This window comes from Synechococcus sp. HK05 (assembly GCF_019104765.1).
GTDB lineage: Bacteria > Cyanobacteriota > Cyanobacteriia > PCC-6307 > Cyanobiaceae > Vulcanococcus.
In genome coordinates this window covers 223891-279982 of sequence record NZ_JAHRXJ010000002.1, presented here as the reverse complement: position 1 = coordinate 279982, position 56092 = coordinate 223891, and the positions used below count along the sequence as shown (strand labels likewise).

At 65.4% G+C, this 56092-nt stretch carries 55 protein-coding genes (2 of these 55 running past the window's edge); 30 read left to right on the top strand and 25 right to left on the bottom strand.

The window, feature by feature from the left end; translation table 11 throughout:
* Window positions 1-1183 carry the 5' portion of a YcjF family protein gene (locus KUL97_RS02615; RefSeq protein WP_217795406.1) on the bottom strand. The gene continues 146 nt to the left of window position 1, outside the view, so 1183 of the gene's 1329 nt are visible here — the first part of the coding sequence; its start codon is at window positions 1181-1183; its stop codon lies beyond the left edge, outside the window.
* A 152-nt stretch (window positions 1184-1335) separates the two neighbouring features.
* Here KUL97_RS02615 and KUL97_RS02610 point away from each other — a divergent pair, with 152 nt between their 5' ends.
* The 5 genes from KUL97_RS02610 (at window position 1336) to KUL97_RS02590 (ending at window position 5227) form a co-directional block, all read left to right on the top strand.
* The gene (locus KUL97_RS02610) at window positions 1336-2286 is read left to right on the top strand and encodes a cation diffusion facilitator family transporter (protein WP_303246103.1); all 951 of its coding nucleotides are present in this window, start codon (window positions 1336-1338) and stop codon (window positions 2284-2286) included.
* A gap of 13 nt (window positions 2287-2299) precedes the next feature.
* Window positions 2300-2761 (top strand): hypothetical protein, encoded by a 462-nt coding sequence (locus tag KUL97_RS02605; protein ID WP_254896094.1) that lies wholly within the window; start codon window positions 2300-2302, stop codon window positions 2759-2761.
* A 48-nt stretch (window positions 2762-2809) separates the two neighbouring features.
* Window positions 2810-3271 (top strand): hypothetical protein, encoded by a 462-nt coding sequence (locus KUL97_RS02600; RefSeq protein WP_217795404.1) that lies wholly within the window; start codon window positions 2810-2812, stop codon window positions 3269-3271.
* 65 nt (window positions 3272-3336) lie between these two features.
* Entirely contained in the window at window positions 3337-4365 is a 1029-nt protein-coding gene (gene trpS, locus KUL97_RS02595) for a tryptophan--tRNA ligase (protein WP_217795403.1), read from the top strand.
* Between the two features lie 361 nt (window positions 4366-4726).
* Window positions 4727-5227: a glycoside hydrolase family 104 protein gene (locus tag KUL97_RS02590; RefSeq protein ID WP_368656071.1), complete on the top strand. Its 501-nt coding sequence runs from the start codon at window positions 4727-4729 to the stop codon at window positions 5225-5227.
* Here the strand turns inward: KUL97_RS02590 and KUL97_RS02585 are convergent.
* Window positions 5218-5613 carry a DUF2605 family protein gene (locus tag KUL97_RS02585; protein WP_217795402.1) on the bottom strand — a complete coding sequence of 132 codons (396 nt, stop codon included), beginning with the start codon at window positions 5611-5613 and terminating at the stop codon, window positions 5218-5220. The genes KUL97_RS02590 and KUL97_RS02585 overlap by 10 nt on opposite strands.
* A gap of 196 nt (window positions 5614-5809) precedes the next feature.
* Between KUL97_RS02585 and thrS the strand changes: the two genes are divergently transcribed.
* The 6 genes from thrS (at window position 5810) to KUL97_RS02555 (ending at window position 14938) form a co-directional block, all read left to right on the top strand.
* Window positions 5810-7522 (top strand): threonine--tRNA ligase, encoded by a 1713-nt coding sequence (gene thrS / locus KUL97_RS02580; protein ID WP_254896135.1) that lies wholly within the window; start codon window positions 5810-5812, stop codon window positions 7520-7522.
* Entirely contained in the window at window positions 7522-8520 is a 999-nt protein-coding gene (gene glk / locus KUL97_RS02575; protein ID WP_217795400.1) for a glucokinase, read from the top strand. Before thrS ends, glk begins: the two co-directional genes overlap by 1 nt.
* Before the next feature lie 31 nt (window positions 8521-8551).
* Window positions 8552-9514 carry a homoserine kinase gene (gene thrB / locus KUL97_RS02570; RefSeq protein ID WP_217795399.1) on the top strand — a complete coding sequence of 321 codons (963 nt, stop codon included), beginning with the start codon at window positions 8552-8554 and terminating at the stop codon, window positions 9512-9514.
* Between the two features lie 126 nt (window positions 9515-9640).
* Window positions 9641-11263: an NAD(P)H-quinone oxidoreductase subunit 4 gene (locus KUL97_RS02565; protein ID WP_217795398.1), complete on the top strand. Its 1623-nt coding sequence runs from the start codon at window positions 9641-9643 to the stop codon at window positions 11261-11263.
* A 52-nt stretch (window positions 11264-11315) separates the two neighbouring features.
* On the top strand, window positions 11316-13430 hold the full coding sequence (locus tag KUL97_RS02560; protein ID WP_217795397.1) for a M3 family metallopeptidase: 2115 nt from the start codon (window positions 11316-11318) through the stop codon (window positions 13428-13430).
* A gap of 38 nt (window positions 13431-13468) precedes the next feature.
* Complete coding sequence (locus KUL97_RS02555; protein ID WP_217795396.1) at window positions 13469-14938, top strand: hypothetical protein; 1470 nt, start codon at window positions 13469-13471, stop codon at window positions 14936-14938.
* Here the strand turns inward: KUL97_RS02555 and KUL97_RS02550 are convergent.
* From KUL97_RS02550 to KUL97_RS02515, 8 genes are read right to left on the bottom strand one after another with little or no spacing between them, the layout of a single operon-like run.
* Window positions 14823-15938 (bottom strand): alpha/beta hydrolase, encoded by a 1116-nt coding sequence (locus KUL97_RS02550; RefSeq protein ID WP_217795395.1) that lies wholly within the window; start codon window positions 15936-15938, stop codon window positions 14823-14825. The genes KUL97_RS02555 and KUL97_RS02550 overlap by 116 nt on opposite strands.
* Window positions 15935-16489 (bottom strand): hypothetical protein, encoded by a 555-nt coding sequence (locus KUL97_RS02545; RefSeq protein ID WP_217795394.1) that lies wholly within the window; start codon window positions 16487-16489, stop codon window positions 15935-15937. Before KUL97_RS02545 ends, KUL97_RS02550 begins: the two co-directional genes overlap by 4 nt.
* A complete protein-coding gene (locus KUL97_RS02540) occupies window positions 16479-17177 on the bottom strand; it encodes a DUF6629 family protein (protein ID WP_217795393.1) in 699 nt (232 codons plus the stop codon). The genes KUL97_RS02545 and KUL97_RS02540 overlap by 11 nt, the downstream gene beginning before the upstream one ends.
* Before the next feature lie 53 nt (window positions 17178-17230).
* Window positions 17231-17851, bottom strand: a complete 621-nt coding sequence (locus tag KUL97_RS02535; RefSeq protein ID WP_217795392.1) for a triacylglycerol lipase — start codon at window positions 17849-17851, stop codon at window positions 17231-17233.
* Complete coding sequence (locus KUL97_RS02530) at window positions 17848-18222, bottom strand: dihydroneopterin aldolase (RefSeq protein ID WP_217795391.1); 375 nt, start codon at window positions 18220-18222, stop codon at window positions 17848-17850. The genes KUL97_RS02535 and KUL97_RS02530 overlap by 4 nt, the downstream gene beginning before the upstream one ends.
* Window positions 18219-19550 carry a glutamate-5-semialdehyde dehydrogenase gene (locus KUL97_RS02525; protein ID WP_217795390.1) on the bottom strand — a complete coding sequence of 444 codons (1332 nt, stop codon included), beginning with the start codon at window positions 19548-19550 and terminating at the stop codon, window positions 18219-18221. The genes KUL97_RS02530 and KUL97_RS02525 overlap by 4 nt, the downstream gene beginning before the upstream one ends.
* Window positions 19547-20446, bottom strand: coding sequence for an ROK family protein (locus tag KUL97_RS02520; protein ID WP_217795389.1), 900 nt, complete (start codon window positions 20444-20446; stop codon window positions 19547-19549). Before KUL97_RS02520 ends, KUL97_RS02525 begins: the two co-directional genes overlap by 4 nt.
* A 9-nt stretch (window positions 20447-20455) precedes the next feature.
* The gene (locus KUL97_RS02515; RefSeq protein WP_217795388.1) at window positions 20456-24829 is read right to left on the bottom strand and encodes a translocation/assembly module TamB; all 4374 of its coding nucleotides are present in this window, start codon (window positions 24827-24829) and stop codon (window positions 20456-20458) included.
* Window positions 24830-24967: 138 nt separating this feature from the next.
* On the opposite strand from KUL97_RS02515, the gene KUL97_RS02510 reads away from it, so the two are divergent.
* From KUL97_RS02510 to KUL97_RS02470, 9 genes are all read left to right on the top strand, one after another.
* Window positions 24968-25429, top strand: coding sequence for a DUF2518 family protein (locus tag KUL97_RS02510; RefSeq protein ID WP_217795387.1), 462 nt, complete (start codon window positions 24968-24970; stop codon window positions 25427-25429).
* Between the two features lie 7 nt (window positions 25430-25436).
* A complete protein-coding gene (locus KUL97_RS02505) occupies window positions 25437-25841 on the top strand; it encodes a DUF4332 domain-containing protein (RefSeq protein ID WP_368656066.1) in 405 nt (134 codons plus the stop codon).
* Between the two features lie 72 nt (window positions 25842-25913).
* Complete coding sequence (locus tag KUL97_RS02500; protein ID WP_217795386.1) at window positions 25914-26189, top strand: hypothetical protein; 276 nt, start codon at window positions 25914-25916, stop codon at window positions 26187-26189.
* 31 nt (window positions 26190-26220) lie between these two features.
* Entirely contained in the window at window positions 26221-27831 is a 1611-nt protein-coding gene (locus KUL97_RS02495; RefSeq protein WP_368656065.1) for a CocE/NonD family hydrolase, read from the top strand.
* A gap of 20 nt (window positions 27832-27851) precedes the next feature.
* Window positions 27852-28592: a DUF3887 domain-containing protein gene (locus KUL97_RS02490; RefSeq protein WP_217795384.1), complete on the top strand. Its 741-nt coding sequence runs from the start codon at window positions 27852-27854 to the stop codon at window positions 28590-28592.
* Window positions 28593-28667: 75 nt separating this feature from the next.
* Window positions 28668-30989 carry a 1,4-alpha-glucan branching protein GlgB gene (glgB, locus tag KUL97_RS02485; protein ID WP_217795508.1) on the top strand — a complete coding sequence of 774 codons (2322 nt, stop codon included), beginning with the start codon at window positions 28668-28670 and terminating at the stop codon, window positions 30987-30989.
* Window positions 30990-31015: 26 nt separating this feature from the next.
* Window positions 31016-32074 carry a uroporphyrinogen decarboxylase gene (hemE, locus tag KUL97_RS02480; RefSeq protein ID WP_217795383.1) on the top strand — a complete coding sequence of 353 codons (1059 nt, stop codon included), beginning with the start codon at window positions 31016-31018 and terminating at the stop codon, window positions 32072-32074.
* The gene (locus tag KUL97_RS02475) at window positions 32071-33075 is read left to right on the top strand and encodes an NAD(P)-dependent oxidoreductase (RefSeq protein WP_217795382.1); all 1005 of its coding nucleotides are present in this window, start codon (window positions 32071-32073) and stop codon (window positions 33073-33075) included. The genes hemE and KUL97_RS02475 overlap by 4 nt, the downstream gene beginning before the upstream one ends.
* A 115-nt stretch (window positions 33076-33190) precedes the next feature.
* Window positions 33191-33532: a c-type cytochrome gene (locus KUL97_RS02470; protein WP_010307448.1), complete on the top strand. Its 342-nt coding sequence runs from the start codon at window positions 33191-33193 to the stop codon at window positions 33530-33532.
* 239 nt (window positions 33533-33771) lie between these two features.
* On the opposite strand, the gene KUL97_RS02465 is transcribed toward KUL97_RS02470, so the two are convergent.
* Window positions 33772-33984 carry a hypothetical protein gene (locus KUL97_RS02465; RefSeq protein WP_217795381.1) on the bottom strand — a complete coding sequence of 71 codons (213 nt, stop codon included), beginning with the start codon at window positions 33982-33984 and terminating at the stop codon, window positions 33772-33774.
* A 32-nt stretch (window positions 33985-34016) separates the two neighbouring features.
* On the opposite strand from KUL97_RS02465, the gene KUL97_RS02460 reads away from it, so the two are divergent.
* Entirely contained in the window at window positions 34017-34403 is a 387-nt protein-coding gene (locus KUL97_RS02460) for a hypothetical protein (protein ID WP_217795380.1), read from the top strand.
* Here the strand turns inward: KUL97_RS02460 and KUL97_RS02455 are convergent.
* Together KUL97_RS02455 and KUL97_RS02450 are read right to left on the bottom strand one after the other, a co-directional pair.
* Entirely contained in the window at window positions 34385-35113 is a 729-nt protein-coding gene (locus KUL97_RS02455; RefSeq protein ID WP_254896093.1) for a hypothetical protein, read from the bottom strand. The genes KUL97_RS02460 and KUL97_RS02455 overlap by 19 nt on opposite strands.
* Window positions 35114-35209: 96 nt before the next feature.
* Window positions 35210-36067, bottom strand: a complete 858-nt coding sequence (locus KUL97_RS02450; RefSeq protein WP_217795379.1) for a hypothetical protein — start codon at window positions 36065-36067, stop codon at window positions 35210-35212.
* Between the two features lie 201 nt (window positions 36068-36268).
* Between KUL97_RS02450 and KUL97_RS02445 the strand changes: the two genes are divergently transcribed.
* From KUL97_RS02445 to KUL97_RS02435, 3 genes are all read left to right on the top strand, one after another.
* A complete protein-coding gene (locus KUL97_RS02445) occupies window positions 36269-36601 on the top strand; it encodes a hypothetical protein (RefSeq protein WP_254896092.1) in 333 nt (110 codons plus the stop codon).
* Window positions 36602-36736: 135 nt separating this feature from the next.
* The gene (gene clpB / locus KUL97_RS02440) at window positions 36737-39367 is read left to right on the top strand and encodes an ATP-dependent chaperone ClpB (RefSeq protein ID WP_217795377.1); all 2631 of its coding nucleotides are present in this window, start codon (window positions 36737-36739) and stop codon (window positions 39365-39367) included.
* 82 nt (window positions 39368-39449) lie between these two features.
* On the top strand, window positions 39450-41048 hold the full coding sequence (locus KUL97_RS02435) for a mechanosensitive ion channel family protein (RefSeq protein ID WP_254896091.1): 1599 nt from the start codon (window positions 39450-39452) through the stop codon (window positions 41046-41048).
* Here the strand turns inward: KUL97_RS02435 and KUL97_RS02430 are convergent.
* Genes KUL97_RS02430 through KUL97_RS02415 form a run of 4 tightly spaced genes read right to left on the bottom strand, consistent with a single transcriptional unit; the run spans window position 41034 to window position 42731 of the window.
* On the bottom strand, window positions 41034-41693 hold the full coding sequence (locus tag KUL97_RS02430; RefSeq protein WP_217795376.1) for a GAP family protein: 660 nt from the start codon (window positions 41691-41693) through the stop codon (window positions 41034-41036). The two genes, KUL97_RS02435 and KUL97_RS02430, sit on opposite strands and share 15 nt — an antisense overlap.
* The gene (locus KUL97_RS02425; RefSeq protein WP_217795375.1) at window positions 41677-41964 is read right to left on the bottom strand and encodes a 4a-hydroxytetrahydrobiopterin dehydratase; all 288 of its coding nucleotides are present in this window, start codon (window positions 41962-41964) and stop codon (window positions 41677-41679) included. Before KUL97_RS02425 ends, KUL97_RS02430 begins: the two co-directional genes overlap by 17 nt.
* A 30-nt stretch (window positions 41965-41994) precedes the next feature.
* Complete coding sequence (locus KUL97_RS02420) at window positions 41995-42273, bottom strand: cupin domain-containing protein (RefSeq protein WP_254896090.1); 279 nt, start codon at window positions 42271-42273, stop codon at window positions 41995-41997.
* An 8-nt stretch (window positions 42274-42281) separates the two neighbouring features.
* On the bottom strand, window positions 42282-42731 hold the full coding sequence (locus KUL97_RS02415; RefSeq protein WP_217795373.1) for a secondary thiamine-phosphate synthase enzyme YjbQ: 450 nt from the start codon (window positions 42729-42731) through the stop codon (window positions 42282-42284).
* A gap of 711 nt (window positions 42732-43442) precedes the next feature.
* On the opposite strand from KUL97_RS02415, the gene KUL97_RS02410 reads away from it, so the two are divergent.
* The 3 genes from KUL97_RS02410 (at window position 43443) to KUL97_RS02400 (ending at window position 44999) form a co-directional block, all read left to right on the top strand.
* Window positions 43443-44207, top strand: a complete 765-nt coding sequence (locus tag KUL97_RS02410; protein WP_217795372.1) for a hypothetical protein — start codon at window positions 43443-43445, stop codon at window positions 44205-44207.
* A 106-nt stretch (window positions 44208-44313) separates the two neighbouring features.
* Window positions 44314-44568, top strand: coding sequence for a hypothetical protein (locus KUL97_RS02405; RefSeq protein ID WP_254896089.1), 255 nt, complete (start codon window positions 44314-44316; stop codon window positions 44566-44568).
* On the top strand, window positions 44565-44999 hold the full coding sequence (locus KUL97_RS02400; RefSeq protein ID WP_217795371.1) for a thiol-disulfide oxidoreductase DCC family protein: 435 nt from the start codon (window positions 44565-44567) through the stop codon (window positions 44997-44999). Before KUL97_RS02405 ends, KUL97_RS02400 begins: the two co-directional genes overlap by 4 nt.
* On the opposite strand, the gene KUL97_RS02395 is transcribed toward KUL97_RS02400, so the two are convergent.
* The gene (locus tag KUL97_RS02395) at window positions 44973-45431 is read right to left on the bottom strand and encodes a DUF2721 domain-containing protein (RefSeq protein ID WP_368656064.1); all 459 of its coding nucleotides are present in this window, start codon (window positions 45429-45431) and stop codon (window positions 44973-44975) included. The genes KUL97_RS02400 and KUL97_RS02395 overlap by 27 nt on opposite strands.
* 55 nt (window positions 45432-45486) lie before the next feature.
* On the opposite strand from KUL97_RS02395, the gene KUL97_RS02390 reads away from it, so the two are divergent.
* Genes KUL97_RS02390 through KUL97_RS02380 form a run of 3 tightly spaced genes read left to right on the top strand, consistent with a single transcriptional unit; the run spans window position 45487 to window position 48052 of the window.
* Window positions 45487-45888, top strand: coding sequence for an OsmC family protein (locus KUL97_RS02390; RefSeq protein WP_217795370.1), 402 nt, complete (start codon window positions 45487-45489; stop codon window positions 45886-45888).
* A complete protein-coding gene (locus KUL97_RS02385; protein WP_217795369.1) occupies window positions 45888-47420 on the top strand; it encodes a carboxypeptidase M32 in 1533 nt (510 codons plus the stop codon). Before KUL97_RS02390 ends, KUL97_RS02385 begins: the two co-directional genes overlap by 1 nt.
* A gap of 44 nt (window positions 47421-47464) precedes the next feature.
* Window positions 47465-48052: an inorganic diphosphatase gene (locus KUL97_RS02380; protein ID WP_217795368.1), complete on the top strand. Its 588-nt coding sequence runs from the start codon at window positions 47465-47467 to the stop codon at window positions 48050-48052.
* Here the strand turns inward: KUL97_RS02380 and KUL97_RS02375 are convergent.
* From KUL97_RS02375 to rpoD, 7 genes are all read right to left on the bottom strand, one after another.
* Window positions 48016-49971 carry a chloride channel protein gene (locus KUL97_RS02375; RefSeq protein ID WP_368656063.1) on the bottom strand — a complete coding sequence of 652 codons (1956 nt, stop codon included), beginning with the start codon at window positions 49969-49971 and terminating at the stop codon, window positions 48016-48018. The two genes, KUL97_RS02380 and KUL97_RS02375, sit on opposite strands and share 37 nt — an antisense overlap.
* 19 nt (window positions 49972-49990) lie before the next feature.
* The gene (gene hemC, locus KUL97_RS02370) at window positions 49991-50944 is read right to left on the bottom strand and encodes a hydroxymethylbilane synthase (RefSeq protein ID WP_217795367.1); all 954 of its coding nucleotides are present in this window, start codon (window positions 50942-50944) and stop codon (window positions 49991-49993) included.
* 108 nt (window positions 50945-51052) lie between these two features.
* Window positions 51053-51460 carry a DUF1824 family protein gene (locus tag KUL97_RS02365; RefSeq protein ID WP_217795366.1) on the bottom strand — a complete coding sequence of 136 codons (408 nt, stop codon included), beginning with the start codon at window positions 51458-51460 and terminating at the stop codon, window positions 51053-51055.
* On the bottom strand, window positions 51453-52139 hold the full coding sequence (locus KUL97_RS02360; RefSeq protein WP_217795365.1) for a phosphatase PAP2 family protein: 687 nt from the start codon (window positions 52137-52139) through the stop codon (window positions 51453-51455). The genes KUL97_RS02365 and KUL97_RS02360 overlap by 8 nt, the downstream gene beginning before the upstream one ends.
* Window positions 52139-53893, bottom strand: coding sequence for a glycosyltransferase family 39 protein (locus KUL97_RS02355; protein ID WP_217795364.1), 1755 nt, complete (start codon window positions 53891-53893; stop codon window positions 52139-52141). Before KUL97_RS02355 ends, KUL97_RS02360 begins: the two co-directional genes overlap by 1 nt.
* A gap of 9 nt (window positions 53894-53902) precedes the next feature.
* Window positions 53903-54997: a glycosyltransferase family 2 protein gene (locus tag KUL97_RS02350; protein WP_217795363.1), complete on the bottom strand. Its 1095-nt coding sequence runs from the start codon at window positions 54995-54997 to the stop codon at window positions 53903-53905.
* A 76-nt stretch (window positions 54998-55073) separates the two neighbouring features.
* Window positions 55074-56092 carry the 3' portion of an RNA polymerase sigma factor RpoD gene (gene rpoD, locus KUL97_RS02345; RefSeq protein ID WP_217795362.1) on the bottom strand. It continues 397 nt past the right edge of the window, so only the last 1019 of its 1416 coding nucleotides appear in the window; its start codon lies beyond the right edge, outside the window; it ends in the stop codon at window positions 55074-55076.

Genomic DNA, 56092 nt, shown 5'->3' with positions numbered 1-56092 from the left:
CGGCCTCCGGCACCCCGGCCGCCAGGGCCATGTAGTCGGCCATGGCGCGCCCCACCACACGGGTGAGATAGGCAGCGCTGAGGGCCTGCAGGGCGCCACCCACCAGCCAGGTGGCTCCGTGCAACTTCACGAGAGCAGCCAAGGCCTGGCTGCTCCACTCCACCACCCCCAAGGCCAAACAGGCCTTGGCCAGATGCAACGCGGCGGCCTGCAGTTGCTCCAGCGACCAGGGGCAATCCCACAACCGAGCCATCTCCTGCAGCATCAGGCCATTGGCCGCAGCGAGCACCAGCAGATCCAGGCTCGGAAGCGGGGCGACCACCACCCCGGCGGCCACTGTCCACTGGGTGCGCTGCACCAGCTGCTGCCAATGGCGGCGCCGCAGCGTTTCCAGCGCCACCTGCCAGCTGCTGTGCAGGTCTTCCAAACAACGCTGCTGGGTCTGCCGCAACCGCTCCGGGCCCAGAGCCGCCACGGCAGCGGCGAGTGGTTGCAGATCACGGGCGCAGGTGTCGATCGCCTCGGGCGACCAGGGCCAGCACTGCTCATTGAGGTGGCTGGGGAGCTGGCGCTGGAGCTGATGCAAGGCCAGCCCCCAATCGCCAGCCGGCCGATCCACCAACAGCAGCACCTGCTGGCCCTGGGGCAACGCCTCGAGCCAACGCAGGTCCGCCGCCGACAGCGGCAGGGCCAGGCGATACACCACCAGATCGCAGCGGCGGAACGCCTCGGGCCACTGCCACTGCGCACTGGCCGGAGGGAGGGGCTGACTGCGCAGCACCCGCAGGGGCACCGGCGAAGGGCAGTGCTGGAGCAGCTGCACCTGCAGCGCCTCGCTCCAGCCACCGCTGCCCACGAGCGCCAAGTGCAGGTGGGGGTCGGCCTGGCGCTCACGCCACTGCTCCAGCTGGTCCCGGCGCTGCTGCTGCGCCAGCGGATCGCTCTCCAGCTCGAGCCGCTCAAAACTCTCCAACACGGCCTGGCAACGCTCGAGCCATCCCTCCACGCTGGTGGGCAGGGCCCGGCCAGATGGCCGTAAGCGACCGCTGAGCAGCCACAGTCCAGCGGCTGCAGCACTGAGGCTGATCAGCGAGGAGAGGGTGCCGCGGCTGCTCTCCAACAGGATCACACCACCGCCCAAACCGGCCGCCAGCGGCCAGAAGCGGCGCAACGGCTGGAGCAACGCCGCAGAGACCAACGAGGGGGAGGCAGAGGGGGCCGGTGGCGAGATCAACGGCTGCAGGGTCCAGCGGATGCGCCGGTTCTCTTTAGCTCAGCTGGTGTGCACTGCCCAGACCCAATACCTTGGTGTCACTGTTGCCAGCCTGCCGGGCCATGGGAGTCGCCAGCACGGGCGGAGCGCCATCAGGCTCGGCGCTGCAGCGGGATGACAACCGCCGAGGGGTGCAGCGGGTGCTGCTCATCGCCCTGGCGGTGAATGTGTCGATGACCTTGCTGAAACTGGTGATCGGCCTGCTCAGCGGCTCCCTGGCGGTGCTGGCTGATGCCATGCACAGCGCCACCGACGGCCTGAGCAGCCTGCTGGGCCTGATCACCAATGGGCTCTCCGATCCCAAGCCGGATCGCGACCATCCCTACGGCCACGACAAATACGAAGGGCTAGGGGCCTTGGCCATTGCTGGCTTCATCCTGTTCACCGCCTTCGAAATTCTCAAAACCTCGGTGGAGCGCATCGCCGCAGGCCTGCCGCCCCTTCGATTGGATGGACAAGACCTGCTGCTCTTGTTGATCGTGCTGGGCTGCAACCTGTTGCTGGCCGGTTACGAGCGCAGCGAAGGCCGGCGACTGGGCAGCCAGCTGCTGCTGGCAGATGCCAAACACACCACCAGCGACATCTGGACAACGGTGGTGGTGCTGCTCGGCTTGGCGGGTGTGCTGCTGCTCGGCGTGACCTGGCTGGATGTGGCCATGGCGGTGCCGCTCTGTGTGCTGCTGGTGCGCGCCTGCTGGCAGGTGCTCTCCAGCAACCTGCCCTGGTTGGTGGACCAGATCGCCATCGCTCCAGAAGCCATCCATGAAGTGGCGATGACGGTGCCCGGCGTGCTCAACGTGCACGACATCGCCAGCCGCGGCGTGCTGGGTCAGCGGGTGTTCATTGAGTTGCACATGGTGGTGGATGCCAACGATCTGCCGACCGCCCACCGCATCACCGAACTGGTGGAAGAACATCTCGAAGCCCGCTTTGGCCCGGTGCGATGCACCATTCATCTCGAGCCGCGCGAGTACGCCATCGCCGACATCACCTTCCGCGGCGCCCATGGCTGAACGGGTCAACGCGTTGACACCGCGGCTGCAGCGCCAGCTGAGCGAGCTGCTCGGCGTGCAGCAACAGCAGAGGCGCTGGCATGGCGCCCTGCCGGTGCTGCTGCTTGATCGCTGCTGGCTGCAGCTGCAGCGGGTGCGTGTAGAAGACCTTGCTCAGGTGTTGCCACCCGACAGCAGCGGCGACGCGCCGGAACTGGTGCGCTTCCGGGAGCTGCGCCAGCAGGGGGTGGACCATCTGGAAGCCCAGGAGCTGTGTTGGGACGAATTCGGGCGCCACAGCTGCAGCCAGGCCCTCAGGCGCTTCTGGGAAGCCCAGGAGCGGGGGCACCACGGCTGGACCCTCAGCGCCTACCTGCATCTGCTGGAGCGCTACCGCCAGTTGATCGAAGCCGAAGGCCCCAATCCGGTTCCGCTGCTGGTGCTGGCGCGCCACGGCAACCCAGAACACCACCGGCTGGAGTGGTGCTGGCCCTGACCACCAGCCATAGGGCACACTTGCGCCTGATCATGCAGGTGTGCCGCCATGGCCGACGGCGATTTCCAACCCAGCTCGAACGACCGCTTCCGCGGTGACCGTGGTCCCCGTCAGGGTGGTGGATCCCGCGATGGTGGCGGTCGTGAAGCCGGCGGCTTCCGCATCCGCCTGAGCGACAACGAAATGCGTGCCGCCCGTGCCGTGCAGGAAGCCTTTGGCCTGCGCTCCACGGTGGCGGCCCTGGGCCTGTCCATCCGCACGGTGGCCCAGCTGCTCGACGAGGGCAAGCTCGATGAGGTGGTGGCCCAGCACCGGGCCAGCGGTGGTGGCCGCCCCGGCGGCGAGCGCCGTGGCCCCCGCCCTGAGCGCGGCGAGCGCCCGGCCTCCAACCGCCCGAACCCCTTCGCCCGCCCGGCCAAGCCCGTGACAGCGGCACCGGAGGTGGTTGCCGAAGCCGAGGAGCCCGCCGATGTGGCCCCTGAAGCTGGCGCCACCGAGGCTGAAGCCTGATTGCCAAGGGCGGGTTCGCCGGATCGGTCTCCAGGCAGAATCCGGCGACTCGCCAGACACCACCGATGCCAAGGGCCCGGGTTCTCTCAGGGGTTCAACCCACCGGATCACTGCACCTGGGCAACTGGCTCGGCGCCATCCGCAACTGGGTGGACCTGCAGGACAGCCACGACACGTTCTTTTGTGTGGTGGACCTGCATGCAATCACGGTTCCCCACAACCCGGAGCAACTGGCGGCCGATACCCGCAGTACGGCAGCCCTTTATCTGGCCTGCGGCATTGATCCCGCGAAGGCCACGGTGTTCGTGCAGAGCCATGTGCCGGCCCACAGCGAACTCTGCTGGCTGCTGAACTGCGTCACTCCGCTCAACTGGCTGGAGCGGATGATTCAGTTCAAGGAGAAAGCGGTGAAGCAGGGCGACCAGGTGTCGGTGGGCCTGCTGGATTACCCGGTGTTGATGGCCGCCGACATCCTTTTGTATGACGCCGACCTGGTGCCGGTGGGCGAAGACCAGAAGCAACATCTGGAGCTGGCCCGTGACATCGCCCAGCAACGGATCAACGCCCGCTTCGCCCCGAAGGATGCTGAAGGCGAACCGATCCCTGTGCTGAAGGTGCCCGAACCCCTGATTCTGAAAGAGGGGGCGCGGGTGATGAGCCTCACCGATGGCCGCAGCAAGATGAGCAAGAGCGATCCCAACGAGGGCTCGCGCATCAACCTGCTCGACCCGCCAGAGCTGATCACCAAAAAGGTGAAGCGGGCCAAAACCGATCCGATCATGGGGCTGGAATTCGGAAACCCCGAGCGGCCCGAAACCGACAACCTGCTGGGTCTCTACGCCCTGCTGAGCGGCAAAGGCCGCGAGGCTGCCGCCGCGGAATGCGCCTCCATGGGCTGGGGACAGTTCAAGCCCCTGCTCGCCGAAACACTGGTGGAAGCCTTGCGCCCCATCCAGGAGCGCTACGCCGCCCTGAGCAGCGATGCAGCAGAGCTGGATCGGGTGCTGCAGCAGGGCAGCGAGCGCGCCAACGCGGTGGCAGAAGCCACCCTGGAGCGCACGCGCCAAGCCCTGGGCTTCCTCCCGCGCCCCTGAAGCCCGCCTCCAGGGTGATCAATCCCAAAGAAAAGATAAAGGCGCCTGATCGTTCCCGCTGACGGCGCCGCAACCGGCACAACCCCATCTCGGCAGTCGCAGCCGCGTCTCAAGGGCGCGACTCCGCTTAAAGCACATCTGCGTCTCGTTTGTCCAGACCGGTTGAGCGGCTCTCGTGCCACCCCCCTCCGCAGCTCCAGGCTCGTCAGACCTTGTCGTGCTGCCCTTGCGTTTGCGTCGTCATCTGCCGTCCACCTCCCGCCCGGCCCCTGCCACCGGAGTCGCCACAGCCCTGGGGCTCTTGCTCCTAGCCGCAGGGCCCCTGGTGGCCCCCTCCCAGGGACGCCAGCAGGCCGCCGAGGTGAGCAGCGCCGCCGCCAACAGCACGGCCACTTACGCCATCACGCCGCAACGGCGCGCCCTGCTCAACACGATTCGCTACGCGGAGGGCACCTGGAAGCAGGGCCCTGCCGGCTACCGCACGCTGTACGGGGGCGGACGCTTCGAGAGCCTGGAACGGCATCCGGAGATCGTGGTGGTGAAGCGCTACACGAGTGCTGCGGCCGGCGCTTACCAATTCCTGCCCACCACCTGGAGCGAGGCCGCGAGCAAGTTGCAACTGGCGAGCTTTGATCCGGACAACCAGGACCAGGCGGCCCTCTATCTGGTTGACCGCCGCGGGATGCTCGAGCACATCGACGACCAGGGACTCACCCGGGAAGCCATGGCTGTGCTGGCGCGGGAATGGGCCTCATTCCCCACCCTCGCCGGACGCAGCGCCTATGGGCAGCCGGTGAAACAAGCTGATGAACTGCAGCGCTTTTACAGCAGCAACCTCAAAGCCCTGGCCGATCAGGCCTGAGGCTCGGTGTCGCCCCGTCCATCGGGGGGCAAGGCCACCCCGGCGATGCGCAACATCGACGACAGGTTCCACACCCGCATCATCAGGCGATGCCAGGGGGCCATGGCATCCATATCCACAGCCATCGGCGTGGTGCAGGCCGCCCGCAGGGCGCGGGTGGCCGCGATGGCCTGCAGCGCTTCCTCGAGCTTGAGGCGCAGCGACTGCTGCTCAGCGGCAGGCAGCAGGTGATCGGGTGTGAGCTCCAGCAACACCAACCCACGCTGAAACCAAAAGCAGAAGTCGTCGAACAACGACTGCAGCAGCTGATCCAGCAACTGAGCCGGCTCTGCATCCGGATCGGGCCCAGGTGGCTGAGCGGGGGGAGGCGGCAAGGAGGAGTCCATCACGGCGCAGCGTAGGAATCGGCCCAAATCCCCTGCGTAGGATCAGGGTTGCTACCCCACAGCCGTGACCGCGACCCGCCCTGCCGCAACCCGTTCCTCCGGCAGCGTCGCAACCACCACGGCCACCACAGAAGCCCCTGCGCTGCAGCTGCCAAAAACCAGCGAAAGCGACCAGCTGCTGCGCATCCGCCACTCGATGAGCCACGTGATGGCCATGGCAGTACAGCGCCTGTTTCCGAAGGCGCAGGTGACGATCGGTCCATGGACCGAAAACGGCTTCTACTACGACTTCGACAGCCCCGATCCCTTCACCGAGGCCGATCTCAAGGCCATCAAGAAGGAGATGATCAAGATCATCAATAAGAAGCTGCCGCTCGAGCGCCTCGAGGTGAGCCGCGCTGAGGCGGAGGCCAAGATCAAGGCCCAGAACGAGCCCTACAAGCTGGAAATCCTGGTGGGGATCCAGGAGCCGATCACGCTCTACACCCTCGGTGAGGAGTGGTGGGATCTCTGCGCAGGCCCGCACGTGGCCAACACCAGTGAGCTCAACGCCAAAGCCTTCGAGCTCGAAAGCGTGGCCGGGGCCTACTGGCGCGGCGATGAAAACAACGCCCAGCTGCAGCGCATCTACGGCACCGCCTGGGAAACCCCCGAGCAGCTGGCCGAATACAAGCGCCGCCAGGAGGAAGCCAAGCGCCGCGACCACCGCCGCATCGGCACCGATCTCGATCTGTTCTCGATCGAAGATGAGGCCGGTGCAGGCCTGGTGTTCTGGCACCCCCGCGGCGCCCGCATGCGCCTGCTGATCGAAAACCTCTGGCGCGAACTGCACTTCGCCGCCGGCTACGAGCTGCTCTACACGCCGCACGTGGCCGATATCAGCCTCTGGAAAACCTCAGGCCACCTCGACTTCTACAGCGAGAGCATGTTTGGCCCGATGCAGGTGGACGAGCGGGAATACCAGCTCAAGCCGATGAACTGCCCGTTCCACGTGCTCACCTACGCCAGCACGTTGCGCAGCTATCGGGAACTGCCGATCCGCTGGGCTGAGCTGGGCACGGTGTACCGCTACGAGCGCCCGGGCGTGATGCACGGCCTGATGCGCGTACGCGGCTTCACCCAGGACGACGCCCACGTGTTCTGCCTGCCGGAGCAGATCTCCGACGAGATCCTTGCGATCCTGAATCTCACCGAGCAGATCCTCTCCACCTTCGATTTCCGCCACTACGAAATCAACCTCTCCACCCGGCCGGAGAAATCGATCGGCGAAGACGCCGTGTGGGAGTTGGCCACCCAAGGCCTGATCGAGGCTCTGGATAGGAAGGGATGGGCCTACAAAATCGATGAGGGTGGCGGCGCCTTCTACGGCCCCAAGATCGACCTGAAAATTGAAGATGCCATCGGCCGGATGTGGCAGTGCTCCACCATTCAGCTCGATTTCAACCTTCCAGAACGGTTTGATCTGGAGTACGTGGCCGCCGATGGCTCTAGGCAGCGGCCGATCATGATCCACCGCGCCATCTTCGGTTCGCTGGAGCGGTTCTTCGGGATCATGACCGAGAACTACGCCGGCGACTTCCCCTTCTGGCTGGCGCCCGAGCAGATCAGGCTGCTGCCGGTCACCGATGAGGTGCGCGATTACGCCGCCGGCGTTGCAGCCCAGCTTCAGGCCGCGGGGGTGCGCGCCAGCATCGACCACTCCGGCGATCGCCTCGGCAAGTTGATTCGCAACGGCGAGCAGATGAAAATCCCGGTGCTTGGGGTGATCGGCGCCAAAGAGGCCGAAAGCGGCCAGATCAGCCTGCGCAGCCGGCGTGACGGCGATCTGGGCAGTGTGGCCCTGGCTGATCTGGTGGCAGCAGCGAGCCGCGCCAATCAGGATCGGAGTGCAGGTCTGCCCCTGGGCTGATGACCACCCTTCTGGCCGGCGACATCGGCGGCACCAAAACCCTTCTGGCGACTTACACGCTGGATGGCGGCCAGCTGCGCCAGCAGCGCACCGAGCGGTTTGTGTCGGCGGACTGGGCCGATTTCGGCGACCTGGTGAATCACTTTCTGGCCGCCGAACCGGCGTCAAGCCGGCCGAGCCATGCCTGCTTCGCCGTTGCTGGGCCCGTGCGGCAGGGCCGCGTGAAGCTCACCAACCTTCCCTGGCAGCTGGAGCAGACAGCCCTAGCCCATCGCTGCGGGCTGGAGCAGGTGGATCTGGTGAACGATTTCGCCGTGCTGATTTATGGCCTGCCCCACGTGCAGGCCGATCAACACTGCCTGCTGAAGCCCGCAGCAGGGGGCAGTGATCCCCAGGCGCCAGTCGCCATTCTTGGCGCTGGCACCGGATTGGGGGTGGCGATCGGTGTGCCCACGGCCCAGGGGCTGCAAGCCATGGCCAGTGAGGCCTCCCACGCCGAATTCGCGCCGCGCAACGAGGCGGAATGGCAGCTGAAAGGCTGGCTCAAGCAGGATCTGCAGATCGAACGGGTGTCGATCGAGCGGGTCGTGAGCGGCACGGGTCTGGGAGATGTCATGCGGTGGCTGCTGGCCACAGACCCCTCAGCCGAAGGCCATCCCCTGGCCAGGGTGGACAGCACCGAGCGCCCCGCGGCCACCGCCACGGCAGCGGCGGCCGGTGATCCCCTGGCCCGCCGCGCCATGGATCTCTGGCTGGGCGCCTACGGCAGCACCGCCGGTGACCTGGCCCTGCAAACCCTTTGCAGCGGGGGCCTGTGGGTGGGCGGCGGCACAGCGGGAAAACTGCTGGAGGAACTGCAATCCCCCGCGTTTCTGGGCCCACTGCTGCAGAAAGGACGCCTCAGCACGGTGCTCGAGCAGGTGCCGGTGCTGGCCCTGACCGATCCGGAGGCCGGGCTGTTCAGTGCCGCCTGCCGCGCCCGGATGCTGATGGGCTGAGTGGGACACTGGCCCCAGCAGAACCGACCGTATGGTCCGCCCCCGCATCGGCCAGGGGGTTGTGGTGGATGTTCCCGCCACGACAGCCAACCTGGGCCCCGGCTTTGACTGTCTGGGGGCCGCCCTGGATCTCAACAATCGCTTTGAGATGCGCTGCATCGAAGGCGATGGCGAGCGCTTCGAGCTGGTGATTGAAGGGAGCGAGGGCTCTCACCTGCGGGGCGGCCCCGACAACCTCGTGTACCGCGCCGCCCAGCGGGTGTGGAAAGAAGCGGGCGAGCAGCCGATCGCCATCGAAGCGCGGGTGCGGCTGGCGGTGCCCCCGGCCCGGGGGCTGGGCAGCAGTGCCACGGCGATCGTGGCCGGATTGATGGGCGCGAACGCCCTGATTGGCGAGCCCCTCAGCCGCGAAAAACTGCTCGAGCTGGCCATTGATATTGAGGGCCACCCCGACAACGTGGTGCCCTCGCTGCTGGGTGGTCTCTGCATGACCGCCAAGGCGGCCTCCCACCGCTGGCGGGTGGTGCGCTGCGAGTGGTCGCCCGAGGTGCTGGCGGTGGTGGCCATCCCCTCGATCCGCCTTTCCACAAGCGAAGCGCGGCGAGTGATGCCGAAGGCGATTTCGATCGCGGATGCGGTGACCAACCTGGGCTCGCTGACGCTGCTGCTGCAGGGGCTGCGCACGGGCAACGGCGACCTGATCGCCGATGGCATGCACGACCGCATCCATGAGCCCTATCGCTGGGGCCTGATCCAGGGTGGGCGTCAGGTGCGCGAAGCCGCCCTGCAGGCGGGCGCCTGGGGCTGCGTGATTAGCGGCGCTGGCCCGAGCATTCTCGCGCTGGCCAATCGTGATCAGGCCGGCGCCGTGCGACGGGCGATGGTGCGGGCCTGGGAAAGCGAAGGTGTGGCCTCGCGCGCTGAAGTTCTTCAGCTGCAGCAGGCTGGCAGCCGCTGGAACACCATCCCCGACCGCGACACCACCAGCCCCTGATGGGCCTCACCAGAGGCCCAAAAGCCAAGCCCCAAACGGCCTAAGTAGAAATACCCAGCTGTTAGATTCACTCCTCTCATGGCCTGATCCTCGGACAGGAGCAGCCATCAATGCGATGAGGTCTTCATGGACGCCTTTTTGCCCCTCTTGGCCGCGTCCTCCGGGCTTGCCAGCTCGGCCTTCGGGGATGCCGCCGTGGCAGAAGGTCTGCTGGCCGCTCCCACCAGTTTTCCCTGGCTGAGCCTGATCACCCTGCTGCCCGTTGCGGTGGCACCGCTGCTGATGGTGCTGCCCGGTGACGGCACCGATCCAAAGCTGCCCCGCACCATTGCCCTGATCACCTTGCTGGTGGATCTGGGCCTGATGCTCTTCGTGTTCAGCCAGCACTACGACGGCTCCATCGCCGGCCTGCAGCTAGTGGAGCGCTTCGCTTGGGTGCCGGCGATCGGGCTGGAGTGGTCGCTGGCCACCGATGGCCTCTCCGCACCGCTGGTGGTGCTCTCTGGCCTGGTCACGCTCCTGTCGGTGGCCGCCAGCTGGAACATCCAGAAGAAAACGCGCCTCTACTTCGCCCTGCTGCTGGTGCAGGCCTCGGCCCAGGCGATGGTGTTCCTCTCCCAGGACTTCCTGCTGTTCTTCCTGGCGTGGGAACTGGAACTGGTTCCCGTTTACCTGCTGATCGCCATCTGGGGCGGCCAACAGCGCCAGTACGCCGCCACCAAGTTCATCCTCTATACCGCCACGGCCTCGCTGCTGATCCTGGTGAGCGGTCTGGCCCTGGCCCTGAATGGGCCCTTCACGCTCAACCTCAGCGAGCTGATCGCCCGCTCACCGGGCGGCACCTTCGGCCTGCTCTGCTATTTGGGCTTCCTGGTGGGCTTCGGTGTGAAGCTGCCGATGTTCCCGCTGCACACCTGGCTGCCCGACGCCCACGGTGAAGCCAACGCTCCTGTGTCGATGCTGCTGGCGGGGGTGCTCCTCAAGATGGGCGGCTACGCCCTGCTGCGCTTCAACGTGCAGATGTTGCCTGAGGCGCATCTGGTGCTGGCGCCCGCCCTGGTGGTGCTCGGCATCGTGAACATCGTGTACGGCGCCCTCAACGCCTTCGCCCAAGACAACGTGAAGCGGCGGATCGCCTGCAGCTCTGTGAGCCACATGGGCTTCGTGCTGCTGGGCATCGGCGCCATCGACAGCCTCGGCATGAGCGGCGCAATGCTGCAGATGATCAGCCACGGCCTGATCGCGGCGGCGATGTTCTTCGTGACCGGTGTGTTTTATGAGCGGACCAAAACCCTCTCCATCCCCAACATGGGCGGCCTGGCCAAGGTGCTGCCGATCACCTTCGCCTTCTTCCTGGCCAGCTCCCTGGCCTCCCTGGCCCTGCCGGGCATGAGCGGCTTCGTGAGCGAGATCACCGTGTTCCTCGGCCTCACCAGCAACGCCGACTTCACCGTGGGCTTCCGCGTGATCGCCGTGGTGCTGGCCGCCATCGGTGTGGTGCTGACGCCCGTTTATCTGCTCAGCCTCTGCCGCCGGGTGTTCTTCGGGCCCCGCATTCCGGCCCTGGCCGTGCTGGGCGATATGAAACCCCGCGAGCTGGTGATCGGCCTCACCCTGCTGGTGCCAACCCTGGTGATCGGCTTCTGGCCGCGGGTGGCGATCGACGTGTACGAGGCCTCCACCACGGCCCTCTCCGACAACCTGGCGCAGCTCGCTGTGGTGGCGCTTCGGCTACCCGCCCTCGGCTGAACCGCATCGGCGTTGATCCACAGGCTGGAATGGTGCTGATCCGCCCAGGCCTATGAGCAGCGCCACCGCATCACGCCCCGAGATCCTGCGCGGTGAGGGGCTCCCCCGCTTTGAGGCGATCACGCCTGAGGCGGTGAGCAGCGAGATCCCCAAGCTGATCACGGAGCTCTCCGAGGAGCTCTCCGCACTGGAACAGGGGCTCCAGCAGGCCATGGGCGCAGCTACGGCGCTCACCTGGGCCGCGGTGATGGATCCCCTTCAGCGCCTGGGGGAGCGGCTGCGCTGGAGTTGGGGGGTGGTGAGCCACCTCAATGGGGTGTGCAACAGCCCTGAACTCCGGGAAGCCCATGCTGCCCAGCAGGCGGCAGTGGTGCAGTTCGGCAACCGCGCTGGCCAAAGCCAGGTGATCTATCGCGCCCTCGAGCAGCTGGCGCAGCACAAGCAGGCCCTCGATCCCACCCAGCAGCGGATCCTGGCGGCCGAATTGCGCGACATGCAGCTGCGGGGGGTGGGCCTGAGCGGTAGCGAACAGGAGGCCTTCAATGCCGCCAGCCAGGAGCTGGCCGAGCTCTCCACCCGCTTCGGCAACCAGGTGCTCGATGCCACCAACGGCTGGACCCTGAAACTGAGCGACCCAGCCGAGATCGACGGCCTTCCCACCAGCCTGTTGGATCAGCTGGCCCAGGCGGCCCGCCAGGCCGGCGACGCCGATGCCACGGCGGAGACAGGTCCTTGGCTCCTGGGGCTCGACATGCCCCGTTACGCCCCCTTCCTCAAATACAGCCGCCGCCGCGACCTCCGCGAACAGGTGTACCGGGCCCATGTGAGCCGCGCCTCCGGCAACAACGGTGATGCCCTCAACAACTGGCCACTGATCGAGCGCATCCTCACCCTGCGGGGAGAGCAAGCCCGCCGCCTCGGCTATGCCAACTGGGCGGAGGTGAGCCTGGCCGCCAAGATGGCCGACTCCGAAGCCGCTGTAGAGGCCCTGCTCGAGGAGCTGCGCGATGCCGCCTACCCCGTAGCCCAGCAGGAGCTGACGGCCCTGGCGGAATGCGCCCAGCGTGTGGGTGCCGCAGAGGCCACTGATCTGCAGCCGTGGGATGTGAGCTTCTGGGCCGAAAAACTGCGCCAGGAGAGCTTCGAGCTCGACAGCGAAGCGCTACGGCCCTACTTCCCGCTGCCCCAGGTGTTGGAGGGACTGTTCGGCCTGTGCCAACGCCTGTTCGGGATCAGCATCGAAGCTGCCGACGGCGAGGCACCGGTATGGCACAGCGATGTGCGCTACTTCCGCATCCTCGATGGCGGGCAGCCGCTGGCGGCCTTTTACCTCGACCCCTACAGCCGCCCCGGCAGCAAGCGCGGCGGGGCCTGGATGGATGAATGCCTCGTGCGCTCCCGCAACGCCGATGGAACGCCGGTGCTGCCGGTGGCTTACCTGATCTGCAACCAGAGCCCGCCGGTGGGGGACACCCCCAGCCTGATGACCTTCGAGGAGGTGGAAACCCTCTTCCACGAGTTCGGCCACGGCCTCCAGCACATGCTCACCACTGTTGAGCGTCCCCAGGCCGCCGGGATCAACGGCGTGGAATGGGATGCGGTGGAGCTGCCCAGCCAGTTCATGGAGAACTGGTGCTACGACCGCGCCACGTTGATGGGAATGGCCCGCCACTGGCAGAGCGGCGAGGCCCTGCCGGAGGAGGAGTACCGCAAGCTGCTGGCAGCGCGCACGTTCATGGGCGGCTCCGCCACGCTGCGGCAAGTGCACTTCGCCCTGGTGGATCTACGGCTGCACAGCCAGTGGCATCCAGATTGCGGCCAGAGCCCTGAGCAGTTGCGCCGCGCCATCGCTGAACGCACCACAGTGCTTGCTCCGATCGATGAGGACGCCTTCCTCTGCTCCTTCGGCCACATCTTTGCCGGTGGTTATGCAGCCGGCTACTACTCCTACAAGTGGGCTGAAGTGCTGAGCGCCGATGCGTTCAGCGCCTTTGAAGAGGTGGGACTCGAGAACGAAGCGCAGATCCGCGAAACCGGTCGCCGCTTTCGCGACACCGTGCTGAGCCTCGGTGGAAGCCTGGATCCCAAAGCGGTGTTTGAAGCGTTCCGCGGCCGGCAACCCAGCAGCGATGCCCTGATTCGCCATTCCGGGTTGGTAGCCGTCTAAGGCGAGTCGACACAGGATGGGGCGTTGATCGAACCTCGATGGCGCCCCTGCTTCGTGATACCGATCCACTAGCGCTGGTGGAGCCGTGGCCCTGCGAGGTGCCGCTCACCGGCTTGGAGGAAGCGCTGGAGCGCAGTGTGTTTCGCTCTGGGCTCAGCCGCGCTGATTGGCTGAAGCGACTGGCAGAGGATTGCCACAAACCGCAGCTGCTGCCGCTGCTCTGGCTCTTGCCAAGCCGCTGGAAGCTGGCGCCCGCCCAGCTGCCGGCACGGCTGCAGGCCCTGGCGGGGCTGCTGGAGCGTGGCCTGCTCACGCCGGCTCTGCTTGCCGCCCTTGCCGACGACCTGCCCCACCTGCTGCCGCCATCGGCCAACGGCGATTCCGATCCCCTGGCGCTCTGGAGCAGCCAGGGCCAGCCGGCTCTTCCGCAGCAGCTGCAGGCCTTGCTCGCCAGCTCGAGCGATGAACCGGCTGACGAGGCTGCCGGCGGGATACCCACCAGCAGCCGCCCCCTCAGTGGCGGGCTGCTCTGGCACAACGTGGGGCTGCACTTTGAGCAAGCCGCCGGCGAGCGCCGCCGCAATGGCCTCACCGCCCGGGTGTTGAACCGGCTGGGGGCCAATCGCCTGCAGCGCCCCGGCAGCGAGGCATCACCCTGGAGCATCGATGGATGCAGCAGCAGCGGCGCCTGGCTTCAACACTTGCAGCAACAGGGCTGGCAGGCTGAGGCTCGCCTGCGCTGCAGCGTGGCCAGCTTCGGGCTTGGGGCCAGCCTGCCCTTGGAGCAGGGGGGGTGGAGCCAGGTGCCCCTGGCCCTGCCCATCCGCACGGGCCTCCTGGGAGACGACGGCCAGGAACGCCGGGCCCTCTTGCCCCACAGCTGCCTAGAACTGAACCTGCGCCTGGACCACGTGTGGATCCGGCTGCAGTACTACCAAGGCACCGAGGGGCTCTGCGGCTGGGCGGGCCTCAACGACCTGCATCGCCCCTGGCAGAACGATCGCCATAACGGCACGGTTCGCTACCTCGGGGAGACCTACAGAGGCGAACGCCTCCTGCAACTGCTCGACCTCTGCGAGGTGATTGCCCTGGTGCACAACATCGAGGCGAGCGAGCAGCAGCTGGTGAAGGGTGGCTACGGATCGCTGGGCTTCTGCATCGACAGCTCGGCCCTGATTCAGCAGGTGATGGAGGGGCGCTGTCAGCTGTTCCCGGTGCTGATGGGCGGCATCTGGCGCGAGCGGTTGCTGCGGCGCTCCACACAGCTGAAGCCGCAAGCGGGGCCCTGGCTGCAGGCCTACCACCAGGCCCTGCTCGAGTTACCCCACGACGGCAGCTTGCACGGCAACGCAGCCGATGAGGCACTGCAGCGCTTGCGCCAGTGCCAACCAATTAGCAGTCCGTTTGCGCTGGTGCAACAGCTGACGCTGGCAGCGCCGCCACAATCGCCTGAACCACCGGCAGGCGATAGCGATCGGCAAAGGGGCCTTGGTCGCCGTTGTGATTGAGGCCAGCAATCTCCCGCCGCTGAATCCGGCCCTGGGCCCAGGCCTTGTTCCAATTGGAGAGGGGCAGCAGGGGCAAGCGCCCCGGATAGGCCAGGCGTCCGAAGGCGGCCACCGGATCGTTGCTCCCCACGATCTGAGTGATGCCAGCAAGTTGATGCAGGACCTGGTTGCCGCTAAAGACCCCGCAAAAGCTCACAATGCTGACGGCTGAATGGGTGATGCGGCGGAGGTAATCGCCCACCCCCATCGCCATCTCGGCACCCCCGCTATAGCCCAACAGCACAATCGAATCAGCTCCACCGGGGCGAAATCCAGCTTCTGCCAAACGCAAACTAATCTTCAAAGCCAATTCGTAATTGAGGATCGGGCCATAACGCCGATCCGAGGAGATCCCCACTTTGATCACATTATTGGCCTGAACCAACACGGCGGCCAACAGCTGGATCCAAGCATTGGGGTGCTGCTCCTGCAAGGCAAACAACCGCCTCCAAAACCAGGCACTACCGGCATCTTCCGCCAAAGCAACGGGCATCACGGTGTAGGTTTCCAAGCCACGCACCAACGTGGAATGGGCAGGCAGGTGCTGCTCCAACACCTCCAGAAAGGCAGACACCCGCGGCGGGTGATCCCGCTCCAATTGGTGAATGCCATCGAGATAAACGAGATAACAGCGATCCGCAGCGCCGGAAGCCGATGCATCCGCACGTTCGGCAGAAGGAAACAGGCTGGCCGGGGCCGGCAGGCCATCCAACCAGCCTTCCCAGAAGGCGAATTCACTCACCAACGAATAGATGCCGGCCGCGGGGATCAGCACCAACAGCAAGAGCCCACTAAACTGCAGCAGAATGCGCAGATCATCCGGCGTGAGCAAGTTGCGCAGGGCCAGCAGGAGATGGCCGACGCCGATCAGATTGATACCCAAGCCAACCGCCAGCACCAAAATCAGCAGCTTCAGATTGAAGCGCTGAACCCAAGGGAGCACGCGGCTGGCCGTGCTCATGGCACCCCCAGCTCCGAAGCCAGCATCGCATAACTGCGTTGCCAACTCTGGCGAAACAACAGCCCAACCAACACCACAGCCAAAACATATCCCGGCGTGCACAGGATCACGCTCTGATCCCACGACAAACCAAAGCGCACATGCACAAACGTGATCACGTTGAGGTGCATCATCACCCAGATCACCAGCCCGATCGTTTCACCGATGTAGGGAGCAGCCACCGCCAGATAAAAACAGGCCGGCAGCAAACAGGTGGCAATGCCATCCACAAAGGCGCTGGGATGCACAGGATTCGAGCCGTAGAGCCTCAAGAGCACCATGTCGATGGAGCTGGTGAGCAGAAAGGCCACCGCCAGCATCAGGGCATCAAGGCTCAGGCGCCAGAGGATCTGGCGGGTGGTGAGGCGATTGGCCAACAGCGCAAACACATGGGATAACGACATCGAAACCCCCACCACCAACAGCAGCCCCAAGCCGAAATCAGCCTCAACCATCCAGCCACCCAGGGCATCGAGACCCCGCTCAATCGGATCGAGCCACTCACCGAGCATGGCGAAGCTGGGGACGATTCACGATCCAGAGCACCACGATCGACAGCACGGCACAGTAGAAGCACCACACGGAATTAAAGGTGGCGCTGTAGGTGAGCCATGTGAGAAAGATCGAGACAAAGATCAACACACCAAACAATTTCACAGCCTTGTCGGCCACCGCCAGAAGAGGCAACACGATGAAGCCCCAATACACCAACTCACCCACCGGCTCGGTATTCACAAAGTTATGCACGATGCTGTGCAGATTGGAGATGTCATAAAGCAAGCGCCCGGTGCTGTGCACAGCCGGCTGCACGGCCGGTGGATCGAACAAAACCGGCAGATAAAACGCCACACCCATCACCGTGCTCACGATCGCCACCCAGCGCAACCGATGTTGCAAGCCATGGGAATCGGTGCTGCGACTGATCGACCAGGCGCTCCAGGGTATCCACACCATCCAGAAGCAATACGCAAAGAACAAAAAACCCAATCCAGCCAAGGTGGTGAGTGGCTCAATGCGGCCCTGATCCAGGGCCGTCCACTCCAACCCCTCCACAAATTGCTGCACCCCGAAGAAGAAGGGAACCAGAGCCAGCGGAACGTAATTCGGTTGCTGATTGCTGCGGGCGAGATGGGTGCTGTAAAGGCCAAGAGGCATCAACACCGCTGAGGCCGTAAAGCTCGCGGACGCCGAAAAGCACATGGCGGTGAACGGTGATCTGTCCTTCTGTTAGCCGGGATCGCCAGCTCTGGCAATCAAGTGCCGGGCTGCTGAACGCCATCAACAGCCAACAGCACATCCGCCAGGGCGCGAATCGCCCGCGGATGAACGATCAACTGCCGGTGGGTGAACACCGGCACCGGCTGGCGCGATCCCAGCGGCAACACCGCCCGCCAACCTGGCACCACCGTGAGATCGGTGGAGGTGAACAGGCTGTGGCACTCCAAACCGGCGAGCAGCGGCGCCTGGCTGCGTAGATCGCGCAACAGGGCACTGCCGATCTTCATGTCGGCAATGCCTCCAAACCACCGCCTGGGCACCAGTTGGGCTGTGAGGGTGCCGTTCTGCGGGCTTCCCAGACAGACAAAACGGCGTGTGCGCTGCCAACCCTCGTGCTCTTGCAACCAGGTGCGGCCAATCACACCGCCCATGGAAAAGCCGAACAGATCAAGCTCCTGCCTGGGTCCAAAACGCGCCTCCAGCAAAGCTGCAAGCTGGGACGCCAACTCACGGATCGGCACCATCCCGAGCCGATGGGGCAGGTGAGGGGCATAGAGCTCCAGCGCCGGGTTGCGCCGCAACAGTTCCTCCTCTAAGCGGCGAAACAGGCGTGGTGTGTCCCAGAGGCCATGCAACAACACCAGCGGACGGCTCATGGCAACCAGCGCCGGGAGCGTTGCACCGCCACGATGCCGGAGAATCCGGGCACTGGGGCCTGACATTTACGCAGTTCCAACCAAATCGGAACCAGCCCATACAGCTCTTCCAACAGCTCCAGAATTCGATCGCTCCAGTGCTCGAGCGTGAGACAGCGCAGGGTTCGGGCCTGAAGCTGCAGGGCCTGAATCGCACGGCTGTAGTCGAGGGTCTGGCTCAGATCATCGGCAGCGGCAGCGGCGGCCATGGAGAATCCCAGGCTGAAATCCAGCTCAAACCACTGGCCCGTGCGGCGCTCGTGCTCCAGAACCCCCACATGGGCCCAGAGCCGGAGGCCACGCACGACCACCCGATCGGCAGCCTCGCTCACAACGGCAGATCGCGGTGGGTGAAGCTGCGCTCACCGCAGGCGTAATCGGCCGCAATGTGGCCGTTGCCGCGCATCCAATAGCGATAGGTGACCAGCCCCTCCAAGCCCACGGGCCCTCGCGGCGGCAAGGTTTGGGTGGAGATGCCCACCTCGGCGCCAAAGCCGTAGCGGAAGCCATCGGCGAAGCGCGTGGAGCAGTTGGCGTACACACCGGCACTGTCAACACTGCGCAGGAACGTCTCAGCGGTGTCGGCATTGGTGGTGCAGATCGCTTCGGTGTGGCGCGAGCCAAAGCGTCCGATGTGATCAAGCGCCTGATCGAGTGAGCTCACCACCCGCACGGCAAGCACGAGGTCGGAGTATTCACGGCGCCAATCGTCGTCAGCGGCGCTGTGGCTCACGCCAAGCCTCTGGGCCGCTGCATCGCCTCGCAGTTCCACACCAGCGGCGGCAAAGGCCGGCAGGGCCGCCGTTAGGAACGCCGCAGCACTCTCCTCATGCAGCAGCAAGGTTTCGATGGCGTTGCAGGCGGCGGGGTATTGGGTTTTCGCATCGATGGCGATGCGTACCGCCTGTTCAATGTCAACCTCGCGGTCGACATAGAGATGGCAGATGCCATCGGCATGGCCCAGCACCGGAATACGGGTGTTGTCCTGAATGAAGCGCACCAGCTCGTTGGAGCCGCGGGGAATGATCAGATCCACCAGCCCATCGAGCTTGAGCAAACCCAGGCTCTCCTCGCGGGAGGTGAGCAGCTCCAGCGCCTGCGGCTCCACGGCACTGGTGGCGAGGCCGGCGCGCAGGGCATCGAGGATGGCCGCACAGCTGCGGCTCGCTTCCCGGCCGCCTTTCAGCATGGCCCCGTTGCCGGAGCGGATCGCCAGCGATGCGATCTGCATCACCGCATCGGGCCTGGCCTCAAAGATCACCCCGAGCACCCCTAGGGGAACGCTGACGCGCTCCAACAGCAAACCTTGATCCAGTTCGCGGTGCAGCTGGCGCACCCCGAGTGGATCGGGGAGCTGAGCCACCTGGCGCACCCCTTCAATCGCGGCGGCCAACTTGGCGGCATCGAGCTTGAGGCGCGCCACCAGGGCGGGAGCCAGACCGTCGGCCGCGGCAGCGTTGAGATCGGCTTGGTTGGCCGCCACGATCTGATCGGCAGCGGCTTCCAACGCCGCGGCCATCGCCTCCACGGCCTGGCGGCGCTGCTGATCGCTGAGGCGGCCCAGCGCCATGGCGGCCTGCCGCACGGCGGCCGCCCGTTGCAGCAGATCAGGGGTGGGATCGGGAACGCTCACAGGCGTAGTGGGCACTGGGCGCATCATCCCAGCCGGCTATGGAGCAGACGATCGCGGGCCAAACGGGCGGCACCGAGGCGACCGGCCCCATTGCCGAGGGCACAACGGCGAATCTCAAGCCCCTGGCGGCTCTCGCGCTGCACCCGTTGCTCCACTTCCGCCAGGGCGCTCGGCAGGAAATGGTGGCTCGCCGCACTCAGGCCGCCACCGATCAACACCAGCTCGGGGGTGAGCACATAGATCAAGGAACTCAATCCCACCCCCAGGTGGCGCCCGAAGCGCTGCCAGATCGCCGACGCTTCGGGATCGCCAAGATCCGCCCGCTGGCACAGCTCGTGGGGAGTGAAGGGCGACTGGCGGGCCAAGGCGCCGATGCTGCAGAACTGCTCCAGGGATCCGCGGTTGCCGCTGTTGCAGGCCGGACCATCGGGATCGATGCAGATCAGGCCGGGCTCCGCCGCGGCGCCGCCATGGCCCGTGAACAAACGGCCATCGAGCAACACACCGCCGCCTACACCGGTGCCCAGCGTGAGCAACAGCACGTGTTGGTAGCCCTTGGCAGCGCCCTGCCAGGCCTCGCCCACCACGGCGCAATTGCCGTCGTTGGCGAGGGTGACGCGCCGCTGCAACTGGGGCTCCAGCCACTCGGCGAGGGGAACCTGCTCCCAGCCCGGCAGGTTGATGCACACCCGCGCCACGCGACCCGCCGCATCCATCGGCCCGGGCAAGCCCAGCCCCACGCAGGAGGCCAGCCGATCGGGGTCGAGCTGCTGCACCGCCTCCACGATCGCGATCACCACGGCACCGGGCATGGGCGGCTGGGGCGTAGGCACCTCCAACTCCGCCAGCAGCTCTCCCTCCAGGCTGAAGCGGCCCAGCTTGATCGCCGTGCCGCCCAGATCCACGCCGATCAACTGGGCCATGGCAGCAACTTAGAAGCGGAAGAGCAGCTGCAACTGGCTCTGCCAGCGGCCCTGAGTATCAATCGAGGTCTGCACGCCCAGCTGCTGACTGGCCTGGTAGTTGAGGGTGAGCTGTGGCGGCAGATCACTGCGATTGGGAGCCGCCAGAACGGAGAAGTTAAAGCGCTCAGTGATATCCAGACCAATCTCAGTGCCCAGCACAAGCTCAGAAGGCAGCTGGCGGGAATTCCGTTCTGAAGTGGCGTCCACCTGGGGGATGAAATAGGTGGGGTAAATCGCGAAGGTCAGACGCTGTCCGAAGGCATCGCTCAGGCCACTCACCACGGGAGAGAGCAGCGATTGGCCCAGCACTGTGGCCAGAGCAGCCCCGGCGTTACCGCTGGCCAAACCCACAAGGGAGTTGCCGCCGATCAGGGCCAGCAAACGCTCCTGCGACAACGGCGGTGTACTGCTCACACGGATGTTCTGGGAGAGGCGATCCGCCGGACCGGAAGCCTCCACGCGCACCTTGACCAGTTGCAGCTGATCAATCGAGTCGGCGGCGGACACATTCCAGTTGTAGAGATTCACCTCACTGGAGGTATTGGCCGCCATCAACGTGTCGGAGACACGGGTCCGCAGCGCGACATCCACGTAGGGAATCAGGCCGAGACTGGGGGTGAACACCGCCACGTTGGCCGCATCGGGATCGAGGCTGAAGGTGGTGGTGAAGAGGCTGAGCCGGCCCTTGAGCAGCCGCACCACCCCGATCACCTCGAGTGAGGGATCGAGCCCTCCGCGCAGGGTGAGCAGGCCGCCGGTGTTGAAGTTGAGCAGGTTGGGAACACTGACCCGCAGATCCGGCCCGAGCCGCACCCGCAGATTGTTGAAGCCCAGGAAGGGCAGGTTCGGCACTGCGGAGCGCAGATCGCGGCTGGTATCGCCCTCCATCTGCTGACCCATCACCACCAAAGGCTCCTGGAAGTTCCAACGCTGCTCCGCGAGTTGGGCCACACTCACCGGCTGCGTGGGATTCGACGCTGTCGCCAGGCCACCGGGCTGAACATTGAGACTTCCGCTGCTGATCTGGATCTCGCCACCGAGCTGCAGCCGGCGCAGTGAACCAGACACCAGCACCTCGCCATCGGCCTGGGCCTGCAGACGCGGCACTTTGAAGGGCACCTGCTTCACCTGCAACCTCAGCGGCCGCGGTTGATCCGCGATGGCCTGCATCAGTCCCAACTGGCCGGAGCCGCTGATCTCTCCCTTCTCCCCCACACGGGCCGTGAGCTGCTGCAGCTCGAGCTCGCTGAAATCGAAGAGCACCGTGGCCTCCAGCTCGCGCATCGTCTGCCCGGCCACCTGCAGTACCCCATTGCGGAAGCGCAAGAAGCCGTTGGCCACAGGGGCCTGGAGGGAACCGCGCACAAGCAGCTGCAGGTCAGCGCTGCCCTCCTGCCATTGGAAGCCTGAGCCCCCCAGCACTGAGAGGAACTGCAAGCCATCGCCGCGGCTGGCCACCCGCAACTCCAGCGCCTCGCTGGATGGCTGGAGGGGCACCGTGCCTTTGAGATCGATGCTGTTGGCTGCGCCATCGCTGCGCAACGACCAATCCAGGTTGAGATTGCCGTTCTCCAGCGCCAGATCACCGCGCTCCAGCCGCAAGGGTTGGCCGGCCAGGGAGGCATCCTGCAGCGCCAGGGCCAGCTGCAGTTCAGGCCGGCGCCGACCATCCCCGAGGGCGTAGCGCCCTTTGGCTGACAAACCACCCGTGAAGCCATCGGGCACGGTGGTGAACAAGGCCAGCAACGCCAGGGGGAGATGCTCCACCGAGAAGCTGGTGGGCCCGTCGAGGGGGCCCTGCAGGCTCAGCGCAACAGGAGCTTCAGTGAGCGCCTGATCCCGGTCGCTGCCGCGCAGCCACACATGGCCGCTCGCCTCCAGGTTGAGCGAGAGCCGATGGATGGAGGGCCCCATCAAGGTGAGATCCGCATCCACCAGGGCTTGCAGCTGGCGGGGATCGAGGCGATCCCTGCCGCTGCGCTGCTTCTGCAGCACCGCGGCGAGCTGCTGCTGGGCCAGATCCAACGCCTGCAGCTGATCGTTGAGGCTGAGCCCAAAGGTGTTGATGGCCAGGCCCTGAAGATCCGCAGCCGACCCGCTCCAGCGCGGGGGGCCAACGCGCCAGAGCGCCGCAGAACGCCAGAGCTCCTGCAGGGTGTTGGTGCCGAAGCGCCGCGCTTCAAAACGGGCCCAGAGCCGGCCGCCCTGCTCACCGCGCAAACGCAGAGCCACGCTGTCGTCTTCATCGCCCCGCCAGCTGCCTTCAGCGCTGTAGCGGCCCTGGCGGTAGGTGCCGCTGGCGCTGAGGCTGCGGCCATACAGCCCCAGCAGCTGGGGCCGATCCAGGCGGATCGCGCCGCTGATCCAGAGCGGTTGCAGATCGAGCTGTCCCTTGCCGCTCAAAGCCCCTCCCAAGGGCTGGAACCGGCCGCTGGGCCCCAGGGCGAATTGGAGCCCGCGCAACGGGAACGCTTCCGCACTCCAGGCATAACGGCGGGGATCCCCCGCAAAGCGGAGCTCCCCGCTGGAGCGGCGCAGGCTTGCCGCGGCTGGCATCCAGCGGCGATCCAACTGAGCCTCGAGCTGACCGGGATCGGCGGGAGCCAAAGCCTCAAGCGCCAGGCTTCCGCCGCCGCTGCGGGAGCCCTGCAGCACCCCTCGCCAGCTCTCGAGCAGCTGCAGCGGGCCCACCCCTGGGTCGCGCACCAGCAGCTGCAGGTTGGGTTGCAGCTGCTGCAGGGGACCTTGCACCGTTCCCCAGGCATCCAGATGGCCGCGCAGGCGTGTGCCAAGCAGGCCACTGAGCCGCTCCAGGGGGTAGCGCTTGAGATCGATCTCCAGCTGCAGGGCACCGGCACGCCAACCAGCGCCGGCCTTCGCGACGAGAGGCAGCCGGCCGGACCCATCGAGCACGGGAGATTGAAAGCGCTGCAGATCCAGCAGGTGCGGTTGCAGCTGCAGCTCGGCCAACCAGTCGCCCAGCAGCGGATTGCCCTGTTGCCGCAGATCCAGCTGCAGTTGCGGGCGACTCCAGCCGCCTTCTTGCCGCAGGGAGGCACTGAGTTGGGGGTTAGCGCCCAGCAAGGGAGCGAGCACCGGCTTCAACTCGCGGCCCACCTGCAACGCCCCACTGCGCAGCTGCAGCTGCGGCCAGAGCGATCCAGCCGCTTGAAGGCTGCTGGCGCCGTAGCGCAGCAACAACCGCGGCATCGCCACCTTCAGCGTGGGCTGGGAGCGAATCGTGATCAACGATTCGAGCCGCAGGGGTTGGGCTGGCTTCTGGGGCCAACGCAACCCCTGCCAAGCAGCCGAAAGGTTGAGGTTGGGCCGTTGCCAGGGGCCATGCAAACGGGCCTGAAGCTGATGGCCAGCCCGAGGATCACGGGCCTGGAGCTGCAGCTCCAGCACGCCCTTGGGCAAGGCCAGCTGCCCCTGCAAGCGGCCACGCCACAGCCCCCAGGCCACGGGCGATGGCGCCAATCGCAGGCCGCTCTTGTGGCATTGGAACGCCAGGCTCTCAGCGATGAGCGGATCGGTGACCGCCTGAGGACGCCAGCGCACTGCGGAAGCGCGCACACCACCGGAGCAGCTGCCCACGCCGGAGCGACGCTGCAGCAGCAGCTCACCCTCCACGCGACCATCCAATCGGCCGACCAGTTGCCCCTGCACGCCCACCGGCAGCAGGGGCATCAGCGGCCGCAGCGGAACCTGCTGAGGCTTGAGTTGCAGCCGCCAGTCGCGTTGCTGCCAATTGGCCTCCAGGGCAAACGGCAGCGCTCCACCGGCCTTGGGAAGAACAGTGCCCCGCACGCCCACCTGGCGTCGCCACAGCGGAAGATCCGCCTCACCGCGAAGGCTGAACGGGATCGCGGTTGCCGCGGTCTGGCCCGCAGCGCTGTGCAACACCGCTTCACCGGGCTGCGGCACCTGAATGCGCAGGGCCAGCCGTGGTGGTTCCCGGCCGGGCTGCTGACTGGGCAACTCCCAGAAGGCACCACGAGCATTGCGGCGCAGCTGAACGCTGGGGCGGATCACCTTGATCTGCAGCACCAGGGCGCGCTGCAGCAGGCTCCCCAGCGGATCCACCGCCAGCTCGACCGCCTCGGCATCCACGCTGGATGGGTTCTGGGGTGCAGGGAGAAAACGACTGCGCCCGGCCGCCAGCCCCAGAGGCCGCAAGCCGCGATAGGGGCCCAGCTCCAGGGGCTGCCCCATCGCAGTGCTCACGAGCTGCTCCAGCCAGGGGCGGCGCGCGCTGTAGAGCCGACCCACCAGCCGATCGGCCGCGAACCAACCTGCGCCGGCCAGGGCAATCAACCCGCAGCCACCCCAAATCAACACCGGCCTGGTGGCGGCCAGCGGTGATGCGCCAACAGGGCGGCCTGATCGGCGGAGGGATCGGTGGATCCGGCGGCCCGTGGGTCTCAGCGGCTGAGCAGGCCGCAATATAAAGGTGATCTTTCGAACCGCCGAGCCCCCATGCGCGCTGATCCCCTGCTGCTCACCGCCGGCGAGTGGCTGGGGATCGCATCCGTGGCGCTGCTGCTGCTCACCGTGGTGGGATTTGTAGTGCGTTGGGGGATTCGCTTCCGCCTGGTGGGCGTCACCAGCTTCACGGTGCTGCTCTCGCTCTCCTGCCTGGCGTTCGCCGTGAGCTACGCCCCGCGCCAGCTGGTGGATGGAGCGGTGAGCGTGCCGGTGGTGTTCGACAACGGCTCTGATCTGGTGGTGGCCGCTGCTCCGGCTGATCTCGCGCCAGAAGCCTTCGGCCCATCCGTGCAACAAGTGGCCCTAAACCTGCGGGGCAGTGGCCGCGGCACGCAGGAGGTGGAGGTGCGCCTGCGCCGCGTGGAACCCACTGCCCCAGGCACCGATACCCCCCAGGTGCTGGCCAGCGCCATCCGCAACCTGGCCGATGGCAGCGTGAAGCTGCAGGGATGACAGAGGTGTGAGCCGTTCTCTAGGCCCACTGCCCAAGCACTTTCGCCGTGAGGAGACGGTGCTCCAGAACAACGGCGTGGCCAGCTGGGAGCAGTTGGCGGCCTTGAGCGACGGGCAGTTGCGGGTGCTCTCCGGCCAGGGCGGAGCCCTGGAGCGGCAGCTGCGCAAATTGCGCGGCCAGGCGCAGTTGGTGGTGGAGCTCAACCTCCAACCCCATGAAGCGGCGCTGTTGCTCTACGCGGGCATCGCCTCCAGCCGGGGCTTGGCGCAGGCCTCACCGCAACAGCTGCTCACCCAACTGGGACGGCTGGAGCGCTCGCTCACCGGCATGGCTCCGGCACGGATCGACGCCAGCACCGTGCGCTGCTGGATTCAACGGGCCCAAGCGCACGCCAGTCGCTCCGGGAAGTGACCCCATGGGGCCTGCAGGACGCAACCACCTCCTTGAAATGGAAGGAGAAACCTGGCGCCAACGCCTGCTGCCATGACCCCAATCCGCCTCAGCGGCACAGGGCTGGCCCTTGCCCTCGCTCTGGCCATGCCGGCCCTCGCGAATTCACCGTTGCTGGAATCGGTGAAGAACAACCCGCAGCGGGCGAAAGCGCTCTGCTCCGAACTCAAGGCCCTGAACGCCCAAGGGCTCTCCTACACCTCCCCCCAGGCCGTGGCGCAGATCGCCGCCCGGCAGGGGCTGAGCAACACCGACGCGGAAATCCTCTCCACCTACGTGGTGGGTCTCTATTGCCCCGACGTGCGCTGACGTGAGCGCCCCCAGGGCGAGCGATGCATGGGTGACGGCATCCGATGGGCTGCGCCTGCGCTGTCGGATCTGGACCCCAGACACACCAGGCCCTTGGCCGGTGTTGCTGATGCGCCAGCCCTATGGGCGCGCCATTGCCTCCACCGTCACCTACGCCCATCCCCACTGGTACGCGCAGAACGGGTTTGCCGTTGTGGTGCAGGACGTGCGGGGCCGTGGCGAGTCCGAAGGGCAGTTTCAGGGCTTCTGCCAGGAAGCGGCCGATGGAAGCTGCACCCTGGCCTGGCTGCGCGCCCAGAGCTGGTGCAACGGCCGCGTGGGCAGTTACGGCTTCTCGTATCAGGGGCTCACCCAACTGCTTCTGGCTGGAGACCAGGAGCTTCCCGATGCCCTGGCGCCCGCCATGGCCGGCCTGGATGAGCGGCGGCACTGGGCCAGCGAAGGCGGATGCCATTGGTGGGCCCTGGGGCTGGCTTGGGGGCTGCAGTTGGCGGCCCAGGGCTGCCAGCGCCGCGGCGATGCCGAGGGCTGGCACGCGATTCGGCGAAGCCTCGAGAGCGGCGCGTTTCTGAGCGATGGTGTTGAGCTGCTGCAGCGGCTCGATCCCAGCGGCATGGCCGCGGGCTGGCTCCAGCTCAACCCCGCCCGCAGCGAGGGCTGGCGGGTGCATGAACCCCCGGCCGGGCTGTGGCGCAGGCCCATGCTGTTGATTGGCGGCTGGCACGATCCCCACCTGCTGGGGGTGCTGGACCTGTGGCAGCGGGCCCGGGCGGCCGGCGGCCAGCCTTGGCTGCGGATCGGCTCCTGGAGCCATCTCCAATGGCAGGGCGGCCTCGATGCCTTGCAGCTGGCCTTCTTCCGCCAGCACCTGATGGACGAAGCGCCCAGCGGACACTCCAACGACAACCCCAGCGAAGCGCCAGACCACCTGCCCTTGCAGCAGAGGCTCAGCATCAAGGCAGCGCTGCAAGACTGCGGCACCGGCGCATGGCGCGCCGCAGAGCCTGAACCCTGCAGCGCCCAGCGTTGGTGGCTCCGCAGTGAAGGCCTGGCGGCGCTGGCTCCTGGGGAAGGCCGGCTCGTGATGGGCGACGACGGTCAGCCCCAAGGCAGCGGTCAGCTGAGCCTGGTGCACGACCCCTGGCGGCCGCTACCGGGGCGAGGTGGTCATCTGGGGCTTGATGCAGGAATCGTGCTTCGCACCGACCTCGACCAACGCACCGACGTGGCCTGTTTCAGCGGCGACGCGCTGATGCAGCCGCTGCAACTGCTGGGCCGGCCGAGGCTCGTGCTGGACGCCATGGCCGATCAGCCCGGCTTTGATCTCTGCGCAGCCCTGTCGGTGGTGCAGAGCGATGGTCAGGTGCGCCAATGCAGCACCGGCGTGGCCCGCTGGCTGGGCGAGAGCTGCCTCGCGATGGCCGAGCGCCATGTGGAGCTGCAGCCGCTGCTGCTCACGCTGCACCCGGGTGAAACGCTGCGCCTCTCCATCGGCCTGGCGGCCTGGCCCCAGATCGCCGTGAATCCCGGGGATGGATCGCTGCCCCAAGGTCCTGCCGGGCCGCAGCATCGGGTGATCAGCGTGGCGCTGGAGCTGGGCAAAGGCTGCCTCAGCATTGAGCCGATGGTTGGGGCAAACTGAGCCCACTCTTGGACCCTCTGATGCTGCGCCCTGCCCTGCCGGTTCTTTTGGCCGCCAGCTTGCTCGGAGCCTCGGCCCTGCCGGCCGCGGTTCAGGCACAGCCGAGCGCCGCCCAGACCAACAGCGGTAGTGCCCTCTCGGTGGAGCAGGCCCGGGCCGCCGCAATCCGCATCCTCAACGCCGTGAAGAGCGGCAATGCCCAGGCCCGCTTTGCCCAGTTCTCCCCCGAGATGCAGGCGGTCACCAGCCCGTCGATGATCGCGGCCACCATGCGCACCCAGCCCAAGGTGCTCAGCTACGAACTGCTGAGCGTGCGCAGCGGCATGAGCGGCAGCACCGTGGAAGCCGAGCTCACCACCAAAGCCGGCAAGCGGGTGGTGTTCATGGTGCTGAACAGCGCCGGCAAGATCGAGCGCTATTACATCGACCGTGCCGATGACGCCAGCAGCACCGTGGCGCTGCAATTCGTGCAGGCCGTGAGCACGGGCAACTTCATCACCGCCCAGAGTTTCCTCAGCCCCAGCGTGCAGAAGGAGCTCACCCCAGCTGTGTTGCAACGCAAATGGCTTGGGTTGCAGCGGGAAACCGGCACCTTCGTGAATGTGGGCCGTGCTGTGGAGGCCGAAAGCACCCCTGACACCCGCCTGGTGCTGGTGAACGTGCAGTTCAACCGGCTCTCCGACAACCTCTACGTGATCCTCAACAGCGACAACCAGATCACCGGCGTCGACTTCCCTGAGAACCCCGCCGGACCGAGCTGATCGGCAAACGAAAAACAGCCTTAAGCTCCCAGCCACGCTTTTGCACTCAGGCCTGTGCTGGCTCAGCTCGACTGGATGGTGGACGATGCCCAGCGCCTGGCGGAATGCCGGCATGACCACCCGTTTGCGGTGCTGGGTCCCCAACCCCTCGACAACGGCAACTGGGCCGTGCGGGTTTGGATGCCCGAGGCCGAGCGGGTTGAGTTGATGACGGGTGGCACGGCGATGCCGATGGCCACCCCCCATCACCCCTGGATCTTCGAGGCCGAACTGCCCCACGACCCCGGCAGCGGCTATCAGGTGCACGTGCTGCGGGGCGGCATTGAGCACGTGGCCCACGACCCCTGGGCCTTCCGCGACGAGTGGATGGGCGAGATGGATCGCCATCTGTTCGCCGAAGGCAATCACCACCACATCTGGGAACGCATGGGCGCCCATGTGGTGAGCCGCAATGGCGTCGCCGGCGTGATGTTCTGCCTGTGGGCCCCCAATGCCCGCAGCGTGTCGTTGCTGGGCAACTTCAACAGCTGGGATGGCCGCCATCACCCCATGCAGGCCCGCCTGGGCGGCTGCTGGGAGCTGTTCATCCCTGGCCTGAAGGCCGGTGAGATTTACAAATACGAGATCCGCACCCAGGAGGGGCACTGCTACCAGAAGGCCGATCCCTACGGCTTCCGCCACGAGGTGCGCCCCAACAACGGCTCGATTGTTGAGGCCCTGGCCGGCTACCAGTGGGGCGATGGGGCCTGGATGGCCGAACGGGACAGCCGCAATCCGCTGGATCAGCCGATTGCGGTGTACGAGATGCACCTGGGCAGCTGGATGCATGCCAGCGCCGATCAGCCCTACATCGAGGCCGATGGCACAGCGCGCCCGCCGGTGCCGGCCGCCGACCTCAAGCCTGGTGCCCGCCTGCTCACCTACCCGGAACTCGCCGATCGGGTGATCCCCTACGTGAAGGCCCGGGGCTTCACCCACATCGAGCTGATGCCCCTCTCGGAGCATCCCTTCGATGGCTCCTGGGGTTATCAGGTCACGGGCTGGTACGCCCCCACCAGCCGCTTCGGCAGCCCCGATGAATTCCGCGCTTTCGTGGATCGCTGCCACGCCGAAGGGATCGGCGTGATTCTCGACTGGGTGCCGGGCCACTTCCCCAAGGATGCCCATGGCCTGGCCTTCTTCGACGGCCAGCATCTCTATGAGCACGCCGATCCGCGCATTGGCGAGCACAAGGAATGGGGCACGCTGATCTTCAACTACAGCCGCAACGAAGTTCGCAACTTCCTGGTGGCAAACCTGGTGTATTGGTTTGAGCAGTTCCACATCGATGGCATCCGCGTCGATGCGGTGGCCTCGATGCTCTACCGCGACTACCTCCGCCCTGACGGGGAGTGGATCCCCAACGAGCACGGTGGCCGCGAGAACACCGAAGCGGTGCGCTTCCTCCAGCAGGCCAACCACGTGCTGTTCGAGCACTTCCCCGGCGCGCTTTCCATCGCGGAGGAATCCACCACCTGGCCAATGGTGACCAAGCCCACCGACATGGGGGGTCTGGGCTTCAACCTCAAGTGGAACATGGGCTGGATGCACGACATGCTCGATTACTTCGAGCTCGATCCCTGGTTCCGCCAGTTCCACCAGAACAATGTGACGTTCTCCATCTGGTACGCCTACACCGAGAACTTCATGCTCGCCCTCAGCCACGACGAGGTGGTGCACGGCAAGAGCAACCTGCTGCACAAGATGCCGGGCGACGACTGGCAGAAGTTCGCCAACGTGCGGGCGCTGCTCGCCTACATGTGGACCCACCCCGGCAAGAAGACCATCTTCATGGGGATGGAATTCGGCCAGCGGGGCGAATGGAACGTGTGGGGCGATCTGGAGTGGGAGCTGCTCCAGTACGAACCGCACCAGGGCCTGCAGCGCCTGGTGGACGACCTCAACGTGTTCTACAAATCGGAACGGGCGCTGTGGGGCGACGACTTCAGCGATTTCGGCTTCCAGTGGATCGATTGCAACGACAACCGCCACTCCGTGATCAGCTTCATGCGCCGGGAGAGCACCACCGGCCGCTGGGTGGTGGTGGTGGCCAACTTCACACCCCAGAGCCACTCCCACTACCGCATCGGCGTACCGATGAGCGGCTTCTACAACGAGGTGTTCAACACCGATTCCGAGCGCTACGGCGGCAGCAACCTGGGGAACCTCGGCGGCAAGTTCACCGACCAATGGGGCATCCACGGCTACGAACACTCCCTCGACCTCTGCCTGCCGCCCCTCTCGGTGCTGGTGTTCCAACGCGATGAACAGCGCAGCCAGGAACGCGACGCTGAAGTTCGTGACGAAGCGGCAGAAGCCAGCGGCTGGAAGGCCTCGATTGGGGGTTCGCTCGGGTAAGTTCGCGCTTCGCGTCCCCTTCATTCATGACCGAAACCGCCCCCCTGCTGCTGCGCGCCGCCCGAGGTGAGCAGGTGGAGCGGCCTCCGGTGTGGATGATGCGCCAGGCCGGCCGCTACATGAAGGTGTACCGCGACCTGCGCGACCGCCATCCCGGCTTCCGCGAACGCTCGGAGAACCCGGATCTCTCGTTTGAGATCTCGATGCAGCCCTTCGAGGCCTTCAAGCCCGACGGCGTGATCCTCTTCTCCGACATCCTCACCCCCCTGCCGGGGATGGGGATCAACTTCGACATCGTGGAGAGCAAGGGCCCGCTGATCCACGACCCAATCCGCTCGATGGCCCAGGTGGAGGCGCTGACCCCCCTCAACCCGGCCGAAAGCATGCCGTTTGTGGGTGAGGTGCTCACCCGCCTGCGCAGCGCCGTGGGCAACCAGGCCGCGGTGCTCGGTTTCGTGGGTGCTCCCTGGACCCTGGCCGCCTATGTGGTGGAAGGCAAGAGCAGCAAGAACTACGCGGTGATCAAGGCGATGGCCTTCCGCGAACCCGAGCTGCTGCACAAGCTGCTGGATCACTTCGCTGAATCGATCGCGGCCTACCTGCGCTACCAGATCGATTCCGGCGCTCAGGTGGTGCAGATGTTTGATTCCTGGGCCGGCCAGCTCAGCCCCGCCGATTACGACACCTTCGCGGCGCCGTATCAGAAGAAGGTGGTGGACCTGGTGAAGCAGACCCACCCCGACACCCCCTTCATCCTCTACATCTCCGGCAGCGCCGGCGTGATCGAACGGATGGCCCGCACCGGTGTCGACATCGTGTCGCTCGATTGGACCGTGGACATGGCTGAGGGCCTCGCCCGCCTGCCGGAGCACGTGGGTGTGCAGGGCAACGTGGATCCCGGCCTGCTGTTCGGCAGTCACAAGGCGATCCAGGAGCGCATCGACGACACGGTGCGCAAGGCCCGCGGCCGCAAGCACATCCTCAACCTGGGCCACGGCATCCTGCCCGGCACGCCTGAAGAGAACGGTCAGTTCTTCTTCGAAGCTGGCAAGAGCGTGATGGAGCGCCTCGGAGCTGCCGCTTGAGCCACCAGGCAGCGCCGGCCAGGATCCTGATCACCGGCGCCTCCGGGTGCGTTGGTCAACACATTGCGGAGCAGCTGCTGCGGGAAACCGACGCGCAGCTGCTGCTCTGGCTCCGGGACCCCGCCAAGCTCACGGCGGTGCCGGCGGATCATCCGCGCATCACGCTGCTGGTGGGGGATCTGAGGGATCCTGAACCCCACCGGGCAGCAATCGCTTCAGCGACGCGCATCATTCACACCGCCACCGCCTGGGGTGACCCCCAGCGGGCCCAGCAGGTGAACGTGGTGGCGGTGAAACAGATGCTGGCGGCCACTGATCCAGCGGTGCTGGAGCAGGTGGTGTATTTCTCCACCGCCAGCATCCTCAACCGAGATCTCGAGCTGCTGCCGGAGGCGATGGCCTATGGCACCGAATACATCCAAACCAAAGCGCAGTGTTTGGGTGAGCTCGAGCAGCACCCCCTGGCCGAGCGGATCGTGGCGGTGTTTCCCACCCTCGTGTTCGGAGGCCGCGTCGATCGGAGCGGCCCTTTTCCCACCAGCTACCTCACAGAAGGCCTGAAGGAGGGCGCGCGCTGGCTCTGGCTGGCCAAATGGCTTCGCGCCGATGCCTCCTTCCACTTCATCCATGCCGCTGACATCGCGCGGGTGTGCGTGCACCTGGCCACCAGCCCCCATCAGGCCAATCCTGAACCCGGGCAAGGTGCGGTGCGGCGCCTAGTGCTGGGCCAACCCGCTGTCAGCGTGAACGACACGGTGAAGCGGCTGTGCCGCTGGCGCCGCAGCTGGCTGCCGCCGGTGGGCGTCGACCTTCAGGGTTGGCTGATTGAAGGGCTGATCAAGCTGTTGCGCATTGAGGTGAATGCCTGGGATCGCTTCTCCATTCGCCAGCGCCACTTTGTGCACCACCCGATCAGCCCACCGGAGCGCTTCGGACTGGTGAGTCACGCCCCCACGCTCGAAGCGGTGTTCGACGACGCCGGGTTGCGCCATCGCGGCTAGCGCCAACCCCTAGCAACCCTGACAGCGGCAGACGTTTCAAATGTTGCGAACCTCTGCAGCATCCCGCACAGATGGAACAGTGGCCTTCTAATTTGGCCAGGTTGCACGAGCTCCAATGCGCCGTCTTCTCTCTGTCATTGCCCTTTGCCTGGCGCTGGTGCTGGGTGCTGCCCCCAGCTTCGCCGCTGACGCCGATCACGGTGCTCAGGTGTTCTCCGCCAACTGCGCTGCTTGCCACATGGGCGGCGGCAACGTGGTGAACGCTGAGCGCACCCTCAAGAAAGATGCCCTCGAGGCCTACCTGGCTAACTACAGCGCTGGCCATGAAGAGGCCATCCAATATCAGGTGACCAACGGCAAGAACGCCATGCCCGCCTTCGGTGGCAAGCTCAGCGCCGATGACATCGCTGATGTGGCTGCCTACGTGGAATCGATGAGCCAGAAGGGCTGGGCCTGATTCTCATCAGCCCCTGCTGCACTAAGCCGCCCCGAGGGGCGGCTTTTTTGTGGGCGGTAGCGGTTGCCGGACGCCGGATCCGGCGCCAAGGTGAAGACCACCGCCCCGTTCACGATGCCGGGCTCTGTTCAGCGGCTCACCCCACCGCGCAATCCCGCCCAACAGGCTGCTGCTGCGGCAACATTTCTGCGGCAATCAGCCCTGCCGGCCATTCCTCCCCTGATCCAAGGCTCCGGCTCTCAACGGGCCGAAAGAGCCCTCCGCTGCTCGAGCACCTCCAGGTAGAGGGCTTCATCGATCTCCCGGATGTCGTATTCGCTCGGGAGGACGCCATGGAGATGCCGGTGCACCACCAGCCAGCAATTGCGCTCCGGATCGCTGGCGGTGCCATCAAACGCAAACGACTCATCCGCCAGTCGCTTCAGCAACTCAGACCGTGATTCCTGATCCATCCGCCACACTGGAGCGCCATTGCAGCGCCATCATGGCGAGCGCCTTCCGCAAGCTGAGCCATCTGGCGATTCCCTTGCTGTTGCTCAGCGGCAGCGCCATGGCCCAGGCGCAAGCCAGCGACCCCGCCCTGAAGCTGATCCGCGGCGGCGGAACACCGGCAGTGTTCAAACCAGGCCAGCCAGTCCTGCCTGCCAGCAGCTGCCCAGCGATCGTGAATGTCTCAGCTGGCGACATTCAACCGATGCGTCTGCCGCCCGACGAGGTGGCCGCCAAAAACAAGCTCGGCTGCCTCTCGCCCAATGATGCGATCTACGGACCCGACGGCTGCCCAACCCGCTTGTGTGGACAAGCCCAAGGGGCCGTCCCCCTGCCGGCAGGGGACGGCCTGAGCCAACGGCGTCAGCTTCCGGAGCCGTAGGCCACCTGGCACACCGCATTGAGCAGCTGTGCCTGATCAGATGTACCAGGCACCTGACCATTGAGCAGGCCCTGCTGGCAATTGGCAGCGCCCATCAAGCTGCTGCCATCCACGTTGTAGTTGAAGCTCACGCCATAGCTGCCCACACCCTCAACGGAGCCGTAGTTGAGCTCATAGCTGGTGTTGGGCACCACGATCACCGGTGAGCTGTTGTTGGACGCAGCATCGACCAATCCCGTGATCGCGGCGCCGGTGGCCAGACCAGCCACACCCCAGGCTGCGGCGTTGGCACCCCACCAACCCCAGCCACCCCAACCGTTGTTGTACCAACCGTGGTTCCAGGGGCGGTTATTCCAATAGCCGCCGTTGCGCCAGTTGTCGTTCCAGCCGTTGTAATCACGGCGGTAGAAGTTGTTATTCACGTTGATCTTGTCGTTGTTGAAGCTGTCGCGTGCACCAGCTCCATACATCGGGTGATCACCTTGATAGCCACGCTTCCAGTCATTGTTCTGGAAGTGGTAGTTACCGCCGCCCCAGCTGCTGCCATCACGGCCAGCACCACCCCAACTGCGGCCGCCACCACCGCCATGAAAACCACCACCCCCGCGTCCACCGCCGCCACCGCGGGCGTGGCCTAGCAAGGGTGAGGCGATGGTTCCCAGCAGCAGTGCGGAGAGAACGGCGGCCGAGAAGCGTGAAGAGCGACGCATCCAAGGAAGCTGGCGACACCAGCACAACAACGCCCCAATCGTGACCACCCCCGCTGCAAAAGGAGGACCGTTCTGCAGCGGACTGTCACATAACCCTCAGGAGGTTTTCTGCGCTCGCTTGAACAACGCGTAGCCACCGAAGCCGATGCCACCGCCCAGCAGGAGCAGCAACCACTCCCGCACTGCAGGAGAGGGTGACCAAAGGCGTGTCAGTGGAGAGCCCTTGGGATCTGGCCCGTAGGCCACCTGACATGCGGCGTTGAGCAGCTGTGCCTGAGCAGCACTGGAGGGAACCTGACCATCCAGCAGCCCCTCCTGACAGTTGGCACCACCCTGAACCGGTGCGCTGCTGGCCACCGAATAACTGAAGTTGGCACCACTGTTGCCCACGGCATCCACCGTGCCGTAATTGAGTTGGTAGTTGCTATCCGGCACCTCAATCACAGGCGACTGCTGATCGCTGGCATTGTTCACAAGATCGGTGATCACCGCGCCGGTGGCCAAGCCAGCCAAGCCCCAGGCCTCAGCATTGCCGCCCCACCATCCCCAGGTGTTGGGCGACCAGTTGTACCAGCCGTAGCTCCAAGGGCGATCGCCCCAGAAGCCACCGTTGCTCCAGTGGTTGTTCCAACCGCCATTCCAGCGATTGCCCCAGTTGTCATACCCCCAGTGATCGCCGCTCCAATCACGCTGATTCCAGTTGCGGTTGCCCCAGCCCAGGCGGCTGGGCTCAAAGCGGTCGCGGCCGTTATTGGTGGCGCGGTTGTAGTCGTCGCGGCTGATGTTGTGATGGAGCGCAGGTGTGCGGGCCCCGCCGCCGTACTGATGGTGATAACCACCAGCTGCGCGATGACCGCCGCCACCGTGGCCACCACCACCGCCGTGAAAACCACCACCGGCATGACCGCCACCTCCATCGCGGGCGACTCCGGCTGCTGGCACGAGCAGGGCCAAGACCAACGCCGATGCAAATGCGCTAACAGAACGCCGGCGAATCGATGCGGAACCCATCAGGGATGCAGGATGAGCGATAGCCACGTGATAGCAGTTCAGTAACGAGCTGCGTCATCCACGCTGCGCAACCTGCAGCAGATCGCCACACTGAAATGGTGTGACTCGTGCGTCATGGCACTCAAAACTCTTCGTTTCTCGCTGATGGCGGCTGCCACAGCGGCTCTCTCTGCCGGTGCGGCGCTGGCCCAGGTGACAGATTCCAACGTGCGCGCGGTGAATCTTGCCAGGAACTGGGCGGTGAATAACAACGGCGGCCTGTCCGTGTATCGCCCGGCGGCCTGCATGTTCAACACCAGCGATGGCGGCGGTTCCTGCCTGATTCAGAACAACAGCCAGGGCTTCACCTTCCGCTTCCTCGGCGGTGCCCCCGGCTGGCAGCAGGAAGGCCTTGCCCCCACCACCGAAACACAAGTAAGCGTGTCTCCTGATGGCCGCACCATCACCAACGTGGGCTACAACGGCACGCCTCGCTGACGGCTAACCGGCAGCGCTTGCCGGTCTGCACGACCGCAGGGAGGAGGACCGTCAGAAACGATTCGGTTCTCCTCTCCTCCGGCTTCCAACAGCGGCCATACGGTTCTGACAACCCACCCAGAGAGGGAGGTCTTCATGCACCCAACTGCCGAGCTGTTCACCGAAAAAGCCTGGGGCGCCGTTGTCGCCGCCCAGCAATTGGCGCAGCAGCGCCGCCAGCAGCAGATGGAGAGCGAGCATCTGTTCGCAGCCCTGCTGGCTCAGCAAGGCCTGGCCGGCCGAATCCTGGAGAAAGCGGGGGTGGATGTGGGCACCCTCAGCCAGCGGGTGGATGCCTTCATCGCCGGCCAGCCCAGCTTGAGCGCCCCGCCCGACAACGTGTATCTGGGCAAAGGCCTCAACAGCGTTCTCGATCAGGCCAACGCCCTCAAAGACACCTACGGCGACAGCTACATCGCCATTGAGCACCTGCTGCTGGCCCTGGCCATCGATGATCGCTGCGGCAAGCAGCTGCTGTCGCAGGCCGGCACCGATGCCGCCAAGCTCAAAGACGCCGTGCAGGCGATCCGTGGATCCCAGACCGTGACCGACCAGAACCCCGAAGGCACCTACGAATCCCTTGAGAAATACGGGCGCGACCTCACCCAGGCCGCCCGCGACGGCAAGCTCGATCCAGTGATCGGCCGCGACGAGGAGATCCGCCGCACGATCCAGATCCTCAGCCGCCGCACCAAGAACAACCCGGTGCTGATCGGTGAGCCCGGCGTGGGCAAGACCGCGATCGTGGAGGGTCTCGCCCAGCGGATCGTGAACGGCGATGTGCCGCAGGCATTACAGAACCGTCAGCTCATCGCCCTCGACATGGGCGCCCTGATTGCCGGTGCCAAATACCGCGGTGAGTTCGAGGAACGGCTCAAGGCTGTGCTTAAGGAGGTGACCGCCTCCGAAGGGCAGATCGTGCTGTTCATCGATGAGATCCACACCGTGGTGGGTGCCGGGGCCACCGGCGGCGCCATGGATGCCAGCAACCTGCTCAAACCGATGCTGGCCCGGGGCGAACTGCGCTGCATCGGCGCCACCACCCTCGATGAGCACCGCCAACACATCGAAAAAGATCCAGCCCTGGAGCGCCGCTTCCAGCAGGTGTTTGTGGATCAGCCCACGGTGGAGGACACCATCTCAATCCTACGGGGCCTCAAGGAGCGCTACGAGGTGCACCACGGCGTGCGCATCGCCGACAACGCCCTGGTGGCGGCCGCTGTGCTCAGCAGCCGCTACATCGCCGATCGCTTCCTGCCCGACAAGGCGATCGATCTGGTGGATGAATCCGCCGCCCGCCTGAAGATGGAGATCACCTCCAAGCCGGAGCAGATCGACGAACTCGATCGCCGCATCCTGCAGTTGGAGATGGAGAAGCTCTCCCTCGGGCGTGAATCCGATGCCGCCAGCCGTGATCGGCTGGAGCGACTCGAGAAGGAACTCGCCGATCTGAGCGAGCAGCAGAGCACCCTCAATGCGCAGTGGCAACAGGAGAAGGGCTCGATCGATGAGCTGGGCTCCATCAAAGAAGAAATCGAGCAGGTGCAGCTGCAGATCGAGCAGGCCAAGCGCAGCTATGACCTCAATAAAGCGGCCGAGCTGGAGTACGGCACCCTCGCAGGGCTGCACAAGAAGCTCGCGGCCAAAGAAGAGGAGCTCAGCGCCGGCGGCGGCGACAAATCGCTGCTGCGCGAGGAGGTCACCGAAGACGACATCGCCGAGGTGATCGCCAAGTGGACCGGCATCCCGGTGGCCAAGCTGGTGCAGAGCGAGATGCAGAAACTGCTGCATCTGGAAGATGAGCTGCACACCCGCGTGATCGGTCAGGCCCAGGCCGTGACGGCCGTGGCCGATGCGATCCAGCGCTCCCGCGCCGGGCTGAGCGATCCCAACCGCCCGATCGCCAGCTTCCTGTTCCTCGGCCCCACCGGTGTGGGCAAAACCGAGCTCTCGAAGGCCCTGGCCTCACAGCTGTTCGACAGCGAGGAAGCGATGGTGCGCATCGACATGTCGGAGTACATGGAGAAGCACGCCGTGAGCCGTTTAATCGGAGCGCCTCCGGGCTACGTGGGCTACGAGGAGGGCGGCCAACTCACCGAAGCGGTGCGGCGCCGGCCCTACGCAGTGATCCTGTTCGACGAGGTGGAAAAGGCCCACCCCGATGTGTTCAACGTGATGCTGCAGATCCTCGATGACGGCCGCGTCACCGATGGCCAGGGGCGCACGGTGGATTTCACCAACACCGTGCTGATTCTCACCAGCAACATCGGCAGCCAGTCGATCCTGGATCTGGCCGGCGATCCAGCGCGCCACAGCGAGATGGAGGCGCGGGTGAGTGACGCCCTGCGCGGCCACTTCCGGCCCGAATTCCTCAATCGTCTGGATGAAACGATCATCTTCCACAGCCTCAAACAGGAGGAACTACGGCAGATCGTGGAACTGCAAGTGCAGCGCCTGGCCAAGCGCCTCGAGGAGAAGAAGCTGGGGCTGCAGCTCAACGCCGATGCCCTCGATTGGCTCGCCGGCGTCGGCTACGACCCGGTGTACGGAGCCAGGCCGCTGAAGCGCGCCATCCAGCGAGAGCTGGAAACACCGATCGCCAAGGGCATCCTGGCCGGGCAATTCACCGGCGGGCATGTCGTCGCGGTGGATGTGGAGTCTGTGGACGAACACCAGCAGCTGCGTTTCCAGCAGATGGATCCCACCAAATTGCCGGTGCTGGTGTAAATCCCGTAACAACTACAACGATCCCTGGTCACCCACGCCAGGCGTCATCAGGGTGGAAGCGACTGCTTCCACCTCGACGCTGATGAGGCTCTGGCTGACAGGGATCGTTCTGGTGCTGCAATTGCTTCTGGCCACACGGCTGGAAGCAGCTGCTGAGCAGCCTCAGGGCGCGATTGTGCAATTGGGGGGAGAAACGATCCTGGTGGTGCAATCGGCCGCAGGAGCACAAAGCCCCGAGCGGCTGGCCAGGCATCTCTCTAACGAGATCACCAGCCTGGCGGAGGATTACAGCTTCGATCCAACCCGCATCAGCACCAAGGCCGATCCTCCGTACGTCATGGTCGGCATCCGCGAGGAAGACGGCGGCTTCAAACCGTTGCTGGCCATTGATGAACGGGCTGCTTCACTGGCCAAAACGAGCCAAAGCGCCTTAGCCAAACGCGACGCGCAGGCGATCCAGACCGGAATCAAGCGCTACCGCATCCAGCGCACACCGGGAGCCTGGCTGCGCGGCACGGCCATAGCCCTGCTGGTGCTGCTGGGCTATGTGCTGTTGATCCAGCTGGAACGCCGCCTGAACCAACGCGCCACAACCTGGTTGGGAGGCAGGGCCAGCCGCCGATTTCCAGACATCAGCCTGGCGGGCAACCGCTTGATCAGCCGGGGCCACATCCAACGCAGCCTTCAGCTGGGGCGAGGCGCTCTGCACTGGGCTGCACTGGCGGCCATCAGCTATCTGATGGTGCCCCTGCTCTTGAGCTTTTTTCCACCAACCATGGGCCTTGCCGCTGATCTGCGCGAGCAGATGCTGCTGGCCTTACAGCAGCTATGGGGTGGTGTGCTCAATGTGGTGCCCAACCTGATCGCCCTGGTGCTGCTTGGTGCCATCGTCATCACCTTGTTGAAACTGAATCGGCGTGTCTTCAGGGCGCTGGAGAGCGAGACAATTCGCTTCGACTGGTTTTACCCGGAATGGGCACTACCTACAGCACGGATCACCACAATCCTGATCGTGGCTGGGGGCTTAGCGCTTGCCCTTCCCTACATTCCCGGCTCCACAAGCCGTGCCTTCCAAGGGGCCGGAGTGTTCCTTGGCATCCTGGCGGCACTGGGATCCAGTGCCATCGCCACCAACATCCTCAGTGGTCTGATGTTGATTTACACGCGCGGTTTCAGAGAAGGAGATCGCGTAGCGATCAACAGCATTGTGGGCACGGTGCAGGAACGGGCGTTGCTCGTAACCCGCATCCTCACACCCCTGAATGAACTGGTGAGCATTCCCAATGCCATGGTGATCGCCAATCCGGTGACCAACTACAGCCTGGCCAGCCGTGAACTGGGCCAGCCCGTTGCGGTGAATGCCTGTATCACCATCGGCTATGAGGTGCCGTGGCGCCAAGTGCACACCCTGCTGCTGGAAGCTGCTGCAACCGTCGACGGCATCTGCCAAGAACCGGCGCCAAACGTGGTGCAAACCAGCCTGAATGATTGGCATGTGAGCTATGAGCTTGACGCCAGAATCCACGATGCCAACCAATACCGCGCGATCCTGTCGCGCTTACTGGCTGCCATTCAAGACAGCTTCGCAACAGCTGGCATTGAAATTCTCTCGCCGGCCTATGAAGTGCAACGCGACAGCAATGGCTTAACGATTCCGCCCCGGGGATCAAGCGCGCGCTAACGCCCGCAGCGCGAGCACCAGCGCCAACACAAAACAAACCGAGGCGTTGATCCCCCGCTGCCGCGGCACCACCCAAGACGACAAACGCGCCAAAGCCGCACGCCCCCGACGACCGAGCAGCAGTGCCAGCAGCGGCGGCAGCCAGGCTGGCAGCAAGGTGAACAGAACCACCAGCAGGGTTGCCCCCCACCAGGCCGAACCCGCCAGGGGCGCACGGCTGATGTCTTGCACGGCGGGTAAAAACAGCACCAGCGAGGAGAGGTTGCAGCCCATCAGGGCCAAACCACTCAGGGCCGGCGCCATCACCCCAGACGCTGCTGGCTTGGGTTCGCTTGGACGCGGCTGTTGCAGGATCCGCTGCCCCAGAGCACAGAGCAACAGGGCAAAGGTGGCATCCAAGGCCGCCGCGATCGGATCAGGGCCGGGTTGGGACGTGGGCAGCAGGCTGGCAATCCATCCGGCACACAGCAGCCACACCAACACCATCAGCGTGCAGCCGAGCAAAAAGGCGGCGCTGCGGGCCAGGGCCCGATGGGGGCTGGAGAGATTGAGCAGCTGACACACCAACACCACCGGACTCACGGCGGCACCGATGGCCAGCGGCAGCACCCGTGCCAGGAGCGTGAGATCAGCCGGCGAGGTCATCAATCCGCTGCGCCAGTTGCAGGTCGAGATCGGAGAGGCCACCCGTGTCGTGGGTGGTGAGCTCGATCGTGACCCGGTTCCACACGTTGCTCCATTCGGGGTGGTGGCCCATCGCCTCCGCGATCAGCGCCACCCTGGCCATGAAGCCGAACGCCTCCACAAAATCGGCAAACCGCAGTTCACGCCGCAGCTTCCCGCCCACCAGGCTCCAGTTCGGACATTGCTGGGGCAAGGCCGCAATCTGATCAGCAGTGAGAGGAACAGCAGCCATCGGCCTGCGTTGCGTCTGGCCCAGCCTGGCTCACCCGAAGCGGTAGTGCTTGCGCACGGGGACGTGCACATCCCAGCTGCAGCTCAGCCCAGCGGCGAAGGTCACCAAATCACCGGCACCGAAACGCACAGGTTCATCGCCATCCGGTGTAACGGTCACGTCACCCTCCAGCAGCAGGCAGGTTTCCTGCGCGTCGTAGGTCCAAGGAAACGTGCTCACCCCGCAGCTCCAGATCGGCCAATCCGCTACGCCCAGCTGCCGGAGCTGATCAGCTGAGGGGTTGTGGACGACGCTGATGGGAGTGGCCATGGTTGGAGTCATTCGCCGATCAGATGCAGGCTGAGCTGGCGCTGGTGGGCGTGGGCCCGGTGCTCCCACAGATACACCGCCTGCCAGGTGCCCAGCACCAGACGCCCCCGGTCAAACGAGAGGCCCAGGCTCGTGGTGGTGAGCGCCGTGCGGATGTGGGCCGGCATGTCGTCAGGGCCTTCATCGTCATGGGCATAGCGCTGCAGGCCTCCCTCGCCGCTGATGGGGCGCACCCCCTCCTGGGGCACCAGGGCTCTGAGATAGGTGGTGAGATCGCGCAACACCCGCGGATCAGCGTTCTCGTTCACCGTGAGCGAGCAGCTGGTGTGTTTAACGAAGATCTGGCAAATGCCCTGCCGCATCTTGCTTTGAGCGATCAGAGCATTGATCGCAGCGGTGATGTTCGTGAACCCCTCGCCCTTGGTCTGAACTGACAGCTCGGACAGTAATTGCCTCATTGAAGTCCCGTATCTCTGTTGGCTTTCAGCCACCAGCCAATGTCCGACGTGCTGGCAGACGCAGGGTAGTGGAGCTGGCCTAGACCACCAAGCTGCCCCCTCCATGGGCGCGATGGCATGGCGCGAGATCGGCGTTGCATGCCTGCTGCGACTGCGCTAGGACTCTAAAAACGAGAACCCAAGCAGATGTCCGACGAAACACTCAGGCCAGGAAGCATTGCCGACGGATCAGCGACCTTCAGCAAGGAGTCCAATCCTTGTTCTTCAGAAAAATCGGTGAAGGCTAGTACAGCACTTTCGGATGAAGACCTGGCAAACATTGCGGGCGGGATAATGAGTCAGGATCATGTGCTTCCGGTTCCTAAAAACTCAAAGGCTGACAAGGGGCGTGTGATGCGTTAATCGAATACGCTCATCTCACAAAGGATTGATCGCGACACGAGCTCGAATGGCTCAGAGCGGTGAGCTGCTGACGTGAATGAGCGAGTGGAGGCAGCCAGAACGGCCGCGTTCGGGTCGGTTCTCCTGGCTTCGCTTGCATTGAGACACCACCAACCGCTTCAGAGCCTGAGCGCGATAGGGCTTCGGCCTCCCTGTGAGCAAGATCACAGCCAGCGTTGATGCCGATCAGAGCTGCCTGCCAACGATCGAGCGAGGGTAAGTGCATCGGAGGAAAACACACCTCCCCAACCACACACCCCCCACAGATTCATGGCACGCTTCGGTTTCTCTGGCGACCTCGGCAATGTTGACACCCTCGCCGGCATCGGCTGGTCTTTCGAGGGATTCTCGAAAGGCAAAGGCGGTAAAAAAGCCATCGATCTTTCAGGCGCCTGCAACGACGACGGCAGCTTCAACTCCAGCTTCAAGGCCAAAGGCAACAAGGTCAAAGGATGGCTGACGGTGGAAGATCTGCCCGGTGACGGGATGGATGCCAGCTTCAATTACCAAGGCAAGGACTACGACTTCACCCCAGGCGAGCGGGTGAAGATCAAACTCACCAAGAACAGCCGCAACAAGGTTATTGACCACGATCTATCGCTCGAACAAGAGCGTCCCGGCCCTGATGATGGTGGCGACGACCCGATCACCGGTGGTGGCGGCACAGGCGGCCAAACCGGAGGCGGTCAAACCGGTGGCGGCCAAACCGGCGGCGGTCAAACCGGCGGGGCCACTGGTCAACAGTTGAACGACTGGATCAGCCAGCTCGATACCAACGGCGATGGCGTGTTCAACAGCCGTGATCTGCTGATCGATCCCGACCGCTTCACGCTGCTGCGCCAAACGGAGCTGAGCCCCGGCACCGTCGACGCCATCGCCGAGCAAAACAACCCGATCGGCGATCTGCCAGGCCTCCTTCTCACCCCTGGCTCAGGCTTCAACCAACAGGAACTGGTGAACATCTTCAACATGGATGTGATCAATCCTCCCACCGGCCTGCAACTTGAGCCCAATCTCGGTGGCATGGGGCTCTGATCGCCGTCACCGCATCCCAATCGATCAGGCCCCGCCCAACCGCGGGGCCTTTTGAGCTGCAGTGTTCAGGTTCTGGTTAGGCTCGCAGCCTCATTCATTCCCAACAATGCAGGAGCGTCTGATGCACAGAATCGCCATTCCCCTGGCAGCAATCAGCGCTTGCCTGGGCCTGGCTACCCCAGCCCATGCCCAGCGCGTGGTGCCCAAGATCGGAAACATCTGCCCCCTCGGCTATGTGGACACCTTCAACGGCAAGTGCTCAACCCTCGGCTTGATGAACTACACACTTCAGCCCACCAACGGCCAGGCCTGCCCATCCGGCTGGATGAATGTGGGCGGTGGCTACTGCCGCCAGAAATGAGCAACCCCCAAGGTCCTGCCCTCACCTTGCTTTACGACGGCGGCTGTCCGCTCTGCCTGCGTGAAGTGACCTTCCTGCGCCAGCGCGACCAGCGCCTGCATCCGAGCCAGCCCCGTTTGGCGTTTGTCGACATCGACGCCGCCGACTACGACCCGCAAGCCCATGGGGGCATCACCTACCGCCAAGCCATGGGGCGGATCCACGCCCTCCAAGCCGATGGCACGGTGCTACGGGATGTGGAGGTGTTTCGTGCGGCCTACCGCCTGATTGAGCTGGGATGGCTCTACGCCCCCAGCGGCTGGCCAGTGCTGCGCGCGATTGCCGATGGGCTCTATGGCCTGTGGGCACGCTGGCGCCTGCCGCTGACGCGCCGCCCGAACCTGGATCAACTCTGCAGCTGTCGATCAGAAACGGCGCCGCATCATCTGTGAGGCCACGCGCGTATCCATCAAAAGCAGCAACAACCCGGCGATCAAGGTGAGCATCGCCAACACAAACAGCGGCACCACAATCGCGGCCAGATCGAGCACCGTGATGGCACTGATGAAGGTGACGGCCACCACGGTCGACACGAGCACACCGGTGACGCTGACGCACTCGATCGCTCGCGACAGCAACCCCATCCGCTTGCGCAGCAACAGCAGCTCCTGACTGCCCGCACTCGGCCCCCTGGGATCCCGGGAACGATCCAGCACCCGAGCCAAGCGATTACTGATCACACTCAGCACGCCGGCAATGGCCGTGAGCAGAAACACCGGTGCCACCGACAGCTGAATCGCCTTCGCCAGGCCCATCACCGGCGCACCCGGATGGGGCGCTGTAATCAGGGCGAACACGGGCACATCGCATCCAACGCAGACCATCACTCAAGCGAAGCGCGGCGAAACTGCCAAGCTGCCCGCAGCCACCGCCCTGGCGATGACATTGATCGACAGCCGCTATCAGGGACAGCTGCGCTGCCTGGCGCAACACGGGCCATCCGGCACGGAGCTGGAAACCGATGCTCCAACCGACAACCAGGGCAAAGGAGAGCGTTTCTCCCCCACCGACCTGGTGGCCACGGCCTTGAGCACTTGCATCCTCACGATCATGGGGATCGTGGCAGAGCGCCATGGCTGGGACCTCACGGGCGCCGACGCCAAGGTGGAAAAAACAATGACCAGCGAAGCGCCGCGGCGGATCGCCCTGCTCGCGGTGTGGATTCAGCTGCCGGCCCACCTGAATGATCAGCAGCGCGCCGTGTTAATCCGCGCCGGCGAGCAGTGCCCGGTGAAACGCAGCCTCGAAGGTGCCGTGCCCATGGAGCTGCACTGGAGCTGATGAGCACCACCCCTTCCACCACCTGGGAGCGCCTGCGCGCCCATCTCCACACCACCCAGCTGATCGGCGGCATCCACAGCAGCCTCTACTTCGACCAAAACACGGTGATGCCAGCGGCAGCCGCCGGCTGGCGTGGAGAACAGCTGGCCCTGCTGGCGCAGCAACTGCACGAACGGCAAACCAGCGCGGCGTACCAAGAGTTGCTGGCCGCCGCCGAACAGGAGCTCTCAGCTGAGGCTCCAGCCGAACAACGCCACAACCTTCGCTTGCTGCAGCGTGAGTTAGCGCGCCAAAGCCGGCTCGACCCAGCACTGGTGGGCGCCATCGCGAAGGCCCAGGCCGAGGGATACAGCTGCTGGCAAGAGGCCAAGCGCAACAACCAGTTCGAGCTGTTTGCCCCGGCCCTGCAGCAGTTGATCGCCCTGCGACTGGAGCAAGCCGCGCAGCTGGCCCCCGTGGAAGCCCAGGCCGATGGCACGCCGCGCAGTGCCTGGGAAATCCTGGCCCAACCCTTCGAGCCCGATATCAGCCAACAGCAACTGGCGGCCCTGCTGGTGCCCCTGCGGGAGCTGCTGCCGCCGTTGCTGGAGCAGGCCCGCAGCCTGCCATCGGGCAGCCGCGAGGCCTGGGATCTGAGCGAAGCCGATCAAGATTCCCTCTGCGCTGAGCTGCTCCAGGACTGGGGCTACAACCCGGAGCGCTGCCACCGCGCCCGCTCCCCCCATCCCTTCTCCTGCACCCTCGGCCCAGACGACTTCCGGATTACCACCCGCGTGGTGGAGGGACAGCCCTTTTCCGCCTTTCTGGCCACAGCCCACGAATGGGGCCACAGCCTCTACGAGCAGGGGCTGCCCCGCAGCGGCGAGCACTGGTTCCCCTGGCCCCTGGGGGAGGCCACGTCGATGGCCGTGCACGAAAGCCAGAGCCTCTTCTATGAAAACCGGCTCGGCCGCAGCCAGGCCCTGGCGCGGCGCTGGCACCCGCGCTTCGCAGCTGCACTCGGCCGCGATGTGTGGGAAAGCCCGCAGGCCTTCTGGCGCGATCTCAATCCGATCCGCGCCGGCCTCACGCGGGTGGAGGCCGATGAGGTGAGCTACGGGCTGCACGTGCTGCTGCGCTACGAGCTCGAGCTGGCCCTGGTGGAGGGCGGCATGCCGGTGGCCGAGCTCCCTGAGGCCTGGAACCGTGGGATGCAGGAGCTGCTGGGGGTCACGCCCGCCAACAACACCGAAGGCTGCCTTCAGGACGTGCACTGGAGCGAAGGCCTGTTCGGCTACTTCCCCTCCTATGCCCTGGGCCATCTGATCAGCGCCCAGCTCAGCGAAACCCTGGAGCGGGAGCTGGGGCCGATTGAGGCGCTGCTGGAGGCCGGCCGCGACGCCGAGCTCGGCCAATGGCTGCAGCAGCGGGTGTACCCACTGGGCCGCAGCGTGAATGCTGCTGAGCTGGTGCAACAGGTGAGCGGCCAGCCCCTCAGCCCTGAGCCCTTTGAGCGCTACCTGCGCCAGAAGCTGGAGCGATTAGCGGGCTGAGTGCCATCCGTAGGATGCCGCCCACATCCCTTGCCGCTGCCCTGATGGCGAACATCGACCACGCCCCGAGCCGCACGATGCTCAACCTGCTGCACGTGCTGCCCGCCTTCGCCGATGAAGCCGAGCTGCGCCTGAACACGATCGTGGAGCTCAACAGCAACACGATCAACAAGTACGAGCTGATCACCGAAACCGGGCACCTGAAGCTCGATCGCGTGGGTTACTCCTCGCTGGCTTATCCCTTCGCCTACGGCTGCATCCCCCGCACCTGGGATGAAGATGGCGACCCGCTCGACATCGAGATCGTGGGTGTGACCGAGCCCCTGGTGCCCGGCTCCCTGGTGGAGGCCCGCATCATCGGCATCATGAAGTTCGACGACGGCGGCGAAGTCGACGACAAGGTGATCGCCGTGCTCGCCGATGACAAGCGCATGGATCACATCACCAGCTACACCCAGCTCGGTGAGCATTGGCTGAAGGAAACCCAGTACTACTGGGAGCACTACAAGGATCTCAAGAAGCCCGGCACCTGCCGCGTGAACGGCTTCTTCGATGCCGCTGAGGCCGTGAAGATCATCAAGGAGTGCGAAGCCCGCTACATGGAGGTCATCGACCCCAAGCTGGTGAACTGAGCGCTGGAGCGCGCCAGGGCGCGGGCCATGCCATCCCGGCTGGCCAGCCCCTGGAGCGCTGCTAACGGCAGGCCCGTGCTTGGCACGCCCACCGGCAAGGCGGGCAGGGCCTGATCATCGAGCGCAAACACCGGCACCTGCCGCAGGCCATTGGGCTGGAGTTGATCCTCCAGCTGGCAGAGATTGGCCTCGGCCGAGAGCCAAAGCAGATCGGAGCGGCGGCAATCGCGCAGGGGTTGCTGGCTGAGCCCCGCGGAGATCGGACGCTGCAGATCTTCGAGGGTGACCAGCGCCAGCACCCAGCCGCCCTCCTCCACCACCAGGCAATGGCCATGGGCATCGAGCAGCTGCTCCAACGCTGCTCCCGCCGGCGTGGATCCAGCAAGCACCAGGGGCGACTCCGGCTCGAGGGCCTCCATCACCGCCATCGAGGCCAGGCGTGCACGCCGCTGCTCCTCCGGACGATCGGGACCGAGCAACCCGGGATCAGCCATGCCCTTCCAGCGCTCCACCAGGAGCGCGCTCAAGCCAGCGGCCGCCATTAACGGCAGCACGATGCGAATGTCGTGGGTGAGCTCAAACAGCAGCAGCAGGGCGGTCAGCGGCGCCCGGGCACTGCCCGCCAACACGGCCGCCATGCCCACCATGGCGTAGGCCGGTGGTTCAGCCACCGCGAGCTGCAATCCGCTCTCGCCGAGCAGCTGGCCATACACATTGCCAAGCACGGCCCCCAGAAACAGCGCCGGTGCAAAGCCACCGCCCACGAAGCCCATGGCACTGCTGAGGCCCGTGGCGAGCAACTTCACCACCAACAGCCCCAGCAGGCTCAACAGGGCAATACCGCCATCCCGGCCCAGCAGCGCGCCGATGGTGTCGTAGCCAACCCCCAAAACTTGAGGGAAACCGAGGGCCATCAGGCCAACGGCGAGGCCGCCAAGGCCGGTCACCACCCAGGCCGGCAGCCGCTGCAGCTGCCGTTGAACCCGCTCGCTGCGGCCCGCCGCCAACAGATTGAGCAGCGCCAGCGACATGCCACTCGCCACCACTCCCAGGCCCAGATACAGGGGCAGCTCGAGCGGGGAGCGCACCTCATAGGCCGGGAGCCTGAAGATCGGCTCATCCCCCAGCGACAGCTGGGTGACCAGCGACGACGCCACAGCGGCCACCAACACGGCGCGCACGCTGGGGCGTCCGGGGATCGTGCTGTAACTGCCTTCAAAGGCAAAAAACAAGCCAGCGATCGGCGCCTTGAAACCCGCCGCCAGACCTGCCGCCACGCCCGCCGCCACCAGGGCCTTCTGGGAATCAGGCGACAAGCCACCTTTGCCAGCCACCCACAGGCCGATATTCCCGCCACTCTCCACACTCGGGCCTTCCGGGCCCAGGGAGGCGCCGCTGCCCAGGCTGAGGGAGGCGGCCAGCAAACGCACAAACGGCAGCCTGGGTGCTGCCTGCACGCTGCCGTCGGCCATGGCCATCAGGCTCGGCAGGCTAGGCCCCAGATCACGGGTGCATTGGCGCAACGCCCCAACCGCCACGCCACCGAGCAAGGGCACCAGCACCACCGGCCAGGCCGAGAGCCACAAAGGCAAGGGATCACCCGGGAGGGGAATCGGATCGGGTGGTGGCGGCGGCGGTGGCAGAAACGCCAGCCCCCCAAGGCCGATCTGCAGCAACGCCCCCAGGGGCGTGCCGGGAACAGCCGTTGGTTCCGGCACAACGGGCGGTTCGGGAGGGGCGGCGCTGAACAGGCCGATCAGGCCCTCCACCACTGGGCCGTAGAGAAAGTTGTTGATGAAGCCCAGCAGGAAGTGGAATCCCACCACGGCCAACCCCGTTAACCCACCTACCAGGGCAGCCCAGGCGAGCAGGCTCCACTGAAAAGGCAGCGAGCGGGCCTCAGCCGAGCCGCTCGCCACCGAATCGGGGGCTGGTGAATCAGGCCTCAGGCCGGACGGTGGCAAAGATCTCCTCCAGGATCTCGCCGGCGCCCTGGGCCCGCAAGGCATGGGCCAGGGCGATGCCGATCGCCTCGGGATCGTTCTGGTTGCCGCGGGCCTCATCGCGGATCAGGCGCTGGCCATCGAGGCTCGCCACCATGCCCGTGAGCACCAGCTCCTCACCCTCGAAGCGCGTGTTCACGCCGATGGGCACCTGGCAACCACCCTCGAGCTCCCGCAGGAAAGCGCGCTCCGCCAGACAGCGGCGGGCGGTGGGCAGATGCTCCAGCACTTTGATCTGCTCCAGCACGGCGGTGTCGCCCTCGCGGCACTCGATGCCGAGGGCACCCTGGCCCACGGCGTGCAGCGAGATGGAGGGATCGATCAGTTCGTGAATGCGGTCGCCCAGGCCGAGGCGACCGAGGCCGGCAGCCGCCAGGATCAGGCAATCGAATTCACCAGAATCGAGCTTCTCGAGGCGGGTGATCACGTTGCCGCGCACGTCCTTGAAGGTGAGGTGCGGGAAGTGGTGGCGCAGCTGGGCCAGGCGGCGCAGGGAGCTGGTGCCCACCACCGAGCCCTCGGGAAGGGTGGCGAGGGTTTTGTCCTTGTGCTTTTCGTGCACCACCAGGGCATCGGCGGGGTCTTCCCGCTCGGTGATGCAGCCGAGCATCAACCCCTCGGGCAGGTTGGTGGGCAGATCCTTGAGGCTATGGACGGCGATATCGGCCCGGTCCACCAGCATCTGAGCCTCAAGCTCCTTGGTGAACAGGCCCTTGTCGCCGATCTTGGCCAGGGCCACATCCAGGATCTTGTCGCCCTGGGTGGCCATCGCCTCGATGGTGATCTCCAAGCCCTCGTGGGCCTTGGCCAGCTCATCGCGCACCCAATGGGTCTGCACCATGGCCAGCTGGCTGCGGCGGGAGGCAATGCGCAGTTGGGAAGCGGCCATCGGAAGCGGGAGGAGGCAGCGCTAGGCCGCCGACGTACAGCCGGCAAGCCTAAGGATCGGTGTGCCTGGGCTGGATGAGAACGCCCAAGTCGTGATCAGTCGTCGCGATCAGGCCGCGAACAGATCGAGGGGCAGGGGGCCCCAGGTGTCTTCCGCCTCGGGTTCCACAGGGCTGTGGCCCGTGATCAGCACGCCTTGGCCCAACCCGCTTTCGCGGCGCACCAGAAACCGGCCGTTGTTTTGATTGGCCTTGAGGAAGACCGGGCCCTCGATGCTGGCCAGGGCCTCTCCGGCCGGATCGAGCTCATGGGCGTCCCAGCCCAGGGCACCTTCCAAGGCACGGAGCGCCTGAACAGCAGCTTCGGCCGACGGCGCCATCACCCCAACCGTGAACCATTCACAACGCTGCAGGCGCGGCAGCAACGCAGCGCGTAGCTCTTCAGTCGCCGCCGCATCGAGCTGGGGGGCGGTGCGCAGGCCGCGGAGGCTGTCGAGGGAAACCGAGGCGTCAGCCATGGGGGGAAAGGGGCGAGGCAGGGCGGCAACGCTGCTCCCAGACGGTGAAGCCGGCCAGGCAGAAGCTGAGCCACACATACCCCACGGCGGCTCCGGCCGCGATATCGCTCAGCCAATGGGCTCGGCAATAGATCGTGCTGAGCCACACCAAGCCCACCCAAGCGCTCGAGAACAGAAACAGTGGGCGGCGCAAGCGGGGGTAGTGGGCCGAGAGCAGGCAGCAGGTGAGGAAATAAAACACCACCGATCCCGCGGCATGGCCGCTGGGAAAGCTGCGGCCACTGATGTCGTCCAACAGACGCCCACTGGGCCGGCGCCGGTCAAACAGCGGCTTGAGCCAGCGATCCACGATCAGCAGGATGCCGCCGGTGCCCATCACCAAACAGATCAGCTCAGCCCAGAAGCGCTTCAGAGCCAGAAAGATCAGCACCGCCAACACCAGCACGGCGGTGAGGTGCACGCCACTCATCTGATACACCCGCAGAAGCAGGTCACCGATCGGCTCCGGGATCAAGCGGTGCACCCCATCGAGCAGCTGCTCATCGAGGCGGGGATGGCGCAGGGACGCCAACTGAGGACCAGCCCAACCCAGCACCAGCGCCGTGACCACGGCAAAACCCAAGCGCCAGGGCCCCAGTGCCCTGAGCCAGTCGCGCAGGAGGCGAAGCCAGGCCGCCATCAGCTGGGCTCCAGTTGCTGCAGCTGCTCCACCGGCAGGCGCAGCAGGCGATGGGCATCGCGGCGGCCCAAGGGAGTGCCGTCACCAGGACCGATCCCGAAGTCGAGCAGTTCCGCATCGCTCCCCAGCAGCAGCACACTGGCTGGCGGCGTGGAGCGAGGCCCTTGGCTGAGGCTGCGGGCAGCCTTGCGAGGCGAGCTCACAAACAGCACCGGGCGGCCGCTGTAAAACACCACGCTGTAGCGCTTGTAGCCCACCACCATCAGGGGCTCGCCGGGCTTGCCCTGATCCGCCGCCAGCCTCGCCAGCTCCCGAATCGGCAGCTGCCGCTCACGATCAATCAGGGGCACCAGCACAGGGATCACCAGGGCCAGGGCCGCCGCCACCCCGGCCGCATTCGGGAGCCACAACCAACCCAGGCCAGCGCGGCAGAGCAGCAGCACCAGGGCTGCAGCGGCCAACAGCAGAGGGATCGCCAACAGCCAGGGCAAGCCGGAAGCCCGCAGGGCATCCGCAAAGGCGGGATAGGAGGGATCGGTGTCGAGCCAGCGAGGAGCCAGCACCGCAGCCACCCCCATCAAGGCCAGCAGGGTTGCATTGCCCCAACCACTGATCCGCAGACCCGCCCCCAACGGTGGGGAAGCCGGCTGCAAGGGCGCGAACAAAAGGGTGATCAGGAGGCTCCCCCCCGGCAGGGCCGGCAGGATGTAACCCGGCAACTTGGTGGCGGCAGCCGAGAAAAAGGCCACCATCAACACCAGCCACAGCAGGGCCAACAGGGGCAAATCCTCACCAGCCGGTGTGCGGCGCCACACCGGCAACCGCCAGAAGCGCAACCGAGCAGCCGCCACTGGCAGATACAACGACCAAGGCAGCAACAGCAGCACCACCCAGGGCAAATAGAACCAAGGCGGGCCGGGGTGGTCGTAGATCACCGAGGTGAAACGCTCGAGGTTGCTGAACCCGAGAAACCGCCCCAGAAATTCAGTGCCATTGGCAGCGGTGGCCAGGCCGTACCAGGGGGCAGCCACCCCCAGAAACAGCGCCACCAAGGGCAGCCAGGGCGTCCGCCTGATCTCCTGAAGCAGGCTGCCTTTCAAGGCCCAGAAGGCCAGCATCACGAGCCCCGGCAGCAGCAGGCCGACAGGCCCCTTCGCCAGCACCGCCACACCGCAGAACACCGCCAGGCCCACAAAGCCAAACGGCCGCTGCCAGGGTCTCTGGGCTGAAGCGGTGTGGGCCAGCACGAAGCTGAGCAAGGCCAAGCTGATGCCGCTGGCCAGAAACATGTCGGTGACCGAGGAGCGGCCCCAGCCGATCCAACCGGGGCAGAGGGCCAAGACCGTGCCGCCCAGCAGGGCGCGGCCGAGGCGCTGATGCGCGGCCTCAGCGGCAGGAGCCACTAGCAGTAACACCGCAAACACTGCCAACACGGTGGCGCTCGCCGCCAGCGCCGCCGGCAGGCGGGCCGCCCATTCGCTCACACCAAACAGGCGGAAACAAAGGCCCACCATCCAGTAGCCCCAAACGGGGTAGTCGAAGAAGAGCTCCCCGTTCCAACGGGGGGTGATCCAATCGCCGCTCTCGAGCATCTGGCGAGGGATCTCCACAAACAGCCCCTCGGTCTTGTCCATCAGCCCCAGCCCACCGAGCTGTTGACCAAACAACCCCGCGCACAGGGCGCACAAGGCGAGCACAGCCAACAGCAGGCTGCGGCGGGCGTCCCGGTCGAGCCAGGCATTGAAGCGTTGCATGCCGAGAAATTAGGGGGTGTTCCACACGAAACGGCTACTGGCGGCGTAGTTCCACACGAACACCACCAGGATTCCCGCCAGCTGCGCCCAGAGGGTGTCGCGCGCCACCAGGCTGTAGAAGGCCGAGGCCAGCCCCACATTGGCCAGCACCGGCAGGGAGGCCACCAGCAGAAACTTGAGCAATCCACGCAGCAAGGCCACACCTTGCAGCCGCTGGAAGCGGAAGGTGAGGGCGTTGTTGATCAGGTAGTTGGAGCTGGCGGCCACCACCACCGCGAAGGGCAAGGCTTGCTCAAAGCCCAGGCCCATAAGCATCAACAACTGGGTGGCAATCAGTTGCACGGCCACGCCGCTCACCCCCACCAAGCCAAAGCTGATCGCCCGGCGGGGCAACAGCCGCAGGCTGAGGCTATGAAGGATGGAGATCAGGAAATCCCAGAAGATCGCCAGATCGAGCTTGGAGCTGCCGTAGCTGCGGGGCTGAAAACTGAGGGGCACTTCAGCGGTGGCGAGGGCTCCGCCACTCACCGCCAGCAGCTCATACAAAAACTTGAAGCCGTTCACATCCACCGCCCGGATCAACGGGAGCAGAGGTTCGAGCCGCAGCGCGAAGAAGCCACTCATGTAATCGCTGAGGTGCCCGTAGCGACGCGGCAAGCTGAAGCGGGCACTGGCGTTAGCCCAATTGGAGCCCCGCTCCCGCCGGCCGCTGAGGCCCAGAATTTCAGCCTCGGGATGGAAGCGGCTGCCAATCACCAGATCCAGATCACCCTGGGCCAGGGTCTCGATCGCTCGCTGCACGGAAGCGGGCTCGTGCTGGCCGTCGCTGTCCATCACCAAGGCCACATCACCGGTGGCATCCAGCAAGCCTTCTTTGATGGCACTGGCCAGGCCGGATCGCCCCACGCGGCGGATCAGGCGCAGGCGCGGTTCACGGTGGGCGAGCTGGCGCACCAGCTCAGCCGTGCCATCGGCGGAGTCATCGTCCACCACCAGAATTTCCAGGCTGTAGTGGTGCTGCAGCGGCAACAGCTGTGCCAACAGCGGCTCGATGTTGCCCCGCTCGTTGTAGGTGGGCAGCACAATCGAAAGCCTCAGAGCCATGGCGCCGCGCAAGAGAAAGCCGGCGGACCAGCCGCCGGCAAAAGCACCGTAGGACGAGCCCCTGAGGGCCCGAGCACTACTTGATGTACTCCTTGAGCACGCCGTTGCGGTTGGGGTGGCGCAGCTTGCGCAGGGCCTTGGCTTCGATCTGGCGGATGCGCTCGCGGGTCACATCGAAGATCTGACCAATTTCCTCCAGGGTCTTCATGCGGCCATCGTCGAGGCCGTAGCGCAGGCGGAGCACATCGCGCTCACGGGGGCTGAGGGTGGCGAGCACACCTTCAAGGTCTTCGCGCAGCAGGTTCTTGGCCACGTCCTGCTCGGGGTTCTCGATGTCGGCTTCGATGAAGTCACCGAGGCGAGAATCCTCCTCCTTACCGATCGGAGTTTCCAGGGAGATCGGCAGCTGGGCACTCTTGGCGATGAAGCGCAACTTCTCGATGGTCATCTCCATCGATTCGGCGATCTCTTCTTCCGTGGGCTTGCGGCCGAATTCCTGGGAGAGGGTTTTGGTGGTTTTCTTGATGCGCGAGATGGTCTCGTAGAGGTGCACCGGCAGGCGGATGGTGCGGCTCTGATCAGCAATGGCGCGGGTGATCGCCTGGCGAATCCACCAGGTGGCGTAGGTGGAGAACTTGTAGCCCTTCTCGTGGTCGAACTTCTCAGCAGCGCGAATCAGGCCGAGGGAGCCTTCCTGAATCAGGTCCTGGAAGCTCAGGCCCCGGTTCATGTACTTCTTGGCAATCGACACCACCAGGCGCAGGTTCGACTGCACCATCTTTTCCTTGGCGCGCCGGCCAAGCATCAGCCGGCGGCGGAACTTAATCAGGGGCATCTCCACCAGGGCCGCCCACTCCTTGGTGTCGGGGTAGTGGCCGTGGTCGGTCTCGAACTGAGCCGCCAGCTCCTCGAGTTGCAGCAGATCAGCGATCTTGCGGGCCAGCTCGATCTCCTCATCGGGCCGCAGCAGGCGGATCCGGCCGATCTCCTGCAAATAAACGCGGATCGAATCTTCGGTGTAAACACCCTTGGGACCCACCTTGATGCTGGCCAGGGCCTTGGCGGCCTTGGCATCTTTTTCCGCCGGCTTGGCAT

Excerpts from the sequence above, each read along its gene's own strand:
- KUL97_RS02610 (WP_303246103.1), top strand. The coding sequence starts at position 1,336 with ATGGGAGTCGCCAGCACGGGCGGAGCGCCATCAGGCTCGGCGCTGCAG.
- KUL97_RS02600 (WP_217795404.1), top strand. The coding sequence starts at position 2,810 with ATGGCCGACGGCGATTTCCAACCCAGCTCGAACGACCGCTTCCGCGGT.
- trpS (WP_217795403.1), top strand. The coding sequence starts at position 3,337 with ATGCCAAGGGCCCGGGTTCTCTCAGGGGTTCAACCCACCGGATCACTG.
- KUL97_RS02585 (WP_217795402.1), bottom strand. The coding sequence starts at position 5,613 with ATGGACTCCTCCTTGCCGCCTCCCCCCGCTCAGCCACCTGGGCCCGAT.
- thrS (WP_254896135.1), top strand. The coding sequence starts at position 5,810 with ATGAGCCACGTGATGGCCATGGCAGTACAGCGCCTGTTTCCGAAGGCG.
- glk (WP_217795400.1), top strand. The coding sequence starts at position 7,522 with ATGACCACCCTTCTGGCCGGCGACATCGGCGGCACCAAAACCCTTCTG.
- thrB (WP_217795399.1), top strand. The coding sequence starts at position 8,552 with ATGGTCCGCCCCCGCATCGGCCAGGGGGTTGTGGTGGATGTTCCCGCC.
- KUL97_RS02565 (WP_217795398.1), top strand. The coding sequence starts at position 9,641 with ATGGACGCCTTTTTGCCCCTCTTGGCCGCGTCCTCCGGGCTTGCCAGC.
- KUL97_RS02560 (WP_217795397.1), top strand. The coding sequence starts at position 11,316 with ATGAGCAGCGCCACCGCATCACGCCCCGAGATCCTGCGCGGTGAGGGG.
- KUL97_RS02555 (WP_217795396.1), top strand. The coding sequence starts at position 13,469 with ATGGCGCCCCTGCTTCGTGATACCGATCCACTAGCGCTGGTGGAGCCG.
- KUL97_RS02550 (WP_217795395.1), bottom strand. The coding sequence starts at position 15,938 with ATGAGCACGGCCAGCCGCGTGCTCCCTTGGGTTCAGCGCTTCAATCTG.
- KUL97_RS02545 (WP_217795394.1), bottom strand. The coding sequence starts at position 16,489 with ATGCTCGGTGAGTGGCTCGATCCGATTGAGCGGGGTCTCGATGCCCTG.
- KUL97_RS02540 (WP_217795393.1), bottom strand. The coding sequence starts at position 17,177 with ATGTGCTTTTCGGCGTCCGCGAGCTTTACGGCCTCAGCGGTGTTGATG.
- KUL97_RS02535 (WP_217795392.1), bottom strand. The coding sequence starts at position 17,851 with ATGAGCCGTCCGCTGGTGTTGTTGCATGGCCTCTGGGACACACCACGC.
- KUL97_RS02525 (WP_217795390.1), bottom strand. The coding sequence starts at position 19,550 with ATGATGCGCCCAGTGCCCACTACGCCTGTGAGCGTTCCCGATCCCACC.
- KUL97_RS02520 (WP_217795389.1), bottom strand. The coding sequence starts at position 20,446 with ATGGCCCAGTTGATCGGCGTGGATCTGGGCGGCACGGCGATCAAGCTG.
- KUL97_RS02510 (WP_217795387.1), top strand. The coding sequence starts at position 24,968 with ATGCGCGCTGATCCCCTGCTGCTCACCGCCGGCGAGTGGCTGGGGATC.
- KUL97_RS02500 (WP_217795386.1), top strand. The coding sequence starts at position 25,914 with ATGACCCCAATCCGCCTCAGCGGCACAGGGCTGGCCCTTGCCCTCGCT.
- KUL97_RS02490 (WP_217795384.1), top strand. The coding sequence starts at position 27,852 with ATGCTGCGCCCTGCCCTGCCGGTTCTTTTGGCCGCCAGCTTGCTCGGA.
- glgB (WP_217795508.1), top strand. The coding sequence starts at position 28,668 with ATGGTGGACGATGCCCAGCGCCTGGCGGAATGCCGGCATGACCACCCG.
- hemE (WP_217795383.1), top strand. The coding sequence starts at position 31,016 with ATGACCGAAACCGCCCCCCTGCTGCTGCGCGCCGCCCGAGGTGAGCAG.
- KUL97_RS02470 (WP_010307448.1), top strand. The coding sequence starts at position 33,191 with ATGCGCCGTCTTCTCTCTGTCATTGCCCTTTGCCTGGCGCTGGTGCTG.
- KUL97_RS02465 (WP_217795381.1), bottom strand. The coding sequence starts at position 33,984 with ATGGATCAGGAATCACGGTCTGAGTTGCTGAAGCGACTGGCGGATGAG.
- KUL97_RS02460 (WP_217795380.1), top strand. The coding sequence starts at position 34,017 with ATGGCGAGCGCCTTCCGCAAGCTGAGCCATCTGGCGATTCCCTTGCTG.
- KUL97_RS02455 (WP_254896093.1), bottom strand. The coding sequence starts at position 35,113 with ATGCGTCGCTCTTCACGCTTCTCGGCCGCCGTTCTCTCCGCACTGCTG.
- KUL97_RS02445 (WP_254896092.1), top strand. The coding sequence starts at position 36,269 with ATGGCGGCTGCCACAGCGGCTCTCTCTGCCGGTGCGGCGCTGGCCCAG.
- clpB (WP_217795377.1), top strand. The coding sequence starts at position 36,737 with ATGCACCCAACTGCCGAGCTGTTCACCGAAAAAGCCTGGGGCGCCGTT.
- KUL97_RS02435 (WP_254896091.1), top strand. The coding sequence starts at position 39,450 with ATGAGGCTCTGGCTGACAGGGATCGTTCTGGTGCTGCAATTGCTTCTG.
- KUL97_RS02430 (WP_217795376.1), bottom strand. The coding sequence starts at position 41,693 with ATGACCTCGCCGGCTGATCTCACGCTCCTGGCACGGGTGCTGCCGCTG.
- KUL97_RS02425 (WP_217795375.1), bottom strand. The coding sequence starts at position 41,964 with ATGGCTGCTGTTCCTCTCACTGCTGATCAGATTGCGGCCTTGCCCCAG.
- KUL97_RS02420 (WP_254896090.1), bottom strand. The coding sequence starts at position 42,273 with ATGGCCACTCCCATCAGCGTCGTCCACAACCCCTCAGCTGATCAGCTC.
- KUL97_RS02415 (WP_217795373.1), bottom strand. The coding sequence starts at position 42,731 with ATGAGGCAATTACTGTCCGAGCTGTCAGTTCAGACCAAGGGCGAGGGG.
- KUL97_RS02410 (WP_217795372.1), top strand. The coding sequence starts at position 43,443 with ATGGCACGCTTCGGTTTCTCTGGCGACCTCGGCAATGTTGACACCCTC.
- KUL97_RS02405 (WP_254896089.1), top strand. The coding sequence starts at position 44,314 with ATGCAGGAGCGTCTGATGCACAGAATCGCCATTCCCCTGGCAGCAATC.
- KUL97_RS02400 (WP_217795371.1), top strand. The coding sequence starts at position 44,565 with ATGAGCAACCCCCAAGGTCCTGCCCTCACCTTGCTTTACGACGGCGGC.
- KUL97_RS02395 (WP_368656064.1), bottom strand. The coding sequence starts at position 45,431 with ATGGTCTGCGTTGGATGCGATGTGCCCGTGTTCGCCCTGATTACAGCG.
- KUL97_RS02390 (WP_217795370.1), top strand. The coding sequence starts at position 45,487 with ATGACATTGATCGACAGCCGCTATCAGGGACAGCTGCGCTGCCTGGCG.
- KUL97_RS02385 (WP_217795369.1), top strand. The coding sequence starts at position 45,888 with ATGAGCACCACCCCTTCCACCACCTGGGAGCGCCTGCGCGCCCATCTC.
- KUL97_RS02380 (WP_217795368.1), top strand. The coding sequence starts at position 47,465 with ATGGCGAACATCGACCACGCCCCGAGCCGCACGATGCTCAACCTGCTG.
- hemC (WP_217795367.1), bottom strand. The coding sequence starts at position 50,944 with ATGGCCGCTTCCCAACTGCGCATTGCCTCCCGCCGCAGCCAGCTGGCC.
- KUL97_RS02365 (WP_217795366.1), bottom strand. The coding sequence starts at position 51,460 with ATGGCTGACGCCTCGGTTTCCCTCGACAGCCTCCGCGGCCTGCGCACC.
- KUL97_RS02360 (WP_217795365.1), bottom strand. The coding sequence starts at position 52,139 with ATGGCGGCCTGGCTTCGCCTCCTGCGCGACTGGCTCAGGGCACTGGGG.
- KUL97_RS02355 (WP_217795364.1), bottom strand. The coding sequence starts at position 53,893 with ATGCAACGCTTCAATGCCTGGCTCGACCGGGACGCCCGCCGCAGCCTG.
- KUL97_RS02350 (WP_217795363.1), bottom strand. The coding sequence starts at position 54,997 with ATGGCTCTGAGGCTTTCGATTGTGCTGCCCACCTACAACGAGCGGGGC.